37 protein-coding genes and 1 tRNA gene (2 of these 38 running past the window's edge) are annotated in these 57671 nt (G+C 40.3%); 9 read left to right on the top strand and 29 right to left on the bottom strand.

Going from position 1 to position 57671, the window contains the following annotated elements:
- The 14 genes from F952_RS05290 to F952_RS05225 form a co-directional block, all read right to left on the bottom strand.
- On the bottom strand, positions 1-2993 hold the 5' portion of the coding sequence (locus tag F952_RS05290; RefSeq protein WP_004923565.1) for an efflux RND transporter permease subunit. The gene continues 184 nt to the left of window position 1, outside the view; the window shows 2993 of its 3177 coding nt (coding positions 1-2993); it begins with the start codon at positions 2991-2993; the stop codon falls past the left edge of the window.
- The gene (locus F952_RS05285; protein ID WP_004923562.1) at positions 2990-6151 is read right to left on the bottom strand and encodes a multidrug efflux RND transporter permease subunit; all 3162 of its coding nucleotides are present in this window, start codon (positions 6149-6151) and stop codon (positions 2990-2992) included. The genes F952_RS05290 and F952_RS05285 overlap by 4 nt, the downstream gene beginning before the upstream one ends.
- A 9-nt stretch (positions 6152-6160) precedes the next feature.
- On the bottom strand, positions 6161-7459 hold the full coding sequence (locus F952_RS05280) for an MdtA/MuxA family multidrug efflux RND transporter periplasmic adaptor subunit (protein WP_004923558.1): 1299 nt from the start codon (positions 7457-7459) through the stop codon (positions 6161-6163).
- A gap of 262 nt (positions 7460-7721) precedes the next feature.
- Entirely contained in the window at positions 7722-9452 is a 1731-nt protein-coding gene (locus F952_RS05275) for an esterase/lipase family protein (RefSeq protein WP_004923555.1), read from the bottom strand.
- Between the two features lies 1 nt (position 9453).
- A complete protein-coding gene (locus F952_RS05270; protein ID WP_004923550.1) occupies positions 9454-10512 on the bottom strand; it encodes a T6SS immunity protein Tli4 family protein in 1059 nt (352 codons plus the stop codon).
- Positions 10513-10532: 20 nt separating this feature from the next.
- Positions 10533-13271, bottom strand: a complete 2739-nt coding sequence (locus F952_RS05265; RefSeq protein ID WP_004923548.1) for a type VI secretion system Vgr family protein — start codon at positions 13269-13271, stop codon at positions 10533-10535.
- A 187-nt stretch (positions 13272-13458) separates the two neighbouring features.
- Complete coding sequence (locus F952_RS05260) at positions 13459-13965, bottom strand: DUF4411 family protein (RefSeq protein WP_004923545.1); 507 nt, start codon at positions 13963-13965, stop codon at positions 13459-13461.
- Entirely contained in the window at positions 13958-15070 is a 1113-nt protein-coding gene (locus F952_RS05255) for an ImmA/IrrE family metallo-endopeptidase (RefSeq protein WP_004923542.1), read from the bottom strand. The genes F952_RS05260 and F952_RS05255 overlap by 8 nt, the downstream gene beginning before the upstream one ends.
- 126 nt (positions 15071-15196) lie before the next feature.
- Positions 15197-18244 carry a type I restriction endonuclease subunit R gene (locus F952_RS05250; protein ID WP_004923541.1) on the bottom strand — a complete coding sequence of 1016 codons (3048 nt, stop codon included), beginning with the start codon at positions 18242-18244 and terminating at the stop codon, positions 15197-15199.
- 35 nt (positions 18245-18279) lie between these two features.
- Entirely contained in the window at positions 18280-19626 is a 1347-nt protein-coding gene (locus tag F952_RS05245) for a restriction endonuclease subunit S (RefSeq protein ID WP_004923538.1), read from the bottom strand.
- Positions 19623-21860, bottom strand: coding sequence for a type I restriction-modification system subunit M (locus F952_RS05240; protein ID WP_004923534.1), 2238 nt, complete (start codon positions 21858-21860; stop codon positions 19623-19625). Before F952_RS05240 ends, F952_RS05245 begins: the two co-directional genes overlap by 4 nt.
- Before the next feature lie 27 nt (positions 21861-21887).
- Positions 21888-22481 carry a restriction endonuclease subunit S gene (locus F952_RS05235; protein ID WP_004923531.1) on the bottom strand — a complete coding sequence of 198 codons (594 nt, stop codon included), beginning with the start codon at positions 22479-22481 and terminating at the stop codon, positions 21888-21890.
- Positions 22482-22719: 238 nt separating this feature from the next.
- Complete coding sequence (locus tag F952_RS05230; protein WP_004923528.1) at positions 22720-24663, bottom strand: DUF262 domain-containing protein; 1944 nt, start codon at positions 24661-24663, stop codon at positions 22720-22722.
- 132 nt (positions 24664-24795) lie between these two features.
- Positions 24796-25713 (bottom strand): GIY-YIG nuclease family protein, encoded by a 918-nt coding sequence (locus tag F952_RS05225; RefSeq protein WP_004923524.1) that lies wholly within the window; start codon positions 25711-25713, stop codon positions 24796-24798.
- A 774-nt stretch (positions 25714-26487) separates the two neighbouring features.
- Here F952_RS05225 and F952_RS05215 point away from each other — a divergent pair.
- A complete protein-coding gene (locus F952_RS05215) occupies positions 26488-27147 on the top strand; it encodes a DUF805 domain-containing protein (RefSeq protein WP_004923521.1) in 660 nt (219 codons plus the stop codon).
- 68 nt (positions 27148-27215) lie between these two features.
- Here the strand turns inward: F952_RS05215 and F952_RS05210 are convergent, their stop codons facing one another.
- On the bottom strand, positions 27216-29057 hold the full coding sequence (locus F952_RS05210; RefSeq protein ID WP_004923518.1) for a monovalent cation:proton antiporter-2 (CPA2) family protein: 1842 nt from the start codon (positions 29055-29057) through the stop codon (positions 27216-27218).
- A gap of 179 nt (positions 29058-29236) precedes the next feature.
- On the opposite strand from F952_RS05210, the gene F952_RS05205 reads away from it, so the two are divergent.
- Positions 29237-29312: transfer RNA gene (locus tag F952_RS05205), tRNA-Thr, on the top strand.
- A 26-nt stretch (positions 29313-29338) separates the two neighbouring features.
- On the opposite strand, the gene F952_RS05200 is transcribed toward F952_RS05205, so the two are convergent.
- The 5 genes from F952_RS05200 to gabT all read right to left on the bottom strand — a co-directional run bounded on the left by F952_RS05200 (position 29339) and on the right by gabT (position 35721).
- The gene (locus F952_RS05200) at positions 29339-30157 is read right to left on the bottom strand and encodes an SAM-dependent methyltransferase (RefSeq protein ID WP_004923515.1); all 819 of its coding nucleotides are present in this window, start codon (positions 30155-30157) and stop codon (positions 29339-29341) included.
- Positions 30158-30184: 27 nt separating this feature from the next.
- A complete protein-coding gene (locus F952_RS05195) occupies positions 30185-31483 on the bottom strand; it encodes an FAD-dependent oxidoreductase (protein ID WP_034709634.1) in 1299 nt (432 codons plus the stop codon).
- A 440-nt stretch (positions 31484-31923) separates the two neighbouring features.
- Positions 31924-32796 carry a pirin family protein gene (locus tag F952_RS05190; protein ID WP_004923510.1) on the bottom strand — a complete coding sequence of 291 codons (873 nt, stop codon included), beginning with the start codon at positions 32794-32796 and terminating at the stop codon, positions 31924-31926.
- 184 nt (positions 32797-32980) lie between these two features.
- Positions 32981-34429 (bottom strand): NAD-dependent succinate-semialdehyde dehydrogenase, encoded by a 1449-nt coding sequence (locus F952_RS05185; protein ID WP_004923508.1) that lies wholly within the window; start codon positions 34427-34429, stop codon positions 32981-32983.
- A 5-nt stretch (positions 34430-34434) separates the two neighbouring features.
- The gene (gene gabT / locus F952_RS05180) at positions 34435-35721 is read right to left on the bottom strand and encodes a 4-aminobutyrate--2-oxoglutarate transaminase (RefSeq protein WP_004923505.1); all 1287 of its coding nucleotides are present in this window, start codon (positions 35719-35721) and stop codon (positions 34435-34437) included.
- A 152-nt stretch (positions 35722-35873) separates the two neighbouring features.
- On the opposite strand from gabT, the gene pdxR reads away from it, so the two are divergent.
- Positions 35874-37373: a MocR-like pyridoxine biosynthesis transcription factor PdxR gene (gene pdxR / locus F952_RS05175; RefSeq protein WP_004923502.1), complete on the top strand. Its 1500-nt coding sequence runs from the start codon at positions 35874-35876 to the stop codon at positions 37371-37373.
- A gap of 69 nt (positions 37374-37442) precedes the next feature.
- Here the strand turns inward: pdxR and F952_RS05170 are convergent, their stop codons facing one another.
- The 4 genes from F952_RS05170 to F952_RS05155 all read right to left on the bottom strand — a co-directional run bounded on the left by F952_RS05170 (position 37443) and on the right by F952_RS05155 (position 42633).
- Positions 37443-38882 carry an amino acid permease gene (locus tag F952_RS05170; RefSeq protein WP_004923500.1) on the bottom strand — a complete coding sequence of 480 codons (1440 nt, stop codon included), beginning with the start codon at positions 38880-38882 and terminating at the stop codon, positions 37443-37445.
- 535 nt (positions 38883-39417) lie between these two features.
- The gene (gene ssb, locus F952_RS05165; protein WP_004923497.1) at positions 39418-39996 is read right to left on the bottom strand and encodes a single-stranded DNA-binding protein; all 579 of its coding nucleotides are present in this window, start codon (positions 39994-39996) and stop codon (positions 39418-39420) included.
- Between the two features lie 52 nt (positions 39997-40048).
- Positions 40049-41413, bottom strand: coding sequence for an MFS transporter (locus tag F952_RS05160; protein ID WP_004923496.1), 1365 nt, complete (start codon positions 41411-41413; stop codon positions 40049-40051).
- A gap of 137 nt (positions 41414-41550) precedes the next feature.
- Positions 41551-42633, bottom strand: a complete 1083-nt coding sequence (locus tag F952_RS05155; RefSeq protein ID WP_004923493.1) for a DUF475 domain-containing protein — start codon at positions 42631-42633, stop codon at positions 41551-41553.
- Between the two features lie 195 nt (positions 42634-42828).
- Between F952_RS05155 and tenA the strand changes: the two genes are divergently transcribed.
- Positions 42829-43500 (top strand): thiaminase II, encoded by a 672-nt coding sequence (tenA, locus tag F952_RS05150; RefSeq protein WP_004923492.1) that lies wholly within the window; start codon positions 42829-42831, stop codon positions 43498-43500.
- Positions 43501-43604: 104 nt separating this feature from the next.
- On the opposite strand, the gene F952_RS05145 is transcribed toward tenA, so the two are convergent.
- Positions 43605-43946 carry a GlpM family protein gene (locus tag F952_RS05145; RefSeq protein ID WP_004923489.1) on the bottom strand — a complete coding sequence of 114 codons (342 nt, stop codon included), beginning with the start codon at positions 43944-43946 and terminating at the stop codon, positions 43605-43607.
- Positions 43947-44134: 188 nt separating this feature from the next.
- On the opposite strand from F952_RS05145, the gene F952_RS05140 reads away from it, so the two are divergent.
- From F952_RS05140 to F952_RS05130, 3 genes are all read left to right on the top strand, one after another.
- Complete coding sequence (locus tag F952_RS05140; protein WP_004923487.1) at positions 44135-44509, top strand: hypothetical protein; 375 nt, start codon at positions 44135-44137, stop codon at positions 44507-44509.
- A 248-nt stretch (positions 44510-44757) separates the two neighbouring features.
- Positions 44758-47589 carry an excinuclease ABC subunit UvrA gene (uvrA, locus tag F952_RS05135; RefSeq protein WP_004923483.1) on the top strand — a complete coding sequence of 944 codons (2832 nt, stop codon included), beginning with the start codon at positions 44758-44760 and terminating at the stop codon, positions 47587-47589.
- Between the two features lie 32 nt (positions 47590-47621).
- Positions 47622-48908, top strand: a complete 1287-nt coding sequence (locus tag F952_RS05130) for a hypothetical protein (RefSeq protein WP_011182793.1) — start codon at positions 47622-47624, stop codon at positions 48906-48908.
- A 50-nt stretch (positions 48909-48958) separates the two neighbouring features.
- On the opposite strand, the gene F952_RS05125 is transcribed toward F952_RS05130, so the two are convergent.
- Positions 48959-50701 carry a GGDEF domain-containing protein gene (locus F952_RS05125; RefSeq protein WP_004923478.1) on the bottom strand — a complete coding sequence of 581 codons (1743 nt, stop codon included), beginning with the start codon at positions 50699-50701 and terminating at the stop codon, positions 48959-48961.
- 1017 nt (positions 50702-51718) lie between these two features.
- Here F952_RS05125 and omp33-36 point away from each other — a divergent pair.
- A complete protein-coding gene (gene omp33-36 / locus F952_RS05120; RefSeq protein WP_004923475.1) occupies positions 51719-52621 on the top strand; it encodes a porin Omp33-36 in 903 nt (300 codons plus the stop codon).
- Positions 52622-52680: 59 nt separating this feature from the next.
- Here the strand turns inward: omp33-36 and F952_RS05115 are convergent, their stop codons facing one another.
- Together F952_RS05115 and F952_RS05110 are read right to left on the bottom strand one after the other, a co-directional pair.
- Positions 52681-54663 (bottom strand): BCCT family transporter, encoded by a 1983-nt coding sequence (locus tag F952_RS05115; protein ID WP_004923472.1) that lies wholly within the window; start codon positions 54661-54663, stop codon positions 52681-52683.
- 151 nt (positions 54664-54814) lie between these two features.
- The gene (locus tag F952_RS05110) at positions 54815-55507 is read right to left on the bottom strand and encodes an ion channel (protein ID WP_004923469.1); all 693 of its coding nucleotides are present in this window, start codon (positions 55505-55507) and stop codon (positions 54815-54817) included.
- Positions 55508-55704: 197 nt separating this feature from the next.
- On the opposite strand from F952_RS05110, the gene F952_RS05105 reads away from it, so the two are divergent.
- Positions 55705-56082: a hypothetical protein gene (locus F952_RS05105; protein ID WP_004923467.1), complete on the top strand. Its 378-nt coding sequence runs from the start codon at positions 55705-55707 to the stop codon at positions 56080-56082.
- Positions 56083-56121: 39 nt separating this feature from the next.
- On the opposite strand, the gene F952_RS05100 is transcribed toward F952_RS05105, so the two are convergent.
- Positions 56122-57671: the 3' portion of a cation acetate symporter gene (locus tag F952_RS05100; protein WP_004923464.1), read on the bottom strand. 166 nt of this gene lie beyond the right edge of the window; 1550 of the gene's 1716 nt are visible here — the last part of the coding sequence; its start codon lies off the right edge, out of view — the gene reads right to left on this strand; it ends in the stop codon at positions 56122-56124.

Below are 57671 nucleotides of genomic sequence, written 5' to 3'. Positions count from 1 at the left end.
CGGCCCAAAGCTAGAGGCAAGGCTCCAAATAACGCTGCAAGCGTGGTCATTATGATGGGCCGAAAACGTAGAACTGAAGCATCTAGAATGGCAATTTCAGGCGGCAATTTTTGTTGTCGTTGCAAGGTTAACGCTACATCAATCATCATAATTGCATTTTTCTTTACAATTCCGATCAACAATAAAATCCCAATCAAGGCAATCACACTAAATTCCATGTTGAATAGAACTAGCGCAATTAAGGCACCAAGACCTGCTGATGGCAAGGTCGAGAGAATCGTTAAAGGATGAGCAAAATCTTCATATAAAATGCCAAGCACAATATAAATCACGATAATCGCAGCCAAAATCAAGAGTGGCTCGGCGCTTAGCGACGCTTGAAAAGCTTTGGCCGAACCTTGAAAACTGCCACGTACCGAGCTTGGAACCTGTAACAAATTCATGGCCTGATTAATCTGAACCGTTGCATCGGACAATGAATAGCCTGGATTCAGGTTAAAGGTAATGGTACTGGCAGCAAATAAACCTTGATGATTGACAGACAGTGACGTATTTGCAGCCTGCCATGTACTAAATGTCGATAACGGAATGGACTGCCCTGCATTATTTTGCACATAAATACCACGCAGCGCCTCGACGGTTTGCGCATACTCAGGAGCAACTTCCATCACAACATGGTATTGGTTCATGGCGTTATAAATTGTCGATACCTGCCTTTGTCCAAAGGCATCATTTAAGGTGCTATCGACCTGAGACTGAGTAATGCCCAACGATTTCATTTTGTCATGATCAAAGATCAATTTGGTTTCCAAGCCTTTTACATCTTGATCACTTGAAACATCAGTCAAGGCAGGAAGCTTACTCAACGCAGCCTGAATTTTAGGTGTCCAACTGCGTAAAGTGTTTAGATCATCACCTTGCAAGGTATATTGATAACTCGCATCGCTAGAGCGCCCACCGACATTAATATCCTGCACAGGTCTCAAGGTAAATCTTGTTCCTGCCTCATATTTAAGCGCTTTGCGCAAGCGTGCCATAATCTGATCAGGATGATCCGTTCGCTCACTTAACGGTTTTAATGCTAAAAATAAATTGGCACGGTTCATTTGCGAGCCACTTATTGTTCCCATCACATGATCAACAGCGGGATCTTTCCCAATCACTGCCATATCGTGTTTAAGCTTCGTATTCATGGCATCAAAAGAAATATTCTGATCTGCCACCAAAGAACCCATCATTACCCCAGTATCCTGCTGCGGAAAAAATCCTTTAGGTACCACGATATATAAATAAACATTCAGTCCAATGGTAAAAATGAAAATAATCAGCGTCATGGCCTTGTATTGCAGTGCAATCGCCAGACTCCGCTTATATAGCAAGGTCATTCGACCAAAAAGACCTTGTTGTTTTAAATATTCATCGTCTGATGCGACCAGAAGCATTTCACTGTTGCTGATGGGAGTCGTTTCGGAACGCTCTATTTTTAATAGTTCAGGCCTCATCTGTTTGATTTGACGCGATTTCAACCACCATGCACATAGCATCGGCGTGGTGGTAAGTGAAACCAGCATCGAAATTAAAATGGCGTAAGTTAATGTCATGGCAAATTCATGAAACAAACGTCCAACTATTCCGCCCATCAATAAAATTGGAACAAATACTGCAATTAAGGAAATACTCATGGATACCACGGTAAAACTGACTTCTTTTGCCCCCGTGATTGCAGCCTGCATCGGGCTTAAGCCTTCCTCTATGCGTCTTGAAATCGTTTCTAATACCACAATGGTATCGTCTACCACAAAGCCTGTCGCAATGGTTAGCGCCATTAAACTAATATTATTTAGAGAAAAACCTGACGCATACATGAGGCCGAAGGTGCCAATCAGCGAGATCGGCACCGTTATTGCAGGAATCAATGTGGCGCGGCCATTTCTCAAGAAAACAAACACCACCATAATCACTAACATCACCGCAATCAGCAGGGTGCGTTCAATCTCCCGCAACGAGGCTTGAATGGTCTTACTACGATCAACTGCGGTGTGAATTTCAATTTGTGAGGGTAAGGCCTGCTGCAATGTCGGCAAGGTGTCTCTAATGCGCTGAATAGTCTCAATCACATTGGCATTGGGTTGTTTGAATACCATCATCAAGACTGCGGGTTGGTCGGCGTAATAGCCCGCATTGTGACGGTCTAATATAGAATCTTGTACTTGGGCAACATCCGAGATGCGTATAGCAGCACCGTTTTTATAACTGACAATAAGCGGAATAAAATCGGCCGCCTGCCTCGCCTGATCATTGGCCTTGACTTCCCAAAGCTGATTTTTCTGCTCAACAAAACCTTTAGGGCGATTGGCATTGGTGGAAGTAATCGCTGAACGCACCGCATCTAGCCCAATACCATAATGTGCCAATTGACTTGGATTTAATTCAACACGTACTGCGGGCTGTGCCGACCCTCCAATATTGACATCTCCAACCCCATCAATTTGCAAAAGCTTTTGCCCTAAAATGGTATCCGCGGCATCGTAGATTTGCCCACGCGACAAGGTTTTAGAGGTCAATGCCAAAATCATGATGGGTGCATCAGCAGGATTGGCCTTGCGATAGGTCGGATTATTTTGCAAACCTGAGGGTAACGAGGCAAGTGAAGCATTGATGGCGCCCTGTACATCACGAGCTGCGCCATTGATATCCCGATTAAGATCGAACTGTAAAGTAATTCGCGTGGTTCCCAATGAGCTTGCGGAGGTAATCTCATTTACTCCCGCAATACGGCCTAAGTTTCGCTCCAAAGGTGTTGCCACGGTTGCAGCCATCACTTCTGGACTGGCACCCGCCTGTTTTGCTGTCACCGAAATTGTTGGAAAATCGACTCGTGGCAGTGAAGCCACAGGCAAAATATTAAAAGCCAGTATCCCCAGTAAAACCAGTCCCAGACTTAATAAAGTAGTTGCGACTGGACGGCGGATAAAAGGCGTTGAAATACTCATACCTCATCCGCCTGTGACTTAAAATGTTTGTAAGGTGCCAAGTCACTGGCAGACTTGTCTGGTCGATGCGTCCCTCTGATCTTTTGTGCTAAATGATTAAAGGCCAAATACACCACAGGTGTTGTAAATAAAGTAAGTAACTGGCTCACAATCAGACCACCAATCATGGTAATTCCCAAAGGATGCCTTAACTCTGACCCTATGCCCGAGCCAATCACTAACGGTACAGCACCCAGCAATGCTGCCATAGTGGTCATTAAAATAGGCCTAAAGCGTAATAAACAGGCTTGATAAATAGACTCGATTGGGGTCAGCCCTTGGTGTCGCTCTGCATCTAAGGCAAAATCAATCATCATGATGGCATTTTTTTTGACGATTCCGATCAGCAATACAATCCCGATAATGGCAATGATATTCAGATCATTATGAGATAATACCAATGCCAGCAACGCACCAATCCCTGCCGATGGCAAGGTCGATAAAATGGTTAATGGATGAATAAAGCTTTCATATAACACCCCCAAAATAATGTACATCACCACAATCGCTGCAACAATTAACCAGACGGTACTGCTCAGCGAAGCTTGAAAGGCCAAAGCTGCGCCTTGAAACTGCGTCATTAGGCTGCCAGGCATCTTTAATTGTTGTTCGGTATCTTTGACTGCCTGTACGGCTTGTTGTAGTGAAACCCCTGCTGCTGTATCAAACGACACCGTTGCGGTTGGAAATTGCCCTAAATGATTGACTTCAAGCAAGGTGCTTCTGGGTTGAATACTGGCAATGCTACTCAAGCGTATAGGCGTGCCATGACTGGAAGGGATATATAAATTTTGTAATGCCTGTAATCCATTCTGATCTTGTCCAGATAACCCCAGTACAACGTGATATTGATTGGTTTGCGTAAAAATCGTACTAATCAGTCTTTGGCCAAAGGCATCGTAAAGAATATTATCGATGCCTGCTGTAGTAATGCCGTATTGTGCAGCAGCATCGCGGTTGATATCGACATAAACCTGCAAGCCCTTATTTTGCCAGTCGCTTGCCAGATGATTCAGTTCGGGACGTTGTGCCAACGCCTGCATCAAGGTAGGTACCCATTTTGCCAAATGATCTGCGCTGGTTGACTGCAAGGTAAACTGATACTGTGTCCGACTCTGCCTCGCATCGATCGTTAAATCCTGCGCAGGCTGTAGATATACGGTCATTCCTTGCGCCTGATTCAGCCGTTGCTGCAAATCCTGAATAACTGTCTGAATATCTGCTCGATCCGATTTATCTTTGAGATTAATCAGAATACGCCCCATATTTAAAGCGCTATTGCTACCATCAACCCCAATAAAAGAAGAGATACTGTCCACTGCTGGGTCATGCAGAATAATGTTAGCGACTTGCTGCTGCTTAACACGCATTGCCTGAAACGATGTGGTCTGGTCTGCTTCCGTTATCGCAATAACTTGTCCCGTATCCTGAACAGGAAAAAAACCTTTTGGAATAAAAACATACAACATGACCGTAAATACAAAGGTCGCAATGGTGACCACCAGGAATAAACCTTGCCGTGCCAATACCCAGCGTAATGCAGTGGCGTACCAGCCGATCAGTTTGTCAAAAAAATCTCCCATGACATGATAAAAACGCCCCTGTTCTGCTTCAGGCGTATACTTGAGTAATCTGGCAGACAACATCGGAGTCAGGGTTAAAGAAATAAAAGCAGAAATTAAAATGGAAACAGCCAGTGTAATCGCAAACTCACGAAACAAACGCCCAACCACATCCCCCATAAACAACAGTGGAATAAGCACCGCAATCAATGAAATGGTGAGTGAAATAATGGTGAAAGCAATTTGCTCCGAACCTTTTAATGCCGCCTGCATGGGCGACTCGCCCTGTTCGATATAGCGAGAAATGTTTTCAATCATCACAATGGCATCATCAATCACAAACCCCGTGGCAATGGTCAGTGCCATCAAACTTAAATTATCGACTGAAAACCCCAGCAGATACATCACAGCGAAAGTTCCGACCAGTGAAAGGGGTAATGCGACTGCGGGAATAAACGTCGCACGTAAACTGCGTAAAAATAGAAACACCACCACAATCACCAAAACCATCGCCAGTAGCAGTTCAAATTCGACATCATTCAGCGAAGCCTGAATGGTACGGGTACTGTCACTTAAGATTTCTACTTTAGCCGATTGTGGAAAGCTACTTTGCAGTTGCGGCAAAATTTGTTTGATCTGATTGGCTACCTGAATGACATTGGCATTGGGTTGGCGTTGTACATTAATAATAATGGCTGGGCTTTGTGTTGCAGCATCATGATTGCGATGCCCAACCCAAGCCGCCAAGCGGGTATTCTCGGCAGAGTCAATGGTCGAGGCAATGTCCGACATTCGAATCGGCGCACCATTTTTATAGGCAATAATCAGGTTTTTATAATCATCTGCGGTATGCAACTGATCATTACCATCAATTGTAGATGACTGAACACTGCCACTGATGGTTCCTTTGGCCTGATTTACATTGGCTGCCGTAACCGCAGTACGTACATCTTCTAGCGTCAAACCCATATTCGCCAGTGCAGTAGAGTTCACCTGTAAGCGTACCGCAGGGCGCTGACCACCACTCACGCTAATCAGCCCCACTCCGCTCACTTGGGAGAGCTGTTGTGCTAAGCGCGTATCTACCAAATCTTCCAGCTTGGTGATCGGCATTTCTTTTGAGCTGATAGCGATGGTCATAATTGGCTTATCAGCAGGGTTCACTTTGCTATAGGTCGGTGGTGTCAGTAGATCGGAAGGTAGTAAATTATTAGAGGCGTTAATTGCTGCCTGTACTTCTTGCTCGGCAACGTCCAACCCCAGATTGAGATTAAACTGCAATGTAATGACCGAAGCCCCATTAGAACTGGTCGATGACATTTGGCTTAAACCAGGCATCTGACCAAACTGGCGTTCCAGTGGTGCAGTAATGGTAGAGGCTATCACCTCTGGACTCGCCCCAGGATATACCGTCGTCACCTGCATGGTTGGATAATCTACGGCTGGCAAAGACGCCACAGGTAAAAATTTCCAGGACACCAGCCCACACAAAAAAATTGCGATCATCACCAGTGTGGTCGCCACTGGTCGCTGGATAAACAAACGGGACGGATTCATCAACACTCCTTACTGCGCAGTGGGCGCAGAAGGCTGAGTAACCGCCGAGTTTGACGCATGATTTTGAGCGCGATGCTGCCCTAAGCCGTGGTGTGCTGCACTTGCAAGCGTAATTTTTGCGCCGTCCTTAAGCTTATCCACCCCATCCGTTACCACAGTATCATTGGCATTTAGTGCTCCACCCGTAATGACTGTATTGTCCTCTACCACCGTGCCTGTTTGAACATTCACTGCACTCACCTTCTGATCTGAATTAACTTTATAGACAAAAGAGCCATGGGCACCCAGTTGTAATGCGACTGTTGGCACAATTAGCGCATTTGGAATATTGCCCAAACTCATTCTTACATTGACAAACTGATTCGGAAATAAATGCTGATTATGATTGTCAAAACTGGCTTTAATGTTGATGGTTCCCGTGGTGACATTCACCTGATTATCCAGCGCCACGAGCTTGCCATCGGCAAGTTTTTGCGTATTTTGACGATCCCATGCCGCTACCTCAATCGGCTGGTCTGGATGATCTGTAATCTGCATTAATTGGGTGAGATATTGCTCTGGCACAGCAAACACAACTGAAATATTTTTGAGCTGGGTAATATTGGCAATGCCATTGGTATCTGAAGAGTTGACCATATTGCCAACATCAATCTGTCTTAAACCAATTCGTCCATCGACTGGCGAAACAACACGGGTGTAGCTTAATTGCAGTTTTGCATTATCTACAGCAGCCTGATCTGTTTTAAGAACACCTTGATATTGTTTAACCAACGAGGCCTGAGTGTCGTATTGCTGCTTTGCAATTGAATCTTGCTGCCACAATTGTGCATAGCGCTGCAAATCCAGTTGAGCATTGGTGAGTAAAGCCTGATCTTTGAGTAACTGCCCTTGTGCTTGTAGCAAAGCTGCTTTGGGTGCCCGATCATCAATAAGTGCCAACAACTGACCCTTATGAACCAATCCACCTTCTTTAAAATAGATTTGCATCAAGGTGCCATTGATCAATGGATGGACTACAACGGTATTGCTAGAAGTGACGGTTCCCAGTGCCTGAATCGTTTGTTGCACGTCTTGTTGTACAACTTTACTCACACCAACCGCGATGGGTGCGCCATTCAGACCCAACCCTGCTTTTTGTCCACCTTTCCCATGTGCACCACTTCGGGCAGATGCAATAGGTTGATGGGTTAAAAACCAGATTCCCCATCCAACCAAAAATAATATAATAAACAAGATGATATAACTTACAAACACCTTCTTTTTTCGGTCATTTTTTTCGCTATTTTCTGGTAGTGAATTTCCATTCATAAGAAGGATCTGTACGACTGATCAAGTTGTCATATAAATATTCTTATAGTGTTAATCTAAGCTTAAACACGAGCATTCAGCCCGCTAAATCTTTTGTATATGTAAGCAATTTCTCTGTCATTGAATATTGTTTTAAACATCGAAAATTGACGTATTTTATAAGCTAGTGGTGTATTTCCCTTGATGAATTGAGACCGAAAATGGAGGGTGAATAATCTCTAAAAACTAAAGATGCATAAATTAAAAATGAATTCACACATTTTCATCTAAATTTTGGCTGAATATTATTCTCTTTAATGATCTTTACTATTGAATATAAGACTGAGCGTTTAACTTGAGTATTGTTATAACTCCCTTGATGATCAAAACCTGTCATTTTAAATACTTGTTTAACGCCAGACTGTTTTAGTGGAGCAGAACCAGACTGGTGCGGTACGGTACCATCTCCAGCTGCGTCTTGATTGGAGATTGAAAAGACACCCAGATTACCATTTACTAACGAGATATAGCGGATACCATCATTCTCAAGTGCTAAGTCACGATTGTTCGCATCTGTACCTTTGCCCTCTTTAATTTTGACCATTTGTTCTTGAACAATTTTTTGACGATATGTACCTATTTGCTTTGCTGTCGCTCTTGGTAACCTCTTCATTTGTTCAGCAGTTAATCCCCGTAATGGTCGATCTAACGTCCATGTAAGTGTTCCAAAACTTAAATGTTTAGAGTCATCTCCATAGTTAACATAAGTACATGGATGATATTTATTGGTAATCTTAGAATGAAATTCTTTTACTTTCTCAATTTTTTTGAAATATACATCTTTGGCTCTCTGATTAGGATTATCTTTCTTAATTAACTTGGCAGGATCAACTAGTTCATCCTTAACCATTTCCCACCAAACCCCATCGGCCTTATAAATCTCTTCATATGGATCATTTTTCGGAAGAGATACAACGTTCTTTTGTAAGTCTTTTCCATTTATTAATCCTGAGCCGTTTAAGAATAACCATGGCTTTCCACTGTTATAAGCTTTGGTTGGTAACAGTTCTAAACCACCTGGCGCATTTGCAAGTACCGCAGTCACATGTTCAGTATTTTTACCAAGAACATAGGCTGGCAAAGCACCGACATCACCAGAGCCTGCCACAATACGACGATAAGCTGCTGCTGCGCCTTCAGCAGGCATTACTCCATGTACCACACCTGCAATATCAGCACTACACAATTGAACTAATCTACGCGTTAAAAGGCCACCCATAGAGTGAGTTACGATAATAAATTTATGAAAGCGTGCACCATATTCTTGCTTTATTTTATCTAGTTTTTGAGCAACAAGCGCTGCACCGTTTTCACTCGACTGTAGCCAGTTATACCCCATCGCATAGACGGGAAAATGGAATTTTTTAAGATGTTCTATCTCTTGTTGATTAATCGGCACAAATGATTGTTGTGGAAACCATTTTGAGGATTCAGTTTGATTCAGTAAACTTTTCCACTCATAAACTGCCTCTTGCTGTTTCATTTGTTGAACGGCAGCATATCCTCCTCCCAAGCCGGTTGTATAAATCGGTTTTTCATTTAAATCGACGTTATTTAATACCATTTGCAAATAAGTTAGAATTCCACCATAACTATCCCAATGTACAGTTCCCCAATAACGTTCCCGCAGTGTTTTTTCGGTAAGTTTTAGTCGTCGGTCAACTTTTATATCACCACTTGTATCTACTCTTGTATTTAAAGGGTCTAACTCTGTCTGTAGCTCAGCAGGAGTTTTTCCCATCTGTTTGGTTAAGGTTTTAACTTGACCAGAAATACCATTACCAATCATCCAGACTGGCTTACCCAAAACAGTATTAAAAATATTTGAACCCATAATTCCAGGTACAAAAATAATTGGGATTGTGTCCTGTAAAGGCACCTCTACATAAGTTCCAGACTTATTGGTCGTTGGACTAGTGGCTGACCCTGTTTGTGCAATAGTTTTGTTCGCCATCTTATTTCTCTTTTTCATTATTCGGTGTAATTCGGATACTGTTTAAAATAAAATCATTCAGTCGAAGAGCTTCTTTCTGGCTTATTGTTGAATTGAGTGGGTCGTCAGGTCTTACCATGTCTGCACTATCAAAACTAAACTGAATATAAGGGTCATTATGGTTATCTAGTGTGCCTAGATACTGCCATTCTCCTACTTCATAGCCTCTTTCAAAATATCCACGTCTGGACATATGATTTAGCACCTCTTCACCACCCAAACCATTGATTATCTTTTTATGTTCTCTGAGATTCTCAATGCTCATCAAGGCTTTCGCAATGGCAGGTAACTCTTTCTGGTTCTTTTTCATCATTTCAATTAAGTGCAAATCCGAGTCATAGGTTACACGATATACGACATCAGCCCGAACTTGCGGATAACTAGGGAATTTGAAATGTAAATATCCTCCCCCAAACGGAATGTTTTTGCTCATATCGTCTACAATAAAAAAATCCTTCCAACATAAACCGGCTTGATCTTCGCCTTTAGCCGATTTTATTTTTATACTTCTTAAAGTTTGTTTCATGTCCTCAATAGCCTCATTCAATAAATCATTACTTGCTCCACTTTTAAGAACAACTAATCTTTTCGGGCCTAGATAAAGGTAACCATAAACTTCATAAGCTGATGTCACATACAACCCATCTCGAAAAACAATAATATGACTAACAGAACGGTTAAGCTGATTTACTGGGCCTGGCATTTCTTGTTTTAATAAAACGCCTTCTGTTTCATGCGGCTCATGCTTTAAATACTCAATCTTGTCATTAATCAATTTTTGATATGCTTCGTATGTTTTTACACTTTCATCTACTTCTATATTACTGCCGTTGTAGTTGAAGTTACTGTATTCAACTTCTGTTTCTTTCGGAACCGTTAATTCAATTCGGCCGAAACACACTTTTTTAGGATTACGATAATCGATCACTTTAATTCCTTCTTGTTCTTTTTCAACATTTGAACATGCACTAAAAGAAACTGTTGTTAATAAGCAAAGGGTTAAGCGCTTTAATAATTTCATTCTTAACTTTCCTTAGTCCTTTATTCAGGAGAAAAAACTTCTATATTTAATGCTGTCATCGCATCTTTGGTAAAAACTGTAGTTTTCCCATCTTCGCCAGATACCCCCTCAAAAACTTGACCATCTTCTGCCGTAATCCGGTATTTCAAGTTCTTTGCAGGTTCACCGTCTGGATAATGCAAAATAAAATGCTCGTCGTATTGCGATTTTAATTCTGGCATTGCAGGTAGTTCGCTAGAAAGAGAAGCCCCGCTTTTGGCTTGAATTTGGCCCGCTTTGAGTTCCATTAAGCCTGGGCAAGCAATTTCTATATTGCCATTTTGAATTTTGATATAGCCACCACCAGCGGTAATCAAAATTCCTTTACCACTTTCGATTCGAACAAAATCATTAAGTGAGTAAACATGCATTTGTTGTTTAGAAGATAAAGTCATTTTTCCTTTTTGAGCGGCGACCTCTATATCTCCCTCACCCGATTTAATTTTGATTCCGGCATGTTTGGCAAATAAACTAATTTTATCGAGTGCCTTTGCAATCCAGCTTTTACCCGTAAAAAATTGCAGATTTTTCGGTGTACTCAACTCGATATTATCTTTTGATGTCAGTTGCAGACTCTCTTTACTATCTAAAATCAGTGCAGATTCACTATGTAATGCAACAAGCGCATCGTTATTGTCTGCCCATGATTCAAATTTTTCTTTTAATGACTTTTGCGCTTCTAAATCAGGCTCATCAACTTCGTGAGCTTGAGCAAGTTCTTTAAAGTATTGGTTACTTTGAGTGTGAAAATGAAGATTTTCTTTGATACTGGATCTTGTGAGTTGTTCACCTTGTGCCTGCTCGGATGCTTCCGATGTGAGAAGTATTCCTTTTGAAGCACGAATAGCACCCCAATCATCTGTTCTTAACTCGAACCCTTCTCCACGCCCTTCACTCTCGGCCTTATCTTTAGGGTGGCTTAAATGACCTAAATTGAGCTGCGTAGTGCCGTGGCTACTATGTAACTGCGCACTGATTTGTCCTGTTGTGTCATCGAAGCGAAGTTGGTTGTAACCTTCCCCAGCGACTTCTTTTGAGCGAATACCACTTAATTTTTTAGTCTCTGGAAGTTGTCCTTTAATATCAAACTTAGTTGGTGAACGATGAGCTTCATGAATTCGCCCCGTCACGAATGGCCGATCAATATTTCCATCAAAAAAGTCGATTACGACTATTTCACCTACACGTGGTAAGAAGCGAGCCCCGTAGCCTTCGCCCGCCCATGGAGTAAGCACATCCACCCATGCCGAATCGGTGTCACTGTCATTTGAGCCCGCACCACCATCATGTTCGTGATCTTCAATACGTGTAAATAAAAAACGGACTTTAATACGCCCCCACTCGTCGACATGAATTTCTTCAGTTTCACTGCCGACTACTCTGGCACGCTGGACATGAGCGATTGCCCGATGTTGTAAAGGATCATACTCAGGCACAATGTCGATATTACGTCGAATCAGCGTAAGCTTATTGGCTTGTCTTTCTTGAAAACTATCTTGATAAATTGACCAATGGTTTAAGCTAAGCAGTTGTTGTATTTGATCTTGTATATCCTTAGGTAAATTATTCTGATTGTAAAAATGCTTACTCACAATCAAAAACTCTTTATCACTTTCATCATGATTTTTATCTAACTCGGGATGATCCACTAACCTGAACCAATATCCAACTTGAGTATCACGGACGCTACTATAAGCAGTAAATGACTTTGCCTGTAATGCCTGATACAGATGAAGCTGTTTATTGAGTTTTTCAAGCTGGCGACTGTCCGATGCAGTGGCTTGATCTTCACCGTTTAAATCGGTCATCCATGCTGGGGAAATGTTCCATGCCTGTTCAAGACTAAGGCTCTCATTGCCATGTTGCTGGCTGTGTTGATGATTACTTAAGACTGAACCGCTGGCATCTTCTTGAGATAAAGCATCTGCTTGCCAGCGCTGTACGTAAATAGCAGTTGACTGTAATTGGCGCTGTGCAATGAGGCTGGTAATGCTGTCTTGTTGCTCGGTGGCATGACTACGGTGATAACGAATAGAACTACGCTCTAAGCAACTATATTCAGTATTCTGATCGACTAGGCGAAGGTACTGCGGTTCGATCGCTTGAGTTTGACTCATTACCAGATAATTAGATTCGTCGATGAGCCAATTAATTGCTTCTTCACGCATTAAACGTGTTAAATACGCATAGTCACTTTCATTTGACTGCATCGAAAAAGGCCGAATATCGTACTGTTTATTGGTGAGATGGCTGGTGTCTAATTTAAGGGTTGCGGCAAAGAGTGGGCTTTTGCTTTGCCACTCTCTAAAAACAATTTCAATAATCTCGACTACACTCTTGTTCATAAATACACGGCTGTTACGCCGTTTATGCCATAAGCTCGTCGCATCTTGTAGCCGTAGCCGATACAGTGTTAATGCGCCATCACTTTGCCCCTGGCTTGCTTCGGTAATAATGCCCGTTGTTCTAAATAATTTTCCAGTATCTGTAACTTGATCGATTGCAGCCTGACACCCGATGAATTGTTTTAAAGAAAGATAGGGATTTGTTGAAATACAAATAAGCTCGACAGACAGCCCATCGTTGATGGCATGATAGCCATCGATACGCTGTAACATGATGTGATGGTTTAATTCTTGATTTGAAAACTGAATACTGATTGCACGTTTTTGCTGATTGAAACCCAACTTATCAAGAATGCCAAAAATACTATTTAACATTATTGTATTTGCCTTATTATTGATCAATCCAGATTACCAGAACGACCTGTCTATCTCAATTTTGGATATTTTATCTTTTTGTTTCAGGCTAATTAATTTTTTTAAATTGATAGCTAACAAATTATTTTTCAGTGAATAATATTAATTTTTAGAATATGAAGATAAAATTCATCACTTAATTTTTTAATTAGATTATTAATCCGATTTCTTTAAAAAAAGTATTCATGTCTATACAGCGAACACCAAGATCATTTGCAATATCAGGAACTTTCGGGTTTTGTGTAGGTTGATTTTTATTTAAATTAATATTCTTAGTTTCACTTGTCACAATCACTAAATTATCTTTTTTTGCTATAGCAATCAACCAGCCATCAGCTATTTTTTCACGTGTCCAACTTTTGTCATTTGTTAATGCTTTATCACTATAACATTCATGATTTGCAATATGTTGTATAACTTCACTCCATAAATCGACATAATCCTTGTACTTACAAGAAACCCCTGTAAAATTTTCTTCCAGCCACTTTTTAAACCTTTCATCTTGATAATGTTCACTAACAACAATATCTGGGAGCACAACCTGTGAGTTGATAGTTACTTTGATTTTCTCCCAAAAACTTGGAAAAAAATCAAATAGATAATATCGTTCATAAAAGTTGATATAAATATTAGTGTCCAATAAATACTTAGTCATTGCCACCTCTATTCATCAAAATTTTATATCCTTTAAAACCAACACCTACAATATTAAATGCGTCTGTATATGAAATACGATCATGATTTACTGCATTCATAACATATTTGAAAAATTTATTATCGACTCTAAATCTAATATTATTTGTATAACTTCCACCATTTGATTCGGATTCACTTGGTAAAAAACGTTCAAGGTTTTCCTCTAGGTCTCTAGTCCGATTCAGATATTCTTCACGTGTGATCTTATTTAATTCTAATAGTCTTCTTACAATTACAAATTCACTGACTTTAAATTTTCTAGCTAAAAAATTACTATCGGTTGAATTAAGCTTTAAGATAATCTCTCGAGGGGCTAAGATTTCTGCTGTTACTTTATTTATAAATGCTTCAGTTCGATCAAATTGATAATCACCAGTATCTACAATATTAAATATTTCTTCAGTACCTACAAAAATATGCACTAACTCATGTACTAATGTAAAAAGTTGACCAGTCTTAGTATCCTTTTGATTAATAAAAATTATAGGTGCTTTATGATCAAGTAAGACAAAACCTCGGAATTCCTTCACACTAAGAGGCCGATGTGTATTATCTTTCACTTTACCATTAAAAAAAACAAATACACCTATATCATTAATCTTATCACGTAGATAATTTAATGGATTATCAGCTTGGCTCTGGAAAAACAAAGGAATTTCCAGCTTATTACGTATTTTTTTAGCCACCTCTAGAAAATTGGAATCAATAGAAAATTGACCTACAAAATCTAAATTTTCAGTAATTTCATTCTTCAAAAATTCCTGTTTGACTTCCATTTCTGCAATGGTATCTCTTAACTCTTCACTTGCTTCATCGATTGAATCTGACTCAAGTGTCCTGAAGTCCAATCGCTTGATATCAATATCAATAGTTTTATTCAGTAATAAAAGACCCGTTGGAACATTAATCTTTTTTGCTATTTCAGACAACTGATTAAAAGTTGGCTGTTTTTCCCCACTTAAAAATTGATCTAAATTATTAATTTTTGTTCTTAAAACACTCAAAGAAATTTGGGCATTGTGAACATAATAATTCAATGTATTAGTGTCGATACGCATTGACATTACATTCCCTCCTCTACGCCCGTTTGACCTTGTCTTATGCTAACATAAATTACCTGTGCAATACTGTCTATAAACATTCATAACCGCACGGCACAATTTGACGTGAAATTTTAAATAGAACTATTTTTAAACTTTCTTTTTCGTCCGTGTATAAATATGCTTTGCCAATCGCTTAGCAACTTTTTTACGCAACTCATCTGTACTCATAACCTTATTACAGACTTCCTCATTTCCTGCAAGTCGAACAAGAAACAGATCAATCAACTTTCCAGATAAGTACTCTGTAAAACTGTCTAAAGAATTTGCGTTCACTGCTTGTACAATTTCTTCATTTTCGATAGCTGCTTGCTCAACCTGATCAAAGAACAATTGATCAGCTACTGTAAAGTCTGTACCGAACGCCTCATTCAACTCATCAATCAGATGCGATACATTATCAGTAGATTCTGCCTGCCCTGTTCCCACATCCGTTGAACCTTTCAAGGCCTTCGCTTCACCATGCCCTAAATCGATACTATTTTCACTTAACTTCTGTAAGCGATAAAATTGAAGTTCAACGATTTTCGATAAATCAACTTCATTTTCTTTAGAGCCTTTAGGCAACTTTTGTAGTAAAGCTTTTAAATACGCATATCGTTGCTCATGCTCTGAATCTGTAAAGTCCATGATTTGCGAGAGAAAGAGATATAAATTTAAATAGCTTTGTAATTGGCTTTTAAATAGTTTTTGTTGCTCTTGTTGATGTACAAGATCATCAGGATGAATTTTCTTATATTTATCAACAGCACGGTCAATAATACTATTCAACTGTTTATGTTCATGCCCTGTTAGCTTGCTTCTATCCTTAAACCAAATATTGGCAAAATCATTTAAATCAACTTCAAAGTAAAACTTCCATTGATCCAATGTATGCCCAAGCTCATTCAATTTTTGTTCATTTGGAATATCACCGAGTTTGGTCTGCTCGTAGAATGGCTTGAAAGCTTTATAAATATCTTCAAGGGTATTCACAAAGTCCAATACAAAAGTGTCTTCTTTACCATAAGCACAACGGTTCAAACGCGATAAGGTTTGTACTGCTTGAATGCCAGATAGCTTCTTATCTACAAACATGGTGTGTAGTAAAGGCTGGTCAAAGCCAGTCTGATATTTTTCAGCAACCAATAGTACTTGATAATCATCTGTATCGAATTGATCTGGAAGCTCAGTTTCTTTAAAACCATTCATTTTAGGTTCTGTATATTCAGTACCATCAACCTCTAGTTTCCCTGAAAAAGCGACTAAGGACTTAATCCCTGTATATTTTTTTTCTTTAATATACTCATCAAAAGCAAGCTTATAGCGTACTGCTTGTTCACGAGAATTCGTTACAACCATTGCTTTGGCACGACCACCAATTCGATGCATAGTGACTGTTCTAAAATGCTCGACAATGATTTCTACTTTCTGAGCGATCACGCTTGGATGCATAGAAACAAAACGAGCCATTAAAGCTTTGGTTTTATTTTTTGCAAGTTCTGGATCATTGTCAGCAATTTTGATTAATTTATAGTACTGCCCATAAGTCGTATAGTTTGCCAATACATCTAAAATAAAGCCTTCCTGAATCGCCTGTTTCATACTGTAATGATGAAACGGAGCTTCGCCGTTATCACCCGCTTCATCAAAGCAGGCGAGTGTTTTCCATTTAGGTGTAGCAGTAAAGGCAAAAAAACTTAAGTTAGGCTGGCGACTACGTTTTGACGCTTCTGCAAATAAATGCTTTTTCACATCATCTGTGAGTTCACTTTCATCCTCATCGCCATCATCTAAAAACTCTTGGGCAATTGCAGATTCAATCCCATCTTTATTTAGAATTTTACGTAACTCCATTGCCGTTTCGCCACTTTGTGAACTGTGGGCTTCATCGACAATAACAGCGAAATTCTTACCTTCTGTACTCAAATCAACCTTAATGCCTTTTTTCGCTTGGGTGCGAATAGATTGCATGATGTATGGGAATTTTTGGATAGTAGTAATAATGATCGGTACATTCGAAGCTAAGGCATTGGTGAGCTGTAAGGTGTTCTCATCAATCTTTTGTACCACACCATCTTTATGCTCAAACTGTGCAATGGTTTCTTGTAACTGACGATCCAATACAATACGGTCAGTAATCACAATAATGGAATTAAAAATTTTCTTATCATCTGCATTATGCATCGATGCCAATTGATGTGCGAGCCAAGCAATGGTATTTGACTTGCCTGAACCTGCTGAATGCTGAATTAAGTAGTTATGACCTGAACCATTGGCTTTACTGTGTTTTGTGAGTTTACGCACAGCATCTAATTGATGGTAGCGTGGGAAAATCATTGTTTCTTTTTCTATATATCGAAAGCCAGTATCAGTTCTAATCTTTTTGGTTTCTACACTCAAATGCATATATCGAGCAAAGATTTCCATAAAACTATGACGAGCTAAAGTTTCTGTCCACAGATAATGCGTGCGTACATCGCCTTCTACAGGTGGATTACCTTTACCATTTAGATAACCTTTGTTGAAAGGTAGAAAAAAGGTATTCTCTCCATCCAACTTCGTGGTCATATAGACGTCACAAGTATCTACTGCAAAATGAACCAAAGTCCGTTTTTTAAACTCAAATAAACGTCCTTTTGCATTTCGGTCTTTCTTAAATTGGATTTTAGCATCCTCAACATTCCAACCCGATGCTGAAAACTCATTTTTAAGTTCCAGCGTAATCATTGGAATACCATTGAGTGAAAGTACCATATCTGGAACTTCATTAAATTCTGTACGTAGCTGACGTGTACATTTAAGTACATTGGCATCGTATTGTTCTTTAGTGGTTTTATTGATGCTGGTATTCGGTGCAAAGTATGCCATTTTGATTTTTTTACCAAAGCATTTAAAGCCTTGGCGTAAAACTGATAGAGCACCTTCGGTATCTAACGCGTGTGCTAAATCATTAACAATACGAGTTTCTGTTTCATCTTTACATGAGTTATGAATTTTTTCCCACACTTTGGGTTGCGTTTCCTGAATAAAGGCAACGACATCCTTAGGAAATAAAGCAAGTCTTGGGTCATAGTCTTTCGGGTTGCCTTTTACATAACCGCCAGCCGTTGTTAAGCTTTGTTCGATGGCTTGTTCAAAATAATATTCGCTATGCATGGCATTCCCCCCCAAAAAATATGACCCAATGTTTTTTAGTTTACTTTAAGATTTTGAACATCGATCTTCCCTGTCACCACTTGCGTGATTAAGGTTGAGCGATATTCATTTAAAAGATGAACGAGTTTTTTGCCTTTACTAATAGCTCTATTAAACTTTTCATCTTCATTTTTTAAATATTCAATTAATTGCTTTTGCTCTTCCAAGGAAGGAATAGCCAAAGTTAAATCATTATACTTTTCAGCACTTACATTCTGAATCGTAGCTTGGATATTAATGGAACTAATCCAATCCCAATATTGTTTAGATTGAAGAAAATAATTAACAAATTCAGGATTATAATTTTCCTGATCTAACCTAGCACGAATTAGATAACCCGCATAACAGGCAATACCTACTGATTCAGCTTTGTAAAGATAACTTTTACCAACTGTTGCCCCACTTCTTGCTAGTAAAATATCTAAGTCATCCAATAGATATTCTTGTGCTTTTTCTGACTCTAAAGATTTAAATGTTTCATCCTTCAAATTTCCAGAATCATCAATATCAGTGATTCGTATATATCGTGGATTTTCTTTATCCTCTGATTCAGCTGATTCATTTGCTCCATACTTCAATTTTTCAGATAATAGAAATTTAAGCCGTTTAATATTCCATGTATTTGGAATATTACCCAAAAGTACAACGTCACTCTCTTTCATCTCTACATCAGGATTTAAACCCTTAGTCACCGCATGAGAAATTAAAGCTACACGTTGTTCAGCCAATTTTTCCAATAAGGTTTCTTGCTTAGCGATTAAAGCATCCACTTGGGCAAGGCGTTTATCTAAAAAATCTGCAATGATTTTTTGTTCTGCTAATGACGGAATAGATAAAGCCAAATCATTATATTTTTCAGCGCTTACATTCTGAATAGTAGCTTGAATATTTACAGATTCAATCCAACTCCAATAAGCCTTAGACTGCAAAAAAAGATTTATGAATTGAGGATCATAATTTTCTTTATTGAATCTAGCTCGAATTAAATAACCTGCATAACAAGCCACATTAACTTTGTCCTTTTTATGCAAGTAACTTTTACCAACAGTTGCCCCACTTCTTGCAAGTAAAATATCTAAGTCATTCAGTAGATATTCTTGTGCTTTTTCAATCTCTAAAGATTTAAATGTATCTTCACGTAAAGTACCTGAGTCATTGATATCTGTAATTCGGATATATCTAGGTTGATCTTTATCCTCAGATTCAGCAGATTCATTAGCTCCATACTTTAACTTTTCTGATAGTAAAAACTTCATGCGTTTTACTTCCCAATGGCTAGGGATTTCCCCTAACCATTGCACGCCACTATTCTTATAACTTTCGTAACATGGTAACTGACTCATGCAGACAAACCTCCTAACATCTGCATAATCTCCTGCTCAAGCTGAACAATCTCAGCCTTAATTTCTTCCAATGGACGTGGTGGCTCATAAATATAAAAATGACGGTTAATCGGAATCTCATACCCCACTTTGGTTTTACTATAATCAATCCACGCATCAGCCACATGCGGTAAAACTTCCGCCTTTAAATAGGCTTCACAATGCGCTTTCACCAATGGCAATAACTTAGATAAATCAGGCTCTTTGTCATAATTCACAGGTAAAGGTAAAGTCAAATGATCAGGGAATGCAACCAGTTCCGTATCACGCAATTGCGTATCTGGTTCAATATTCCCTTTACTGTCTTTGCATATATCGGCAGTTTGATCACGCTCAGACAATGCTTCCAAAATCGCTTTTTTCACAGGAGCACCCAATTTGAAGGTCAGACCTTTCAAAATTGGATCAAGTACTTTTAAAAACTCATCTCGGTTTTTCCAAACTTGATCAGAAATTTTCGCAGTAAGTGCATTTTTAATCGCTTCCTGTTGTAAACGACCTGCTTGCTCTTCCTTCGAAATTTCAGCAGTATCTTTGACTTTCTTACTCTTGGCTAAACTGGTAAAAGCAGATTGATCATCCAACAAGGCAATACGTTCAGCAGAAATTGTAAAGTTCAAACGTAAAGGACGTTCTACAGTCAGTTTTAAATAACCAAAATCTTGATTATTAAAAATCTTCGAACATATTTTTGCTTCACCAGTTTTGCTTTGAATCAATGCACTGGTGTCTTGATCTTCAAATTTTGAATAAAACTTGGTCAGTTCAGCGATATGCGCTTTAGACAATTCATGACGTTTATTGCCCAAACTTTTCGCCATCTTTTGATAATGTGCTGTACCATCAATGAGCTGCACTTTACCCTTACGCTGTTCAGATTTTTTGTTAGAAATAATCCAGATATAGGTATAAATACCTGTGTTATAAAACATCTGATCAGGCAAAGCGATGATCGCTTCAAGCCAATCATTTTCAATAATCCAACGACGAATATTACTTTCACCACTCCCCGCATCACCTGTAAATAAGGGCGAGCCATTAAATACCACGGCAATACGTGAACCCTCTCCACCATTTTCAGGCGAAGCTTTCATTTTAGAAATCATGTGTTGAGCGAACAATAATGATCCGTCATTGATTCGTGGTAAGCCTGCACCGAAACGACCCGAAAAGCCTTGTTTCTCTTCCTCATCAATAAAATCTTTTTGGTTTTTCCATTCCACCCCAAAAGGCGGATTTGAAAACATATAGTGAAAGTCTTTGTCTGCATGACCATCACGAGGAACATAACCATCTTTTTCCTTGGCATTTTTCACACCAAGCGTATCACCATAGACAATGTTTTCGGCTGGTTCATCTTTAATGAGTAAGTCAGAGCAACAGATGGCATATGACTCAGGGTTATACTCTTGTCCATACATATCAAGGCTGATCTTATCATTGTATTTCTTAAGAAATTTCTCTGACTCAGACAACATTCCACCCGTACCCGCTGTTGGGTCGTAAATACTGCGGTGTACCCCTGCTTTAACAAGCTCGTCCTGATCTTCTTCAAAAATTAAGTTCACCATCAGTTCAATCACTTCACGAGGCGTAAAGTGATCCCCAGCTTCTTCATTGGCTTGTTCATTAAACTTACGAACTAATTCTTCAAATAAGTAACCCATTTGTAAGTTACTGACGCTGCTAGGCGCAAGGCTTAAACCTGACTCTCCTAAACCATTACGAAACTCTTGGAAGACTTTATATAGACGGTTTGCATCATCAAGTTTTTCAATTTCTTTTGCAAATTCAAACTTGGCAAAAATATCCTTTGCTTTAGGTGAAAAACCATCAATATACTTCGTTAAATTTGCCGTGAATTGATCTGGGTCATCTAATAATTTTTTTAGATTAAAGCCACTAATATTATAAAGATTTTGTTTACGGTCTTTATCCGCAATTTGGCTCAATTGCTTTTGTAAAAAGACATTTGGGGTTTTATCCTGCAAAGTCGCCACAGCCTTTTCATAGCTTGCTTTCATTTCATCTGCATACGGTGCAAGAATTGCATCAAAACGACCCAATACAATGAGTGGCAACATCACACGACGATACTGCGGTGGGCGGTAAGGCCCACGAATAATATTGGCAATACTCCAAACTAATCCTACAATTTTGCCATGTTGTGAGTGTTGATTTACTTCATTTGTCATGTCATTTCTCCAATTCAAAAATTCGGTTTATTGCGCCACTTTGGCTTGCACTAAAATTTGTTCGCTCTTCGCTTGATTGTATTCAGCTCTTAAAGCTGTCAATTGTTTGAATATTAAAGCTTCATTGTGTGCTTCTTCGGCAAGTCGAAGAATCTCTTCTTGTTGAAACATAGAAGGAATAACTATTTCCGCTTCTTTTAAGGTCGAAATACTGAGCATCATGAGCAATGATCCTCGACTATTCATTTCAAAATAAGATCGCATTGCTTGTGAATGATTAAAGTACCAAGCTAAAAATTCGGGTTTGATGTTATCAATATTCAAATTCACGACGATAAATTGGTTACTCACAGCAACCTGATCCACTTGCTGACCTTTGAATACATATGCTCGTGGTTCTCCACGAGCAACAACAATGAGTGAATTATGCTTTAAATATTGTGGCTTCGAATCATAAGACCACTCAAGATCAACCAGTTGATCATCTAAAATGATGACTTGCTCCTTGGTTAAATCTTTAATTTGAATCGTTTTTAAATCAAAAGTATTTACTGATTTTTCAGGAGGGCGTTGCGTAAAACCCGTATAAATTTCAGCAATATTTTTTAATTTCGTCTCCATAGTTTTTCCTTTTAATAAACTTGGAGTACTTTGTTATTTTTCAGATATAATCTGTTTAACAAAGTCTCCTGTGATTAGTGAGTTTTGTTTTGAAAAGTTATCTGATCGCCAAATCTCAACTTTTCAAATCATGCAGTAGAGCTCGTACTGAGCTCTTTACTGCATGAAGTTACTATACGATGCTTCCTTTGTTAATGCAAATATATTTTGCACTTTTTGCCGTACTGCAAAAAAATATTCAATTTTCCAATTCTTCGTGATGTTTTTTATAACCAATATACCCCTTTAATGACCATCTTTTCATCGCAAACTTAATGTAACGCTCTTCCTGTTCACCAATAATTTCACTATAAAAATCAGAATAATAGTTGACTGTCTTTTTAATATCTTGCCGAGCTTTAACTATCTTACGAATATATTTACCTACATTTTTAACGTGCTGTAAATCTGTAGATGGCTCTTGTTCAAAGCCATCCAAATAACGATCTGCTTTGACCCATACATCATCGTTAGTACCTTGAATATTCAATCGAAGCTCTAATAAAACAAAATTTCCAAGCCTTCTTTTTAGGTAATAATCAATTTCCCTACAGTTTTGACCTTCACCAATCCTATTTTTACTAGACCACAAATGCTCTAAAGACAAATAATCACTAGTTTTCCCCGCTGACACACCCTTTAGAATTTTATCTATATTGATAGTCTTATTAGGTTGCAAAGATGATTCATAGTTCATCAACAGATAACGCATACCTCTCCAATCATAAAAATCAAATGGGCTTTTGGGATCTAAGCGGAAAGATTCCTCAAACCAACTATCTCTGGCATGGTGCTGTGTAAAATCTACCAATAAGTATTCAAGTGCTTGATCATCATTGATGAGTTCTATCTTGCCGATAGTCCTCTCATCGTCAGACACACAGTGCTTTAATAAGTTGCCATAGTAATATTTACTGGCATACTGGTATAAATCACCTTGTCCTTTATCTTTTCTCGATGTCATACCGTTAGCAATGTAGACTCGAAAATTTAATTTTTCCAATAATTGAAGATGACGCTCAAGAATCTCTCCTTTTCCTTTATTTTTTAGTACCAGTGCTAGGAATAAAGGCATGATTGAAGCATGGACATTTTGGGCTCTAATGTTTTCAATAAGTGGTTTTATGGTCTTGTCTAAACCGATATAATTAGGAGCATAAAGGTGTTCATACCACTTTGCAGCTAATTTTAAAAACTGAATAAATTCTTGTAGTTTGGTTATTGTTTGATTTTTATTTTTACTTGACTGCAAACATTGATCTATTTTTATTCTATCCTTAAGAACATCATACCCATACTGACTATCAGTTTTATTCATTTTAAAAAAAACGACTAAACAATATCTTAAAAATGAACTTTCTTCAGCTGGTGATGTTTTCTTGGCTTTATTCAAGGATTGTAAAATATCAGACCAATGTTCTGTAATTTCATCTCTTAATGACAAAGCTGAAAGCTTAATAGAACAATAGATTAAATAATTTTTAACTTTCTCTAATTCGCTGAGCTGTTTGCCTCTGTTATTAATAACTTCAAACATGATACCTGTTTCGGCATCTTCTACTGGTGAGTAAACTAAAAATCCTAATCTATCTTCTAAAATATTTAGAATCTGCTCAATAGAAACCCCTACAGAAGTCTGTTGAGATAACCATTTGACAATCAAATTATGAGCGTTTAATAGCCGCTCATGTGACTCTAAAGTAATTGGGCAATTTTCCAAATTAGTATCAGCCAATACTACTTTTTCAAAAAATTTCCGAGTATCCGTATTTAACTTTAATGTAAATTGGTCATTTCCTATTGCACCTCGTTTTAGATATTTGGTGGTAATACTTTTTTTTAATTCTTCACCCGAAATATGTGAGATACATTTTAAAAAGATAACTAAAGTTGTTAAACGTTGTTGTCCATCTACAATATGATATTGATTAGACTGATCTATAATCTGCGATAAAACAAGCGTACCCGTATAGTGCCTCACAGCAGAAGTATCTAAAAGAAGATGATCAATATCTTTCAATAATTCATCTATCTGCTTTTCATCCCAAGCATATCCTCTTTGGTAATCAGGAATCTGAAAAAAATTATTTGTAAAAATCTCTGATAAAGTTAATAGCTGGGTAACAAAATGATTTTCTAACATGCGAAAAAGCTGGATAAAATAAAAACAATTATATTGATTTAATCTCTTTAAAAAAATAAAAATTTAATAACATATCAATTATTTAAGTATATTTTACCAATCTAAAATTAAAAATATATCTTGTCACAACGACTAGTGGGAATTCATCTGCATTTCCTCCCAATCTTTATAACTTGTTTGAGGCTGACCTAAAAGCTTCCAAGTAGATGGTCCTGATGTTGGGCGGCCAAATAACATAGCTGCTGGGGTAGAAGTACTCGTAAAGGCGACGTCTTGAGTAAATTGAATTTTATCGTCGAGCACTCGAATCATGCCCTTATCAATCAAAGATTGACGTTGATTGATAATGAAATTATGTTGATATTGAGTTTGTTCTTTCTTACCATTAGAACCCTTTCTAACATAAAAAATACCGTCTTTTATATATGCTTTCGCATCTATTTTTTTATCACGGCTTAAAATAGAAAATTCTGCTTCTATTGCTTCATCTATAGTAGAAGCAAATTGAGTATTTGATTGGCTTGGGATTTTTACAACTGGTGTAAGTATATTGACTCCTAATGCAGGTAAAACAAAACTTAAATTATCTAAAAAAGTATCCATATCTGAAATATCAGCATCTGACAACCTTCCTGCATAACTTTTTAGTTCTTGTTTATTTTCAATTTGATAAAGTGTTTTATCTTTAATAAATTGATAAACTTGATACTCTAAATATGCACAATGCGTTTTAGTTAGTGTCGTATCCTTACATTGCACTAAAATGACTGTATCCCAAAAATCTTTATTATATTCATGGTGCTGCATTCTTTGAATACCATTCACAGTCTCGCCAACATAAACGCTATATTTACCTTCAAGCTCTTGTGCCTTACTGATCAAAAAATAAATTCCTGAACCATGTGCATCATCTTTTTCAATAAGTTGCTTTAAACTGGCTCTTGGTGCGGCATAGACATAACCTGTCCAATTCATAAGTTCGGCTCTAACAATTCCATTATGCTGACCATCTACATAAAACAAACGAATTTGGCGACCACGTTTTTGCATTTTTCCCTTTAAAGTCATAGAGTTTGTAAAATATTAAGCGTAATAAATTTCTTTTAACTTCATATTTATCAGTCAATGATTTGATTTATCTAGTACAACTCAACCTGCCTTTCTGGATAATTTTATACTGTTCTCCAGTCTTTTTATATAGATCAAAGTGATGAGGCAATTATGGTTAATTTATCAGTTTCTGTATCGAGTTTCCTAAATTTCGACAACTATCCAACTCTGCCTCCATTAGTTTCTATATCTAAAACAACTACAAATTGACTCCCTTTTCCCCACAGATTATCATTCCCCTGCTGGCCTACATTGCCAGTCGGTTTTGACAGACCGTTCATACAGCGCATCAGGGTATATAGTCTTCTGAGTATTACCCTTATGTGTAAAAACCTTCTCGTCCCCCTTTGCGGTAGAACGGGAGGGGGACGCGTCCGCGCGTGCTGGTTCTGTATGTCCAGTCTGTCAACCCTCTTTCGTTCTGCCACCATAATCAATTGACAGTGATTCGGTAGAACTTCTAATACATACAGGAGTAGTCACCATGACTCACATCGCCCGTTTATTTCTTTGCTTACCGCATCCATCCATTTTGTCTTTGTGCTTATCCAAACGCAGATTGCCCACACCTTCATGATCTTTTTTTAAATTCAGATCACGGCATGTTTACGTTTCATTTTTAATATCTGGAATGCTTTTCCATAGGTTCGCTCGTCCTCATTATTTCTGGCGCCAAAAAAATCATTCCATTTCAAAAAATAAGGATAACAATAGATGAAAGGCAAAATACTCGATTATTCCGTTCAAACCAATACCGCCATTATTCGTACAGAAGATCAAAAGCATTATTCTTTTTTAGGCTCGGCGTGGCGTGAGTGGATTGTGCCCATGCCAGGCATGCATGTCTATTTTGAATTGGATGCTCAAGGGGAAGTTACAGAAGTTTTTATTGATGTACCCGAGGAGGATACGCCCATCGCAAAACCCATCCTTACACCAGTCCAAGCTTTTATAACAGCACCGCTTATGGTCGATATGCAGGATAAACAGCATCACACCATGCTAGAAAAAGAAGCCCACTACTGCATGATCGACTGGGCCATCAAATGCTTTAAAAACGCATTGGATTTCAAAGGTCGTGCCCGACGTCAGGAGTTTTGGTCATTTCAGTTTTTCTATGCTGTGCTGGGTGTAAGTATGCTGGCGTTTGGACATTTTCTTTATTTAGGGCATACCTTGTTTATTGTAAGTAGCATTTTTATGCTGTTGCCTGCACTTGCAGTGAGTGTCCGCCGCTTGCATGATATTAACCGCAGTGGATGGCTATTGCTCATCAACTTGGTGCCGATTGTAGGGGTATTAATTGTGATTTTTTTCTTTATGACTGAGGAAGGGGATTCGCGCGCCAATGCTTTTGGCCCACCCTCAAAGTAACTCCGCTTTTATTGCGTGATCGCCTGTAAAAACAAGAAGTGACCCTTCTGGATCACTTCTTTACCGCATTAAGGCTGTTCGTCTTTATCCAGCAGATCTTGCGTATCTTTATCATTTAAGATCTTGGCAGATTGCTTGGGTTGAATCAGTGGTGCAGTCGGACGCGGATGCTGATTGGTATATTGCAACCCACCACCTGCATATACATCATCGGCGGCAATCTCGGTTTCATAACGTTCTTCATCACGCTCACGAATTTCGCGGGTAATCTGTCGAATCTCTTGCTCATCTACGCCCAGCTCTTCCAGTACAGCACCACCAAACTTAATGGCAGACTCGAAGGTTTCGCGCATAATATAATCAACATTCTGCTTGACCAGATACAGCGAATGTTCACGGTCATAAGAACGTACCAGTAGCTTGGCCAGTGGAAATTCATGCTGTACCAGATCCACAATTTTATTGGTCATTTCTTTTTGATCGACACACACCAAAATGGCTTCGGCCTGATCTGCACCCGATGCATGCAAAATATCCAGACGCGAGCCATCACCATAATAAATTTTAAATCCAAATTTTTCGGCGTTTTGAATCATGTCGATATCGGTATCGATAATCGTGACATCCACACCACGCGCTAAAAGTAACTGACTGGCCACTTGTCCAAAGCGCCCAAAGCCAATCAGTAACACATTGCCTTTTAAGTTTTCTGCAATATCTACATTTTCAAGTGAGACCTGCTTGCTGCTTTTGGTAAAGCGTCCAAATAAAATTCCAATAATCGGCGTAAGTACCATCGAAAGCACCACAATCGCGGTCAGGTTAGATTTAATGGTACTGTCAATCACTTGCGCACTGGTCGCAGCAGCAAACAGTACAAATGCAAACTCGCCCCCTTGAGCCATAAGTAGTGCACGATCCAGCGCCTCTTGATGCGAGCTTTTGGTGGTACGCGCAACGATATAAATCATGAGTGCCTTAACAAACATGAAGGCAACCACCGAACTTAAGATTAGTGGCCAGTTTTGCGCGACCACTTTTAAATCCAGCGACATCCCCACGCCCAAGAAGAATAGACCCAGCAAAATTCCACGGAACGGCTCAATATCGGCTTCAATCTGATGCCGAAAAGTCGATTCAGACAACAACACACCCGCCAGAAATGCGCCCATCGCCATCGACAAACCACTGACCTGCATCAACAGCGCGGCACCCAGTACCACCAGCAAGGCTGCTGCGGTCATCACTTCACGCGCTTTGGATGCGGCCAGTAATCTAAACAGTGGATTAAGCAACCAGAAACCTGCTGCAATCAATCCTGCAATCGCAAGTAAACCAATGCCGATATTTTCAAAGCGCGACGTGGTAGATTCAACCACCTGATTCGGTGCCATAAACGCCACAATCGCCAGCAACGGAACAATCAGCAGATCTTCAAATAAAAGAATCGCTACAATTTTTTGTCCGCGTGGTTGCGTGATATCGCCACGATCTCCCAAAAGCTGCATCACAATTGCAGTTGAGGTCAGTACAAAACCCGCCGCCGCAATAAAAGCAATTTGCCAGCTAAAACCAAACAGCATACCTGTTGCGGTAAGCCCTAGCGCACAAACCACAATCTGGAAGGTGCCCAGACCAAAAATCTCACGGCGTAACCCCCACAAATGCGATGGCTGCATTTCCAGACCAATAATAAACAGGTACATCACAATACCCAGTTCGGCAATATGCAGAATGGAGGCCGAATCTGAAAAAAATGCCAGACCAAATGGCCCAATCACCAAACCTGCAATCAGATACCCCAGTACAGACCCTAGTCCAATACGTTTAAATAATGGGACAGCAATGACTGCGGCAGTGAGTAATACCACAGGCGCCAACAAGCTGATCGAATGGGCTTCTTCACTCATATGAATCTCTTTTTTTGTTTATTTGTAGGCTCATCTTAACAATGCTGAGACAGAAATCACATCGTTGCAGATAGAACAAAGCTTCCTATATACTTCAGATTGTACAAGCTTTATGCAAATAAATAATGAAAGGCTTGATCTTCGCTTTTGTTCGTGTAAAATCACGCGTACTTTCAAATGCCGGCATAGCTCAGTTGGTAGAGCAACTGACTTGTAATCAGTAGGTCCACAGTTCGAATCCGTGTGCCGGCACCATTTTCCCCTCTTGTTGTTTTCTCTTTTTATTGTTTTGTCGCAGCAATCTGCACATAGCGCACAATCCCTTGATCACACAAGTATTGGCATAACTTTGCCGTCGCGCGAATTTTTCTCTCGTCAATATTCTGCTTTGAATGATAAGGTCTTGACGCCATATAGCGTGCAAACCCACCAAAGACATCTGTCGTCATATCAACAATCTGAATCTGATCGAAACCCTGTGCCCGCAAAGTGTGCTCGGTTGTGGTGACGTCGGCCAGATCATCCAGCTCGACATCGGCAGCTTTTAACAAATATTTATACTTTTGGCGTTGCCAGACAGGTAACTGCGTCCATTTCTCCGAAAGTAGCAGATAGTGAAAGCCCAGACGGCCTTTTGACTTTAAAACAGACCCGACTGCTGTAAGAAATGAAGTTAAAGCACTGTGGTATGCCGCATCAATACACATCACCACATCAAAATGGGGCTTAAACGTATCGGGCCTTAAATCCAGAAATGAACCCTGAATCATTTTTTCAAGCTGCGGAAATGCATGTTGAATGCGTTTGACATGATCAAGCTGTAGCTCTACAGCACACAAAGACTGAATCTGATAGTGCTCAACCCAGTGTTGTAAGCTTGCGCCCTGTCCACAGCCCAAGTCGAGTAATCGATCTGTTGAGGAGAGCTGAACTGCGTCGGCCAGTCCATCGGCTAGCTGACGACAAGCAGTTTTATAATCTGAGGTATCAGCCCAGTAACCTAAATTACTCCATGCCAGTGTTCGCTCATCTCCCAACCGTTTTGCATCAATGGCATATTTGTGTGGAAACCAATGCGACAAGGCATGAGGTAATTTCATGAATTGCTCTATCCCGTTTGGGCTGGCTTAATAGCCAAGCTGTGGTGCAACCTCAACTTTAGGCTGAAGGCCAACAAAAGGCAAAGGTGCGCCAAAGATTTCAGCAATATTCATGGCTGAAGTCACTGCTGATTCCAGAATTGGCAAACCATCGCATGACCATGAACCGCAGTAAAAGACTTTGCGTTCAGGGTCTTTATGGCGCTGCTGTAGTGCTGTATTTAAAGCAACTGTTTTTGAATCGACCACAGCACGTGTCAGTTTAACCGTAGAAATGATTTTTTTCGGGTCAATTGGCGTGACTGGACGCCATGTCTGAAAGACAGGTGACTTGCCAACAAGACTCGGCTCAACCGCATTCATCCATACCGTAAACTGCTGACGCGTAAATTTACGATCCATCATATAACTGAGTACCGACCAATCCTTACGACGTGGTGGCATCACAGTAGTATCGGTATGAATTACCAAATCGCCTTGCTCAAAACGGAACTGTTTTAACAGTGCCAAATCATCAGCAAACTGCTCTGCATTTAAAAAGTCATCGATCTTGTCGGTTGGTGTCGCAATCACCACGCGGTCAAACAGGTTCTGTTCACCCAACGCATTTTCGACCAATACTTTATCGCCCTGCTGTTCTACTTTCACAATTGCAGAACCACTATGGATATGAATCCCATCAATCAAACGATCTACAAATGCAGGTGTGCCTCCATGCATACGCAGTAGTGCATCGCCATCCGTGAGCTGGCGTAAAAATACCAATAACGGTTTTGCTGGCCAGTCACCAATGGTTTTTGGATTACAGGTACACACGGTATACAGCACAGGCATCACCGCACCATGCCAGAATACTTCTTCAATATCGTTTTGGTTGATAAACTCGGCGAGGGTAATATCTTGATTTTTGGATTTAAAAAATTGGTGAATTGCGGTTTTAAGCTGCAACATGCCTTTAACCAGTCGCCAGCCATACTGCTTTAACCCTTTACGGTTATTGATGATTGGGAAGTTGCCAATACGGCTGCGTGTGGTCGTCAGCCAGGTTTCGGTGCGGTCTTCAAATAACCAGCTACACGCCATATAAGTACGCACAGGAAACATGGTCATTCCCAGATGCGTGGCAAGGCTGAGGGTATTTTTCCATAAGAAAGGATTCATGACACGCAACGGCGCATCAATTACGCCACCTTCAAACTCAATACTATGGCTATCCATCCCGCGACCAGGAAGGGCTTCAAATATCGTGATTGCATGTCCTGCATCTTTTAAAATTCTTGCAGTAGCAAGGCCTGCCATGCCGCTACCAATAATTGCGATATCCAAAATTATGATCCATTCGTGAGAATATTTCTTTTGATTATCACCCATCAAATCTTAAAACACCGTATTAAAAACTACCAGATTTCTGAATTTCTCAATCTGGTTTTTTAAGTTTTTTTGAGGCATCAATCAGATGGATCAATATCTTTCATATACAACTTAAAACAATATAGAAACAAACTTATAAAAAATAAAGATATTAAAAAAACTTTATGAAAAAAAGTAAGTTAAATTAACCAAATTTCCAAAAAAATTTTACAAACCCTTTTTTTTGATATATCATGAGCATATAAAAATGAGAACCACATCACAATAAAAATTATTCTAAGGACCTAAAATCATCGGGTGCTTACCATAAGACTACAGCGAAAAGCCCTGTATCAGGTTTGATACAGGGCTGTTTTATTTAAAGCCTGAATGACTATTTATGTGTACAGATCTGATCAGGCATCTGGATGCAATTGACCAAATTTACCATGATTAAAGTCATGAATCGCCTCAACAATTTCCTGTTTGTTGTTCATCACAAACGGCCCATAACCTTCAATTGGCTCATTCAGTGGTTCGCCAGTCAGAATTAAAAACTTGCTATCTGTCTGCGCATTTAACTCAAACTCGACATCTGCCTGCTCAAACACCACAACACAAGGCGATCCAACCCGATCAGAACCATTCACCATGATTTCACCGCGCATCACGACCAGTAAGGTGTTATGCCCCGCAGGTACTGTAAATTTCTGGGTTTGACCCGCAGCCAAATAACCATCCCATACATTCACTGGGCTAAACGTGCTGGCGGCCCCTTGCGCATTTTGATACTCGCCTGCCACCACACGGATATAACTGCCCGCGTCATCAAGTGAAATCACAGGAATCTCGGTAGATTCAATCGCCTGATATTTTGCAGGTGTCATTTTGGAATGGGCTGGCAAGTTCACCCAGAGCTGTGCCATTTCAAATAGACCGCCATGCTCGGCAAATGCAGGTGAGTGAAATTCTTCATGCAAAATGCCACCACCCGCAGTCATCCACTGTACATCACCGGTTTTGATGGTTCCACCACCACCCGCCGAGTCTTTATGGGTAACTTCACCTTGATAGGCAATGGTCACGGTTTCAAAACCACGATGCGGATGTGAACCCACACCACGCTGTGCATGTGTTGGTTTAAATTCATAAGGTGCCGCATAATCCAGTAATAAAAATGGACTAATCGCTTGCCCAAAACGGTCATAAGAAAATAGATTATTGACTGGAAAACCGTCGCCGACCCAGTGCATATGTTTATTTTGATAGATACCTTGGATATTCTTCATTGCCATGACTCCCAATCTGAGGATAAGCAGTTGCAACGATTGTACTGTTGTTGATGGCGAGATAATAGCCAACAGATGCAACTCAACATCCTACTCACAGGACGATGATCTACACATCAAAAATCATAGAAATAAAAAACCCGTTATGAATGGGCATAACGGGTTTCTCGTTCAGATCCTGAACTTATTCAGAAAGATCAACACAGAGGTATTTCATTTCCAAATATTCTTCAATGCCGTGCTGTGAACCTTCACGCCCCAGACCAGACTGTTTAACACCACCAAAAGGTGCCACTTCATTTGAAATTGCGCCTGTATTTACCCCCACCATACCGTATTCAAGGGCTTCGCCTACACGCCACTGACGCGCAGTGCTTTGGGTAAATAGATACGCGGCTAATCCAAACTCGGTATCATTGGCCATCGCAATCGCTTGCTCTTCTGTTTCAAAACGGAATAACGCTGCAAGTGGTCCAAAGGTTTCTTCTTTTGCAACCCGCATCTCCTGGGTTACACCACTCAAGACGGTGGGTTCAAAGAAGGTACCTCCCTGGGCCGCAAGCTGACCACCCGTTTGGAGGGTGGCACCTTTGCTGGTCGCATCTTCAATATGAGACTGCACTTTGGCAACGGCACGCGCATCAATCAATGGACCTTGAGTCACGCCTTCTTCACGGCCATCACCGACTTTTAAGGCTTTAACCGCATCAACCAGCTTGGTGGTCAAGGCATCATAAATTCCAGATTGCACATAAATTCGGTTGGCACAGACACAGGTTTGACCACTGTTTCTGAACTTGCTCGCCATAATGCCCTGTACCGCCTGATCAAGATTGGCATCATCAAACACCAATACAGGCGCATTCCCCCCGAGCTCAAGTGAGAGTTTCTTGATACTTGGTGCAGATTGCTGCATCAGAATACGGCCGACAGGGGTCGAACCTGTAAAGCTCAGCTTTCTCACCACATCGCTTTCACACAGCGTTTTACCCACTTCAACCGAATCACCACTGATATTGATGAGAATATCTTGAGGTAATCCTGCCTGTAACGCCAATACTTCCAACGCATAAGCCGTTAACGGCGTCAGCTCTGCGGGCTTGACCAGCATTGAGCAACCTGCAGCAATGGCTGGTGCAGCTTTACGTGTAATCATGGCCGCTGGAAAATTCCAAGGCGTAATGGCAGCAGTCACCCCAATCGCTTGCTTGATCACCAATAAACGCTGATGCGCCATAGTTGGCGGCAAAATTTCGCCATCAATGCGACGTGCCTGTTCTGCAAACCAGCGAATAAAAGACGCGGCATAACCAATTTCACCACGTGCTTCTGCCAATGGCTTGCCTTGCTCAGCCGTCAAAATTTGCGCAAGGTTTTCTTTGTGTTCATTGATCAGGTGAAACCATGCCCAGAGTACATCAGCACGTTGTAATGCGGTCTGGGTTTTCCATTTGGCCTGTGCTTGAGCCGAACGCTGAATTGCAGCTTCAACACCTGAACGGTCATGACTTTTTACCCAAGCCAAAGGTGTGCCTTTAGCTGCATCATTCACTTCAATCACAGCACCAGATGTTGGTGCTGTAAATGAAATATCAGGATGCTTGAGTAAATACTGTAAACTTTCCTGAATCATATGACTTACCCAATTGCCTGTGTGGTGTGATCTGTTGCAAGGCTGGCTACGCCTTGTTTTAAAATGTCCAGACCAGAACGGAACTGCTCAACAGGAATCGTTAATGGATACAAGAAACGAATGACATTGCCATATTTACCACAGGTCAATAATAACAATCCGTTTTGCATCGCATAGTTTTGAACAGCTTTTGCTTGCTCGGCAGTTTCAAACTCGGCAGCAACCATCGAACCCAAGGCGCGAATATCCGTAATCACCTGATCGGTCGATTGTTGCAGGCCTTTCAATACGTGTACCAGTTCAGCACCAAGCTCATTGGCACGTTCACACAATTTTTCTTCCTGAATCGCATCAATCACGGCATGGGCTGCGGCAACGGCAACTGGGTTACCTGCATATGTACCTCCCAAACCACCTGGGTTTGGCGCATCCATCACCTCGGCACGACCCACCACACCTGAAATTGGGAAACCGCCACCCAGGCTTTTGGCCATGGTAATTAAATCTGCTTTGGTTTCATAATGGTCCATGGCATACAGTTTGCCTGTACGAGCAAAGCCAGTCTGCACTTCATCTGCAACCAATAAGATGCCATGTTTGTCACATAAAGCACGTAGGCGTTTGAGGAAATCTGCTGGAACCACATTGAAACCACCTTCGCCCTGAACTGGCTCAAGTACAATTGCAGCCACATCATGCGGTGCAACATCTTCACTAAAGATATTTTCAATGCTTTCAAGCGCATCATCGACGCTAATGCCACGAGACTCTACAGGATAACGTGCGTGGAATACGCCACCAGGCATTAAACCGAAATCGCGTTTGTAAGGTGCTGTTTTACCTGTCATAGCCATGGTCATGAATGAACGACCGTGGAAACCATTACCAAACGTAATAATCCCCTGGCGACCTGTATAACAACGTGCAATCTTAACGGCATTTTCAACCGCTTCCGCACCCGTGGTAAAGAATGTGGTTTTTGCCGGGCCTGCAATCGGCGCCAACTCATTGATGCGTTCAGCCAATGCCACATAGCTCTCGTAAGGTGTGACCTGATAAGCAGTGTGGGTAAATCGTTCAAGTTGTGCTTTCACCGCCGCCAATACTTTTGGATGACGATGACCTGTATTTAAAACTGCAATACCACCTGCGAAATCGATATAGGTATTCCCTTCTGCGTCCCAAATTGTTGCATTTTCGGCTTTATCTGCGTACCACTGGCACATTACGCCCACGCCACGTGGCGTTGCTTGTTGTTTACGCTGATTAAGTGCAGAATGTTTAGTGTCCATTTATCTTTCCTCTTGTGTTATTCGTTACAGCTTTGGTCGATACATTCCCGCTATAAATTTCAGAATGCTTTACAATAGCTGTCTATGTCTGTAATTTCGCGCGTCTTGCGTCAACTGACGAGAGCCACTTTTCAACTCCAGGAGAGAGCCAATTGCGTAGTTTGCTGGGCGATCATTTACTACAACGTCTCCAACAAGACGTGGAAGGGAAGCTTCATCAACGTTTATTTCGCTGTTTAAGAGGCGCAATTATCGAAGGTGTGATTCAGCCCAAAACACGTTTACCTGCTTCACGAGATCTGGCCAAAGAGATTCATGTATCACGAAATACTGTACTGTCAGCCTATGAGCAGCTTCAGGCCGAAGGCTATCTGGAAGCCCGAACAGGTCATGGCACATGGGTTGCCGAACAACTGCCCGAGGCTTTTTTAAATACGCCTCATGGCAAGCAACTGGTTGGATTACGCAATCCACCACGTTCATATACGCTGTCACAACGTGGCTCACAGCTTATGGGTTATGCTGCGGCTTCTCCACATCAATGGGGGCCATTTGTTCCAGGTGCACCCGATGTCACCGAGTTTCCACATCATATTTTTAGCCGCATTCAGGCACGTTTAAGCCGTGAACCAGAAATTAGCCATCTGATTTATAGCAATGCAGGTGGCTGCGCCGAGTTACGTAGTGCACTGGCAGATTATTTACGTGTAGCACGTTCGGTACAATGTGACCCAGATCAGATTTTGATCACCGAAGGTGTACATCAGGCGATTGATCTGGTTTCGCGTGCATTATGCGATATTGGCGATCAGGTCTGGATTGAAGATCCTGCCTACTGGGGCATGCGAAACACCCTTCGGATTAATGGACTACAGATTCAGCCGATGCCAGTAGATGCAGATGGTATTATTCCCCAGCAGTATCCAGAACATCCGCCAAAGTTAATCTTTGTCACGCCTTCACATCAGTATCCACTGGGTTCACATTTGAGTCTGGAACGCCGTAAATCGTTGCTTAATATTGCCAAGCGACATGGTAGCTGGATTGTGGAAGATGATTATGACAGTGAGTTTCGCTTTTCTGGTCAGCCTTATCCTTCTTTGCAAGGTCTGGAAACCGATGCACCTGTGATCTATATGGGAACATTTAGTAAAACCATTTATCCTGCGTTACGTATTGGTTATCTGGTGGTTCCCAAGCCATTGTTTTCACCCTTAAGAATTTTAGCTGCCGAGCTATATCGTGGCGGACATTTGCTTGAGCAAAAAGCACTGGCCGAGTTTATTCGTGAAGGACACTACCAAGCCCATATTCGGCGTATGCGCCTGTTGTACGGTAAACGCCGCGCATATCTGGTAGATTTAATTCATCGTTATCTTGGACCCGAATTTGTACACCAATACAATGATGACTCTGGATTACATCTGGTCTTGAAATTGCCTGATTTTTGCGACGATGTCGCCATTGCCACCTCGGCACTCGAACGTGGTATTAAAGTTCGTCCACTCTCTCAATATTATATGCATGCACATGCCAATGCAGAGCGCGGTCTACTGATGGGCTTTGCCTGTGTCACTGAAAAAGATATGGTGATGGCATTTGGTATTTTGTTGCAATGTTTACGAGAAGCCAACGTCCAAACACGTAGTTAAAGCCTGTGTGCCAGATTTTTTCCCATAAAAAAAGAACCTCTTATGAGGTTCTTTTTTAAATTCTAATGCTTAAGTCATCGATTTCTTGCTTTGCTCTAGCATTTTCTCACGGGCATCTTTTCCCCAGTTAAACTTATGCGTCAAGATACCTAAAATCACAATCACCAGGGCCAGGCCAGTAGTATAGGTTACTTCCTTAAAGTAAGTGCCTTCAATCAGCATGGTAATGATTGCACCAATGATCGTGATAATCACGGCATAGGTCAGCCAAGGAAATAACCACATTTTAAAATCAACGGCTTTACCTTCTGCTTCAATCTTCTTACGCATCCGAAGCTGTGAAAACGCAACTGCCAGATAAACATACAGTGCAACTGTACCTGTTGCCAGCATCAGTACATCATAGACATTCATACTTTCTGTAGCCGTTAAATACACGGCAACAATCGAAAAAATACTTGAGAAAATAACACCAGCCCAAGGACTACTGTTGCGATTGGTTTTGGCAAATATCTTCGGTGCATCGCCACGCTTAGACAACGAGAACATCATACGTGAACAGGTATATAACGCCGAGTTAAAGCAGCTACACACAGAGGTTAAAACGACAAAGTTCACAATATGGCGAGCTTCTGGAATACCCAAGGTAGACAAGGTCACACTGTAGGTTCCCCAAGTTGGATCTTTAAGCAATGGATTGTTATGCGGAATCAAACAAACCGTAATAAACATGGAACCCACATAAAACAGAATGATACGCCATACAATCGAGTTGGACGCCTTACGAATTTCTTTTGCTGGATCTTTCGACTCGGCAGCCGCAACTGTGACAATTTCAGCACCCATGTAGGCAAACATGACACCCAGCAACGCCGTGATCACAGAGGAGAATCCGCCTGGCATAAAACCCTGTGCGGTAAGATTGGTAAATCCAGCTGCGCTAGGATCACCCCAAGGCCATAAATGCATGATTGCCAAACTGCCCACTACCAGAAACATGACGATGGCAACCACTTTGATCAAGGCAAACCAGAATTCAAACTCACCATAGTTTTTAACATCTTGTAGATTGACCCACACCAATCCTACAATCACCAACAGCATATAGCCCCAGATCGGAATAAACGGGAACCAGCTATTGAGAATTTTACCAGCGACGTAGGCTTCCCAGCCCATCAACAACGTCCAGAAACACCAATATAACCAGCCGATACTGAAACCAGCCCAGCGGCCAATGGCACGATCTGCATACGTGGAGAATGAACCACTATCTGGGTTCATTACTGCCATTTCACCTAACATGCGCATGATCAGCAAGACCAGCAAACCGCCCAGTGTATAGGCCAATATCGCCGCAGGACCTGCAGAATAAATTACACTTCCCGAACCCACAAATAATGCACCACCAATGACACCAGCAATTGAAATCATGGTGAGGTGACGAGATTGAAGACCACTTTTTAAACCTTCGGAATGGCCAGATTCAGACACGTTCTTGGGCGCTGCCATAAATATTTTCCTTAATACATCAAGAGCAGAGGCTGGCAAAACATGACTTTGCGAGCTCGCTCTCCTCTTAAATTTTTTCAATTCGCTTGGTCTGCTTCATCAAAATAATGAAAACAGGACAAATCGAACGTTTCCGTATGCATACTTCTAATAAAGCTAATGTGTCTTTTTAGGTCTCAATAAACGAGAGCCATTTATTGAGTAAAATCGAGAGCCAATGACGGTATTTACGCACCAAAACTGTGCTATATGTAACCAAATTTGATGCATTATTGATTTATAACCATCTAATGATTTGTTTTTTAATCATATTTAAAAAAATAATTTGAACTTTTTCTATTCTTTTTCTCTGAATAGATTTAAATGTAAATATCTAAATTGGTGGGCATGTGATGATATTTTTTTTGTATAACAAATGATCTGAGCAATGAAGTACCAAGCCTTAGATTAAATATCCTAATTTTTCCTATAAAAAAAGAACCTGATATACATCAGGTTCTCTCTAATCAACCAATACAATATTTATTTGTATCGTCTAAAATGGTAAGTCATCGTCTAAATCGGCTGGTGCAGGTTGCTGCGGTGCTTTTGGCACATAACCACCTTGATTACTGTTATTGCTACCGCCATTGCCATAACCACTGCCTTGATTGAAGTTGTTATTGCCGCTGTTATTGTAACCGCCACCTTGGTTATAGCCTGTGTTTTGCTGCGGCGCATTATTGTTAAAGCGTGGCTGATTAAAATCGTTACCACCGCTCATTGGCTGATCGCCTTGTGAACGTGTATCTAGCATTTGCATCTGGTCACCACGAATTTCGGTGGTATAACGCTCCTGACCATTCTGGTCTGTCCACTGGCGTGTACGCAATGAACCTTCAATATAAACTTTAGAGCCTTTACGCAGGTATTGTTGTGCAATTTCACCTAAACGATTATGCAGTACAATACGGTGCCATTCGGTCTGTTCTTTACGCTCACCGGTACTTTTATCTGTCCACGCCTCGCTGGTTGCAATTGAAAATTGTGTCAGAGATCCACCATTTGGAAAAGTTTTAGTTTCCGGATCACGACCCAAAGTACCAACCAAAATAACCTTATTTACACCACGCATGAGCTGTTTTCTTCCTATTACATTTCTATGTTTTACTTTATAAGAGTTATGCTTAAATGGCTACCTCTGAGCCCAACAACTGCGTTAAATGTTGTCGCGCAGTATCATCAATGACGCGTTTATCGACTTTTATATAAGCCACACGCTGCTCAGTCATCACCACGACTTCTTCAATACCACGAATTGCCAAGAGTTTTGAAGTCCACTCATCCGTTTGTTTAACTTCTGGTAATGGCAATACAATTGAAGATAAATAACGCGGTTGAGCCAGACTAAAACTGATCAGCAGCCATAGTATAGCAATCGCTGCCAAGATACTCCAACCCAGTGAAGTATTATGTAACATCAGCAATTGCCCACCCAGCGTACCGCCAAAAAAAGCGCCCAGAAACTGGCTGCTGGCATTAATCCCCATGGCAGTGGCTTTAGATTGAATTGGAGCAGATTTGGATAGCCAAGAGGGCAATAAAGCTTCCATCACATTAAAGGCAATAAAGAAAATACCGAGCCCTGTGAGCAGAATGTATTTTGACTCATAGCCAAAAATCAGGATCAGCAACCCGACAATAATACCTGTAATCGCGGTCAGAAAAATGCCACGCATTTTGCGATATTTTTCCGCCACAATAATACTAGGAAAAGCAAAAAACAGGCTGACTAACAGTAGTGGTAAATATACAAGTCCATGTTTTGATAATGGAATACCTGCAAACTCGATGAGTTGGGAAGGTACATAAATAAACATGGCGGTCAGCAAAAGATGTAAGGAAAAAACCGAAAGATGCAGACGGTTCAGATCTCCCATTTGAATCACTTGTTTTAACTGCGCCAGATAACCCTGTTGAAAGTTTTTATGGTGTCGTGTGACTTTAGGAACTAATAACAGCATGAGAATCGCAACCAGACCCATCACAGTGGTGACCCAAAATAAGCCTGAAATCCCGACCAGACTGGTGAGCCACGGCCCCACACTAAATGCCACCACAAAAGACAGGCCAATACTCATCCCCATGGCTGCCATCGCTTTGGTGCGCTGTTCTTCACGTGTCACATCGGCCAATAATGCCATAACTACCGCAGATACCGCGCCAGCACCTGCAATAGCACGTCCAATAATTACACCATAAATGGTATGTGACATGGCTGCCACTGCACCACCCAGTGCAAACAGTAGCAAACCTATCACCACCAGTGGTTTACGACTAAAGCGGTCTGCAACCAGACTAAAAGGAATTTGCAACAGTGCTTGACTGAGGCCATACACCCCTACAGCCAAACCAATCAGGGCTGGCGTCGCGTATTGATAGGATTGTCCTGCAATTGAAAACACAGGAATAATCATGAACAAACCCAACATACGCAAGGCAAAAATACTGCTTAATGCAAACGTTGAGCGACGCTCCAATGCATTCATCATATCAACACGCTTATCTTAACTTAATCAAATTATAGAGGATTCAACATTAAACTTCGCCTGATTTGACGAAAATATCACACCCATAAAAAAGGGTGCCTATGCACCCTTTATTGTATTGAGTTTAACTGAAACCTAGCTTAATCGCTTTGTTCCTGATGCTTGCTATACTGAATCGAAGCCAAAACCGCCCACACAATAAATGCAACACCAATTAAACCAGTGACCACCTCTGGCACATGCACACCCGTCCCACTGGCGAGCATAATAAATGCCAGGGCACCAATCGCGTAATGTGCACCGTGTTCAAGATAGATATAAGCATCTAGTGTGCCTTTCTCGACCAGATAAACGGTCATTGAACGCACAAACATCGCACCAATCGCCAATCCTAACATGATAATGACGACATCACTGGTAATTGCAAATGCACCAATGACACCATCAAAACTAAACGAGGCATCTAGCACTTCCAGGTAAAGGAATCCACCAAAACCTGCTTTGATTACACCTGTTGAAGCACCAGAACCATCATGACCGATGGCATTACCATTCTCATCAATTTCAGGCTCGCCACCCAACAGATGACTCAAAACCTGCACACCAATATAAACCACGAGCCCCCAGATTCCCGCCATCGTGACCACCAGACGTTTATCATCCGATACATACGCTGCCATAATCAGCATCGCAACCAATGCGACAAATACCGACATGGCAGGAATGTTAGCTAAGTTGGCAAGTTTGGCTTCAATCCATTTAAACCAGTGAGTGTCTTTGCCATCATCAAAGAAAAAGTTTAAAAACACCATCAATAGGAACGTACCACCAAATGCCGCAATTTCGGCATGATGCTGCATCAAACGTTCAGAGTAATTTTTTGGATCATTCAGTGCCATTTTTGCCACTTCAATCATGCCCATGTCCGCAGTCACAGCAACAATTGCTACTGGGAAAATCAGACGCATTCCAAATACAGCAATCAGAATACCCACTGTTAAAAACAGCATTTTCCAGAAATGATCCCAACCACGCAGTACCGATGCATTGACCACAGCATTGTCAAATGACAATGAAACTTCCATCACAGCCAAAATTGCAGTAATAGTGAGTGCCTTAAACATAGTGGAAAGTCCAGCCTCTGGCCCATGGGTATAGCCCCAATAAGCAGACAAAGCCAAACAAATGACTGTAAAGAAAATGGAAAAACGAAAATGCTTCATGGGCGCCCTGAGTCAAATTGATCAAAATTAGAATTTCGGTGTGTATTATGCGGGTTTTTCGGATTGTTTAAGATGACATTTATCACTTTTTACTAAAATATTAAGGCAGATTTAATCAAGACAATTGCATACGACCAGACAAAAAATTTTGCTATAGTCTGGCCTGATCAAATTGATTTAAAGAGCACAATTTTTATGAGCTTTAGCCAAGACCTATGGAACAATAATATTGATTTATATCAAAAAATATTAGACTTGCCTTTTAATCAAGAGCTGGCAAAAGGGACACTGCCTGAAGCCGCATTTTGTCACTATGTGATTCAGGATGCACATTATCTGCTGGCTTATGGTCGTACTTTGGCTGTTGCTGCTGCAAAAGCATTTGAGGCCGATGATGTTATGCAATTTTCCGAAGCTGCCAAAATTGCCATTGTGGTAGAACGTAGTTTGCACAATGATTTTATGCAAGTGTTTGGAATTTCTAAACACACGTTTGAAACAACACCGTTGACACTCGCATGTCATCATTATACTTCTTTCCTAACAGCAACCGCCTGGTCGGAAAGTTATCCAGTTGTACTGGCAGCGCTCTTACCCTGCTTCTGGATTTATGCCGAAGTGGGTCATGACATTGTGAGCAAATCGGTAAACAATAACCCCTATCAGGCATGGATTGATACCTATTCAGGCGAAGAATTCCATACCGCTGTACGCAACGTGATTGCCACTGTTGATAAAGTCGCTGCGCGCTGTGATGATGATACTAAAGCCAAAATGCATGCTGCTTATAGCATGGGCGCCAAACTGGAATGGCTGTTTTGGGACAGTGCCTATCATCAGCGTCAGTGGTTAGGATTATCCGATTAACCTCATGTATCGACAGTGAGTCACACACTGAATCTGCTGTTATGGGCAAGATTAAAGCGCGGTGTGTGTACTCACTTCATGATGAAAAACATAAGGGTCTGAGATTAATTAAAATAACTATTCCAACCATAGATCAAACCTGCCGCAACTATCACCCACGTTAGCGTTGCAACAGTCAAGCACAGTCCAATCGGTAAACGGTTGGCAAAGTAATACACCATACCCAAGTACACCGCATAAGGAATAAGTGACCAGAGGCCGAATAAAGCCGTTTTACGCAATGCTTCGGCGCCTTGTTGCCCAAATACAATGACGTGAGCAATCAGGGCAAATGTTGGAAATAATGGTACCAGCCCCGCAATATAAAATGTTTTGCTCTTGGACAAAATTGAAATCAAGAGCACAACTGCCGCCCCAAGCGTGCATTTTAAAAACAGCCCGAACATCAAGACTGACCTGTAAATTTTAAGATTGAAGCACCTTACCCTTTTTTAAAAAAGAAATGAAGCTCGTTGTCAACAATCAATCTATTCTTTAATTCAGCTTGCATTTTCATCTGACATACCGCATTATGATAATGATTATCATTTATAAATACTTTATTTTACTTGAGACCGTCCATGGGGAGAATGTGATGCATCTTGAGACGCAAGCCGATGAAGCAGTGAAGGCAATGATTACATTAAGACAATGCTGGCATGCCAATGAAGAGATATATATTAATAAAGGCTGTTTGCACTGTGGATCTGCGGCCACCTATCTGCTTTATTTTACTAATCGTAGCATTCAAGATCTTATGCTGAATTTTATTGCCAGATACAATTGCAATGCCAACCGACATCTAGATTTGATGGATCTGAATCATTTTGAACACGACTACGAAGCATTTTTATCTGAGCTGGAAAAATGTGTTATTCATTATAGTTTTTCGCAAAAACCAGAAACCAAAAAAATCCGCTTTGAAGAGATCGAATCAATCTTTGAGCGTGAATTTGCACTTGCATGCTAATAATAAAAAACAAAAACAATCTCTGATTTTTGACTCCAGCACAGTATCCACTGTGCTTTTTTTATCAGCTAGATATCCATTGATATTGTTCATGATTCGATAACATTCCAGCATTTTTTATAAACGAACTCAGCTTGTAATTTCATTTGTCCGACACAAAATGACGCATAAAATACCAAAGCCTGTGCTTGAACATTTTTCATGCGCTATCATATATAAGTTTTTCCAATTCATTTCAGGATCATTTTATGAGCCAAAGTCATATCCGTATTCGAGGTGCACGTACCCATAACCTAAAAAATGTGTCTCTCGATATTCCACGCGATAAGTTTGTGGTGATTACGGGACTCTCAGGCTCAGGTAAATCCTCTCTAGCCTTTGATACTTTATATGCAGAAGGTCAACGCCGTTATGTTGAATCACTGTCGGCATACGCACGTCAGTTTTTATCCCAAATGGAAAAACCTGATGTCGATGCCATTGAAGGCTTAAGTCCCGCAATTGCCATTGAACAGAAATCGACCAGCCACAACCCACGTTCGACCGTGGGTACCATTACCGAGATTTATGACTATTTACGTCTACTCTATGCACGTGTGGGTACACCATACTGCCCAGAGCATGATTTGCCGATGGTGGCACAAACCGTGTCTGAAATGGTCGATGCTGTTAAGGTATTAGATGAAGGGACAGCCTTAATGCTACTCGCACCAGTGGTACGTGAGCGTAAAGGTGAATATTCACAACTGTTTGAGCAGTTACAAGGTCAGGGGTTTGTCCGTGCCCGTGTCGATGGCGAAATTATTGATATTGATAGCCCGCCTGAACTGGATAAAAAGAAAAAACACACCATTGAAGTAGTGGTCGATCGTTTTAAAGTACGTGATGATCTGGGTAACCGTATTGCCGAATCCTTTGAAACGGCGCTGCGCCTGGGGAGTGATTTGGCGATCTTGACTTGGATGAACGCCGAACAGCCCGATCGAGTATTTTCTGCCAAACACTCATGCCCTGAATGTGATCGTGCAGTCGCTGAACTTGAGCCACGGATGTTTTCCTTCAACAACCCGTTTGGTGCCTGCCCTGTGTGTGATGGCTTGGGTACACGTAGTCATTTTAGTGCCGAGAAATTGATTCCTACATCTGATTTATCAATTAGCCAAGGCGCGATTCGTGGCTGGGATCGTCAACGTCCGTACTACTATTCAATGTTGCAAAAAGTAGCAGAGCATTTTGGTTATTCACTCGATGAACCTTGGAACAAACTGGACAAAGATACTCAAAAGAAATTTTTATATGGCACAGGCAAAGAAAAAATTGACCTGAGCTATATCGATGAACGAGGTCGCAGACATAATCGGGTGATTCCCTTTGAGGGCGTGATTACACATCTGGAACGTCGTTACCGCGAAACAGAAAGTAATTATGTACGTGATGATTTGTCACAGTATTTATCTAACGCTGCTTGTGATGCCTGTGGTGGTTCACGCCTGAATGAAATTTCGCGCCATGTAAAAGTGAAAGACAAAACCATTGCCGACATTACTAGTATGTCGATTGGCGATGCCGAAAGTTATTATCAGGATATAAATCTGGAAGGTGCCAAAGGTGAAATTGCAGACAAAATCTTCAAGGAGATTCGTGAGCGCTTACACTTTTTGGTCAGCGTTGGACTGAATTATTTAAGTCTGGCACGTTCTGCCGAAACACTCTCTGGTGGTGAAGCCCAGCGTATTCGTCTGGCCTCACAAATTGGCGCTGGTTTGATGGGTGTGATGTATGTACTGGATGAACCTTCGATTGGTTTGCATCAACGTGATAATGACCGTTTGTTGCAAACCCTGATTCGCTTGCGTGATTTGGGCAATACCGTATTGGTGGTTGAACATGATGAAGATGCCATTCGCGCTGCCGATCATATTATTGATATTGGCCCAGGCGCTGGCATACATGGCGGCGAAATTATTGCCGAAGGAACCTATGAAGAGCTGGCAAATCATGCTGACTCCCTGACTGGTCAATACCTGTCAGGTGCTTTAAAAATTGAAATTCCGAAGCAACGCTTGTCTTCTCCAACCCCTGACCAGAAGATTAAACTATCAGGTGCAGCAGGTCATAACCTAAAAAATGTCGATCTGACCATTCCTTTAGGGATCATGACTTGTGTAACTGGTGTTTCTGGCTCGGGCAAATCGACCCTGATCAATCGAACACTGTTACCTTTAGCTGCTACACAGCTCAATGGCGCAACCACTCTCACCGCAGAAAAGTTTGATTCGATTGATGGCTTGCAACATCTTGATAAAGTCGTTGATATTGACCAGAGCCCAATTGGACGTACACCACGTTCTAATCCTGCCACTTATACAGGTTTATTTACCCCCATTCGTGAGTTATTTGCACAAACTCCAGAGGCTAAAGCGCGTGGTTATGCTGCTGGACGTTTTTCATTTAACGTCAAAGGCGGACGCTGTGAAGTCTGTGAAGGTGATGGCATGATTAAAGTCGCGATGCACTTCTTACCCGATATGTATGTGCCTTGCGATGCTTGTCATGGGAAACGCTATAACCGTGAAACGCTTGAAGTGAGTTATAAAGGCAAAAACATTTCAGATGTTTTAGAGATGACCGTGGAAGATGGCGTGGAGTTCTTTAGTGCGATTCCTGTGATTCATCGCCGCCTCGAAACATTGACTCAAGTTGGTTTAGGTTATATTCGTTTGGGTCAGGCTGCAACGACCCTTTCAGGTGGTGAAGCACAGCGGGTGAAACTGGCGCGTGAATTGGCCAAACGTGATACAGGCAAAACTTTATATGTACTGGATGAACCTACCACAGGTTTGCATTTTCATGACATTGCCAAGCTGCTCGACATCCTGCATGAGCTACGCAATAAAGGGAATACCATTGTGGTGATTGAGCATAATCTAGATGTGATTAAAACCGCTGACTGGGTGATTGATCTTGGGCCAGAAGGTGGTGCTGGTGGTGGTCAGATTATTGCTGAAGGTACACCAGAACAGGTGGCTGAAGTGGAAATTTCACATACTGGGCGTTTCTTAAAGCCGATGTTGAGTTAATCTTTAAGACATTATAATTTTATGGTAAAACGGTGATTCATTCACCGTTTTTTATTTATATGACAAAGAAAATTAAAGATAATGAATCTATAAAACCACTCATCAACTTACTAAAAGTAGGTCAAGTAAGTTTTAAAGCTTTAGATAAATTTCCTTTTATTTATAAACTCAATCCAAAAGCTCAACTTTTAAAAGAAAAGTTTCTAAAAATTCAAGATATGAGTAATATTTTGTACTTACCAGACCAATTTAATGAAATTTTTGCTAAACATGGCTGGATTTGTTATGGTGCTTTAAGCCAAAAAGTTTTAGAAGAATCTGTAAAGCTGGGCTTAGAAAACAAAATTGATGAAGCCAAAAAAACTCTAATCGATTCAATTGATGAGATTTATATAGACCTAATATTAATAAAGTGTCAAAGCCGTGAACATTTTAAATTAAGAATAGATCTACTTACTTTATTAAAAACAGACTATTTGGAAAAGCGATACCATGCATGTATTCCTCTACTATTGGCTATTATAGATGGTCTCGCTAATGATATTTCAAATCATATAGGTTTCTTTACTGAGAGTTCTCAATTTGAACTTTACGACAGTATTACAGCTCACTCTAGTGGTTTACCATTTCTTAAAGAAATTATGAATTCATCACGCAAAGCCACAAACATTGAGGAAATCACTATTCCTTATCGCAATGGCATTTTGCATGGTCGAGATTTAAACTTTGCCAATAAAGAGGTTGCTTCAAAATGTTGGTGGGTATTAGCTGCTCTTATAGAATGGGCAGATGAAAGACGTATTAATAAACAGAAAAATCAGGAATCATTTTTAGAAATATTACAGAGCTATAATCAGACTAGTCGCCTTAACCAGAGAATCGATTCATGGGAAAAACGTACACGCAAAGGTTCTATTTTTTGGCAAAATCAAACAACTGAAACATTAGAAAAAAGTAGCCCAGAATATACTCTATTAGAATTTTTACAGGCATGGAAAAACAAACAATGGGGAAAATTAACTCCAACTTTGCTTCATACTATAGGCAAGCATCAGAAAAAAGAAACAAAAGATATTAAAGTTGATTACTCATCTATTGACTTACTAAATTTTTATATTATAAATTCTAATGATCAAAGCCCCTCAAGTACTATTATAAAAACTCATCTTGATTACATCAAAGATAGGCAAAACTTTATTAAAGAAGTTTCTATTTCTCTAAATTATGCTCATCAAGATAATGGTCTACCTGAACTTAGAAATGAACCAAATGGCAAATGGTTTATTTCACAAAATTCATTAAGTGAAATTTTATTTTAAATAAATGCCTCTCATCAAGAAATTATATATTTCTAAATGAGAATATTCCTTTATCCCTCCACTCTATTTTTTCCTTTGGCTTTGGCTCGCAACAATGCCTGATCTGCATTTTGAAATAAGGTGAGCCAATTTCTAGCACCTACTGCTAACCCAATACTTACCGATGTCGAAATATCGGGAGCAATACATAGTGTATAAATACTTTTACTTATCTTTTCTGCAAGTTGAAGTGCATCCTCTGCAGCAATATCTTCAATCAGAATTAAAAACTCATCTCCTCCATAGCGTACAATCAGATCGGAAACATCGACATGCTGCTGCAACTGATCCGCAATACGCTGTATAACCTGATCCCCCACCATGTGACCATATTGATCATTAATCTGTTTAAAATAGTCGATATCAATAATCATTAAACACAAATCTGACCACTTCCATGGTTCTTGTTCAAGCGCTATGAAATATGCCTCAAGTGCTTGACGATTGGCCACACCTGTCAAGGTATCAGTATGCGCAATATTACGCAGTTGAAACTCTAATGCATCTTTTTGAGATAACAATCTTTTTAATTTGGCAATCGCAGCGAACAACTCTGCAAATTCACCTTTGAAGCGTTTTTTCTTGCGATTTTCCTGACCATAAGATTGAGGGAGTGATAAGGCTAAAATACTTTCACGTGCCTCCATAAGTGGAAGCAAAATATAACGCTGTATATAACGTAAAGTTAGGCCTGCAACTAAGAGAGAAAAAATCGAAATGAGTACCGTCAGTATAAACTTTTGCCATGCGGCATATTCTTGTTGCTCAGCTTGGGCCAGGCTGGTTTGTACCAGATAATTTTGTAACGCTACAATTGAATTAAACTTGCTCACAATCTGTTCGGTCAAACTGATCGCAGATAATGAATAGGCACGGTGCTGGTCACTTTCACGTAATAGCGTAGAAACGAGTTCAATGCCTTCATCTAAAAACTGTGTTTTTACTTGTTGATATAAATGTAGATATTCTGGAGTTCGAGTATGATCAGGTTGCAGTGTATCAATCAATTTCCACAAATAGATTGCCTGATGTTGAGTCTGTAAAGAACGAGCACGGTTATCGTCAGGAATCTGAATTGAAAAACTCACAGGCGCAATAATATTTGATACAACCCGTCCAGATTGGTCACGCAGATCAGAGACAAGTAAAATTAAAGTCATATTGCGAGATAAACCGTCATCTTCCTGACTCGAACTAATTAATAATTTTTTTAAAGCTTCGCGACAGCTATCCCACGCCGAAAACATGCCCCGTATAGCATGATCATATTGTTGATAAGATTTATGGGCCAATGGTTGATTAACATATTGGTCAACAACATGGCGTGCTACTTCTAAACGCGATTGTATATCTACACTTACAACCTGCGCCACTTGCTGCTGTTCATTATCATTCAGCAATCGAATCGTTTGCTGCAATGATGCATCAACCTGCAATCGATACTCATTTAACTGACGTCTTTTCTGTGTCATCAGTTCTGGTGGACTCGCCATCAATTGATTGGCAAAAGCACGTTCTCTAGAAATTTTATTTGCAGTGTCTGTTAATGTTTCTAATAATTTGATTTCAATAAAACCACGATGACTTTGTTGTAGCTGCTGATAACTGCTAAATACCTGCGGAAGAGAAATAATCAGAAACGATAAAATTAAGATAAAAAGAAATAGAAATAAGCGATAGCGTATAGATGTCTCTATTGATGCTGTTTTGCCACTTTCAGGATAACCAAGCTCATTGTTTCTTTTTGAATTCACTTAAAATTAGAATAGGCTGTTTCTGTCATGATATTTTAACTTAAAATCTTTATTATTTAGCAATAACTTATAGTGCAGCATAAAAAAAATTAACTATACGCTATCGTGTTTACCTATGGTTCTTATAAAAATAAACAATTTTTCAAAAGTTTAGAGATACTTCATAATGGCATTACAGATTTAAATTTTTCTTTAAAACTTTCCTCAAAAGGATGCTCTCCCAATTTCTGCATCCTTTTATTGCCTAGCAGTTTTTCAAATATCTGCTAGGCATTTTTTCATTAATTTAGTCACTATTTCTCGGCTTGAAATCACGTTGCTTTATCACCTAAATCTCATCTTCTAAATATTTTAAATAAAAAGAATCATCAGAAAACAGCAATGATACGCATAAAAAAAACCCAGCCTTGGGGAAAGCTGGGCATATAAAACAAATACTCTGTTTGGAAGCACCAAGCCATCAATTTCAAATAGAAATGCATGCTTGATGTTCATTATTATGCAAAAAAATTTCAGCCTGTAAACCCAACTAAAACACTAAGATTTGATAAAAACTTCAAATAAGCAAAATAAAGTGACATACATCACACTAATGCAAATTAATTGCACACTTTTTAGCCTGAAATATAATTTATTTCGCACTAATTTGGAGTTTTGTGAACTATTTTAGTGATTTTTAGCAAGGACTCAGGTTATTTTTATAAAAAAACTGAGAATTTAAATACTTTTAATAAAAGTTTTTAACGATAATTTAAATTTAATTGATCTAATTTAACAATTGAAAATCTGCTTATTATTTATGCCAAAATATTTTTTTATGGCATTAAAAATATGATAGCTAGTTGTAAAAATAGATTTTTTTCAGGTTGACATAAAAATTTTCAATTGATCATATTTTATACAGAACAATCAGACTATTTTTTATTCAGCATTGCATTGTGTGAACAATCATTGACTATATAATTTGTTACAATACAATGACCCCAGCTTAATCTTTTGGTAATGCTGGAAACTCTTATGAAAAAACTCGGTTTAGCCACTGCTCTATTATTAGCCATGACCGGCGCTCAAGCGTACCAAGTTGAAGTTCAAGGTCAATCTGAATTTGTAGACACTACTGCAAATGACAAAAACTTCACTGGTGACGTTGCAGGTACTTTCTATTTGAAAGATGTTGACGCTTCTAAAGGCCCTTTAGCTGAAGCAGCTTTCTTAAACCAAGCATCTAGTGTATCTCTTGGTTACAGCTACCAACAATACGACCAAAACAACGGTCTAAATTATCACGTTGGTACATACGGTGTTAAAGGTGAAACTTACCTTCCAACTCCATACCTTCCTGTATATGCAAGCGCATCTTATAACCATACTGATGTTGATGGTAAAAATGCAATTTCTCGCGATGACAATGGCGACCGTTATGCATTAGAAGTAGGTGCAATGTTGCTTCCTAACTTCTTGATGGCTGTTGGTTATACAAGTGTTGCAAACCAATTCTCTCTTGATAACTTCGGTATCATCAGCAACGGTATCTATTCAGCTGTAAACCAAACTGCTGCGATCCAGAACGATCAAGACGCTGTAACTGCACGTGCTAAATATGTGGGTCCTATCGATGGTACTAACATGGCGATTGGCTTTGAAGCAACTGGTGCATTTGGTCAAGAAAACCAATACGGTTTGAAAACTGATCTTTACCTCACACCTAAGTTGAGCGTGGGTGCAACTTTCATCGGTAACGATGGCAAAGCAAACATCAAAGGTCAAAACCTTGGTGAATTCCGTCAAGCATGGGGCGGTAACGTCAACTACTTCATCACTCCAGCAGTTTCTGTTGGCGCGTCTTACATCAAAGCTGATGTAAAAGGTTCTACATTTGACACTCAAACAATCGGTTTGAATGCTAAAGCTCGTTTCTAATTCGAAATGATCGACCTATAAAAAAGGACTCTTATGAGTCCTTTTTTACGTCTGAATATTTAATTTCCAGTTTGAGCACGCATTACACTCAAGAAGTAGAGATGACGTTCGTACTGATCGATAATATCCTGAATTAAATCTTCTTCAGTCCAGTCCATTACGTCGTAATTCTGTCCACCTTCTCTCAAAAACACTTCGGCCTGAAAGTATTTTTCAACATCCGCGTTATGTTCCTGTTCTAGCATAAAACTTGGTGGCATTGTTTCACGTGAAACAACATGATAAATAAAATTGATTTCATCATGATGATCCACTTTAAGCTGTAGGCCATCATCTGTTTCACTAATCGCCACAGTAAGATGACGACGCTTAAACTCACGTTCCAGACTTTCAAAAGCACGCTGAACATGCTTTTTGATATAAGCATCTACCTCCACTTTAGAGTGCGGATAATGCATGATCAATCCAAGGCGTTGCTGCCAACTACGTGGATTTTGTATCGCACGTGGTGTAGTTCTCGCTTCCTGAATCGCTTGCATTTTGGTTGAGTCGATCCTGAGCGCTTTAATCAGTCCCCAACAAATGAGCAACATGATAAAGGTAAATGGTAAAGCACTCATGATCGTAGCAGATTGTAACGCAGTCAAACCACCGGCCAATAGCAAGATAATCGCCAGACCTGCCATCACTACAATCCAAAATAAACGCTGCCATACTGGAGAATCTTCAGACTTGGCTGTCAGATAATCCACCACCAATGCGCCCGAATCTGCAGAGGTCACAAAGAATAAAACCACCAGCACCGTCGCCAATAGGCTCATCACACCAGAAAAAGGTAAACTATGTAAAAATTCAAACAAAGCAACAGATGAGTCACGTTGTACTGCATTAAGCAGGCTGAGATTACCGTCATGCAAAATGCTATACAAGCCAGCATTACCCATGAATCCCATCCAGATCAGGGTAAAACCTGTCGGAATCAGCATGACACCAATAATAAACTCTCGAATGGTACGTCCGCGTGATACACGTGCAATAAACATCCCCACAAATGGCGACCAAGAAATCCACCATGCCCAGTACATAATTGTCCAGCCACCAATCCAGCCATTGGGTTGATAGGCATAGAGATTAAAGGTCATTTCAAAAAGATTGGAAATATATTGACCCGTATTCTGGATTGTCGTTTGGAGCAAATAAACCGTTGCACTCGTGAAGAAAACAAACGCTAAAAGCGTGACAGCCAAGACCAGATTTAACTCTGCAAGGCGTTTTACCCCTTTGTCCAGACCCAACCCGACCGACAAGGCAGCCATGGCACTCACGATAATAATCAGAACAACCTTAGAAAAAGAAGTGGGTTCAAATCCGAATAAGTAATTTAAGCCAGAGCTAATTTGGGTAACCCCAAAGCCGAGCGTTGTAGCAACACCAAAAATTGTCCCAATGGTCGCAAAGGTATCAACTGCATCTCCCATCGGTCCATAAATTTTCTTACCAATAAGAGGATAAAGAGAAGAGCGAATCTTTAAGGGTAAATCATGACGATAAGCAAAATAAGACAAAGATAATGCCACAATCGCGTAAATCCCCCAGGCGTGTAATCCCCAATGGAAGAAGGTTACGCGCATAGATTGCTGGGCAGCTAAAATTGTTTCTGGCTCACCAGAAGGTGGGCTCACATAATGCATAATCGGTTCAGCAATCCCGAAGAACATGAGTCCGATGCCCATACCAGCAGTAAATAGCATGGCAAACCAAGAGCTATTACTATAATCAGGCTGACTATGATCTGGACCTAACTTGATTTTTCCGCTCGATGAGCAGGCGATATAACCGAGTACAATTAGAAAGAAGGCAACCGATAATACATAGAACCAACTAAATGATTCTGTAATCCAGTTTTTTAATTGTTGAGTCAACAATTCAAATGCATCTGGAGCTAAAATTACAATTGCAAGAAAAATTGCAATGATCATAATCGTACTTACAAATACATTTGGATTAATGTTTGCAAACCTAGATGAGGTTTTGGAAGGCATAGATCCCCCATGTTATTCTTCATTTAACGGATGACAAAAAAATGTCAAAGAAAGCTTCACTATCGTGAAAAATGTAAAATTAGCACAAACTGCGCGAGCTCTATTGTATAGGTATCTGAAAGTTAAAGAGGTTGTAGAGCTGTAACTTTCTTTATTCGTTTTTTTCTTTAGTTGACGGTGTATATGAAATATATTGCAGTGCAACCAAACGCGATACTACAACCGCCAAAAACATCACGCCAAAAAACATTTGTAAAATGGCAATCACTCTTGCCGCCGAACTCACTGGGAAAATATCAGATAACCCCGTTGCCGACTGCAAGCTAAAACTTAAAAACAATAGATCTAACCAGCTTTGTAATCCTTGGTGATCAGGTTTACTAAAGCTCATAGGCACCACCAACTGACAGATATTATATAAAAAAGCAAAACCCCAAGCGATTAAAGTGAACACCGCACCTGCAGCAAACAGTTCATCTTTGGTCAAATAGCGGTCAGCAAACATATATCTGAGTAAACCGTATGCTGCATAAAAATAGGCACAAGCTTCAAAAACATGCGTGAGGACTTGAATAGAAACCTGATGAAAACCCAATAAAATTAAAATAGAGAAAAATAAGGCACCCAATACGAAAAATAATCCAATAAACGTAAATACATAAGTTTCACGTATCACACGACCAATCAGTAGGAGAGCTAAGACTCCCAAAATCCAGACCACCACCCTATAGGTTCCCTGATCACTGGTGAGAAAAGATAAAATGAGAATAAAAAACTGTACCAATAACAGCCATGCTGAGGGTAATAATCGAAATTTTTTCCAGAACTGATATGCAATCGACATCTACAAATAGCCTCTATTTTTTGTTTTAGATATTGATATATGGATGATTTGGATCAAACTAACATAGTCACATGCAAAGCTATATCTGATTTTTGCATTCTCAACTTTTCTTCACATATTTTCATCAAAAATATCTACTATATCACCAGACAAACTCTCATACTTTTAACACCCCTCTCATTTAATGAGGAATATTCATGAGAACAAAAGCATCTTTATTTATGAGCTGTAGCTTGGCATTATTTCTGGTGGGCTGTGGTAAAACAAACCCTATGCTGGAGCAACACCCTGATTTTATCGGAAAATGGCAGAGCGATCACGATACGCTCGTGATTGAAAAAAATGGCCAAGTTGAATATCGGCACAAAGAAACTGAAGAAAAACAAACAGCTCATAGTGACGTAGAAATGTCGTCCAGGTCAGATTTAAAAGCCAGTATTACTCAATTTGATCAAAAGCAGTTCCAGATTGGGCAAGGTGAATTTGGTCAGGTGTTTCGGATTGACCGTGCGCCTTATCAACAAAACCAGCACTGGCAAATGCAACTCAATGGTCAGGTCTATACCAAGCAATAAAAAAAGCGCTCTAAGCGCTTTTTTTATTAAATTTATTTTTTAGTGATCCGATGCACCTGAAATTCCAACCCCTGTCATTGAGCGAACATATTGCGCATCAAATGCTTTACGTTCAGCTTTAGCACGTGCTGAGTTATCTGTGATTGAAAAGAACCAGCAGCATAGGAATGACAATGGCATTGCAAAGATTGCAGGACCATTAAATGGGTTAATTGGTGTATCTGAAATCTTGAGAGTATCCACCCACACTGCTTTAGACAGAATAATGAGCACCACCGCAGTTGTTAAACCAACTACACCACCAATCACTGCACCGCGCGTAGTTAAACCTTTCCAGAACATTGAAAGTACAAGAACTGGGAAATTGGCACAACACGCAACCGAGAATGCTAAACCAACCATGAAAGCCACGTTTTGCTTTTCAAACAGAATACCCAAAATCATCGCAAAAATTGCAAGACCAAGTGTTGCGATTTTAGACATACGTAATTCAGATTCAGGCGTAGTTTTGCCTTTTCTAAATACGTTGGCATATAAGTCGTGTGAAATCGCAGAGGCGCCAGACAGCGTTAAACCCGCAACAACCGCAAGAATGGTTGCGAAAGCCACTGCTGAAATGAAGCCCATGAATAAATCGCCGCCCAATGCATCACTTAAATGCACCGCAGCCATGTTATTCCCGCCCATCAACTCAAGTTTGCCTGTCACTGCCATTTTGGCAACATCAAGGAACTGTGGATTGTTTGAAACAAACAGAATCGCACCGAAGCCAATAATAAACGTGAGCAGGTAGAAATAACCAATGAATCCTGTAGCCACTACAACAGATTTACGTGCTTCTTTCGCATCTTTCACTGTAAAGAAACGCATCAAAATATGTGGCAATCCCGCAGTACCAAACATCAATGCCAAACCAAGAGAAATCGCATCGATTGGATTCGCAGCGAGTTTACCTGGCCCCATAATCTTGGCTGCATCATCCAGACTGATATTACGAACATTGGCATAAACATCAATGGCCTGAGTGAACATGTTACTAAAGCTAAAGCCGACTGCTTTCATGACCATAAATGCCATGAAGGTTGCACCTGAGAGCAAAAGCACTGCTTTAATAATTTGTACCCAAGTGGTTGCTAGCATGCCACCAAAGATGACATAAGCCATCATGAGTAAACCCACAATCACAACCGCAATATTATAGTTCAAGCCAAAGAGAAGCTTGATCAATTGCCCTGCACCCACCATTTGCGCAATCAGATAAAATGCTACAACCACCAGCGAGCTAAATGCAGCAAGCGTACGCACTGGCTTTTCTTCCAGACGGAATGACACTACATCAGATAGATTATATTTGCCCAAGTTACGTAAGCGCTCGGCAATCAAGAACAATACGATTGGCCAGCCCACCATAAAACCTAGAGAATACAGTAAACCATCGAATCCTGAACTAAACACTAAAGCCGAAATACCCAGGAACGAAGCAGCCGACATATAGTCCCCAGCAATCGCCAGACCATTCTGGAAACCAGAAATACCGCCGCCTGCTGTATAGAAATCTTTGGTACTGGTGGTTTGCTTGGCTGCCCATT

Source organism: Acinetobacter baylyi DSM 14961 = CIP 107474 (assembly GCF_000368685.1).
Classification (GTDB): Bacteria; Pseudomonadota; Gammaproteobacteria; order Pseudomonadales; family Moraxellaceae; genus Acinetobacter; species Acinetobacter baylyi.
Note: the sequence above shows the minus strand (reverse complement) of the source record. Positions and strands in the feature narration are given on the sequence as shown.

What these genes read in the sequence shown, in the direction of transcription:
- F952_RS05285 (WP_004923562.1), bottom strand. Translation starts at nt 6,151, where the DNA reads ATGAATCCGTCCCGTTTGTTTATCCAGCGACCAGTGGCGACCACACTG.
- F952_RS05280 (WP_004923558.1), bottom strand. Translation starts at nt 7,459, where the DNA reads ATGAATGGAAATTCACTACCAGAAAATAGCGAAAAAAATGACCGAAAA.
- F952_RS05275 (WP_004923555.1), bottom strand. Translation starts at nt 9,452, where the DNA reads ATGGCGAACAAAACTATTGCACAAACAGGGTCAGCCACTAGTCCAACG.
- F952_RS05270 (WP_004923550.1), bottom strand. Translation starts at nt 10,512, where the DNA reads ATGAAATTATTAAAGCGCTTAACCCTTTGCTTATTAACAACAGTTTCT.
- F952_RS05265 (WP_004923548.1), bottom strand. Translation starts at nt 13,271, where the DNA reads ATGTTAAATAGTATTTTTGGCATTCTTGATAAGTTGGGTTTCAATCAG.
- F952_RS05260 (WP_004923545.1), bottom strand. Translation starts at nt 13,965, where the DNA reads ATGACTAAGTATTTATTGGACACTAATATTTATATCAACTTTTATGAA.
- F952_RS05255 (WP_004923542.1), bottom strand. Translation starts at nt 15,070, where the DNA reads ATGTCAATGCGTATCGACACTAATACATTGAATTATTATGTTCACAAT.
- F952_RS05250 (WP_004923541.1), bottom strand. Translation starts at nt 18,244, where the DNA reads ATGCATAGCGAATATTATTTTGAACAAGCCATCGAACAAAGCTTAACA.
- F952_RS05245 (WP_004923538.1), bottom strand. Translation starts at nt 19,626, where the DNA reads ATGAGTCAGTTACCATGTTACGAAAGTTATAAGAATAGTGGCGTGCAA.
- F952_RS05240 (WP_004923534.1), bottom strand. Translation starts at nt 21,860, where the DNA reads ATGACAAATGAAGTAAATCAACACTCACAACATGGCAAAATTGTAGGA.
- F952_RS05235 (WP_004923531.1), bottom strand. Translation starts at nt 22,481, where the DNA reads ATGGAGACGAAATTAAAAAATATTGCTGAAATTTATACGGGTTTTACG.
- F952_RS05230 (WP_004923528.1), bottom strand. Translation starts at nt 24,663, where the DNA reads ATGTTAGAAAATCATTTTGTTACCCAGCTATTAACTTTATCAGAGATT.
- F952_RS05225 (WP_004923524.1), bottom strand. Translation starts at nt 25,713, where the DNA reads ATGCAAAAACGTGGTCGCCAAATTCGTTTGTTTTATGTAGATGGTCAG.
- F952_RS05215 (WP_004923521.1), top strand. Translation starts at nt 26,488, where the DNA reads ATGAAAGGCAAAATACTCGATTATTCCGTTCAAACCAATACCGCCATT.
- F952_RS05210 (WP_004923518.1), bottom strand. Translation starts at nt 29,057, where the DNA reads ATGAGTGAAGAAGCCCATTCGATCAGCTTGTTGGCGCCTGTGGTATTA.
- F952_RS05200 (WP_004923515.1), bottom strand. Translation starts at nt 30,157, where the DNA reads ATGAAATTACCTCATGCCTTGTCGCATTGGTTTCCACACAAATATGCC.
- F952_RS05190 (WP_004923510.1), bottom strand. Translation starts at nt 32,796, where the DNA reads ATGAAGAATATCCAAGGTATCTATCAAAATAAACATATGCACTGGGTC.
- F952_RS05185 (WP_004923508.1), bottom strand. Translation starts at nt 34,429, where the DNA reads ATGATTCAGGAAAGTTTACAGTATTTACTCAAGCATCCTGATATTTCA.
- gabT (WP_004923505.1), bottom strand. Translation starts at nt 35,721, where the DNA reads ATGGACACTAAACATTCTGCACTTAATCAGCGTAAACAACAAGCAACG.
- F952_RS05170 (WP_004923500.1), bottom strand. Translation starts at nt 38,882, where the DNA reads ATGGCAGCGCCCAAGAACGTGTCTGAATCTGGCCATTCCGAAGGTTTA.
- ssb (WP_004923497.1), bottom strand. Translation starts at nt 39,996, where the DNA reads ATGCGTGGTGTAAATAAGGTTATTTTGGTTGGTACTTTGGGTCGTGAT.
- F952_RS05160 (WP_004923496.1), bottom strand. Translation starts at nt 41,413, where the DNA reads ATGATGAATGCATTGGAGCGTCGCTCAACGTTTGCATTAAGCAGTATT.
- F952_RS05155 (WP_004923493.1), bottom strand. Translation starts at nt 42,633, where the DNA reads ATGAAGCATTTTCGTTTTTCCATTTTCTTTACAGTCATTTGTTTGGCT.
- tenA (WP_004923492.1), top strand. Translation starts at nt 42,829, where the DNA reads ATGAGCTTTAGCCAAGACCTATGGAACAATAATATTGATTTATATCAA.
- F952_RS05145 (WP_004923489.1), bottom strand. Translation starts at nt 43,946, where the DNA reads ATGTTCGGGCTGTTTTTAAAATGCACGCTTGGGGCGGCAGTTGTGCTC.
- F952_RS05140 (WP_004923487.1), top strand. Translation starts at nt 44,135, where the DNA reads ATGCATCTTGAGACGCAAGCCGATGAAGCAGTGAAGGCAATGATTACA.
- uvrA (WP_004923483.1), top strand. Translation starts at nt 44,758, where the DNA reads ATGAGCCAAAGTCATATCCGTATTCGAGGTGCACGTACCCATAACCTA.
- omp33-36 (WP_004923475.1), top strand. Translation starts at nt 51,719, where the DNA reads ATGAAAAAACTCGGTTTAGCCACTGCTCTATTATTAGCCATGACCGGC.
- F952_RS05115 (WP_004923472.1), bottom strand. Translation starts at nt 54,663, where the DNA reads ATGCCTTCCAAAACCTCATCTAGGTTTGCAAACATTAATCCAAATGTA.
- F952_RS05110 (WP_004923469.1), bottom strand. Translation starts at nt 55,507, where the DNA reads ATGTCGATTGCATATCAGTTCTGGAAAAAATTTCGATTATTACCCTCA.
- F952_RS05105 (WP_004923467.1), top strand. Translation starts at nt 55,705, where the DNA reads ATGAGAACAAAAGCATCTTTATTTATGAGCTGTAGCTTGGCATTATTT.